Source organism: Sphingobacterium sp. UBA5996, assembly GCF_002429765.1.
Classification (GTDB): Bacteria; Bacteroidota; Bacteroidia; order Sphingobacteriales; family Sphingobacteriaceae; genus Sphingobacterium.
This window is the reverse complement of sequence record NZ_DJAS01000029.1, coordinates 115,344-157,942: the sequence shown is the minus strand read 5'-3', so window position 1 is coordinate 157,942 and position 42,599 is coordinate 115,344. Positions and strand designations below refer to the sequence as shown.

30 protein-coding genes (1 of these 30 only partly in view) are annotated in these 42,599 nt (G+C 40.1%); 17 read left to right on the top strand and 13 right to left on the bottom strand.

Translation table 11 applies throughout. The annotated features are described in order from the left end of the window. Positions 1-50: 50 nt before the first annotated feature. The 3 genes from B3E00_RS20965 to acnA form a co-directional block, all read right to left on the bottom strand. Positions 51-938: a WG repeat-containing protein gene (locus B3E00_RS20965; RefSeq protein WP_293939919.1), complete on the bottom strand. Its 888-nt coding sequence runs from the start codon at positions 936-938 to the stop codon at positions 51-53. Between the two features lie 139 nt (positions 939-1,077). Then, complete coding sequence (locus tag B3E00_RS20960) at positions 1,078-1,644, bottom strand: pentapeptide repeat-containing protein (protein ID WP_293939918.1); 567 nt, start codon at positions 1,642-1,644, stop codon at positions 1,078-1,080. A gap of 306 nt (positions 1,645-1,950) precedes the next feature. After that, positions 1,951-4,719 (bottom strand): aconitate hydratase AcnA, encoded by a 2,769-nt coding sequence (gene acnA / locus B3E00_RS20955; protein ID WP_293939917.1) that lies wholly within the window; start codon positions 4,717-4,719, stop codon positions 1,951-1,953. A gap of 418 nt (positions 4,720-5,137) precedes the next feature. On the opposite strand from acnA, the gene metA reads away from it, so the two are divergent. Continuing rightward, positions 5,138-6,079, top strand: a complete 942-nt coding sequence (gene metA / locus B3E00_RS20950; protein ID WP_209579454.1) for a homoserine O-acetyltransferase MetA — start codon at positions 5,138-5,140, stop codon at positions 6,077-6,079. A gap of 163 nt (positions 6,080-6,242) precedes the next feature. Further along, positions 6,243-8,246 carry a M13 family metallopeptidase gene (locus B3E00_RS20945; RefSeq protein WP_293939916.1) on the top strand — a complete coding sequence of 668 codons (2,004 nt, stop codon included), beginning with the start codon at positions 6,243-6,245 and terminating at the stop codon, positions 8,244-8,246. A gap of 73 nt (positions 8,247-8,319) precedes the next feature. Here the strand turns inward: B3E00_RS20945 and B3E00_RS20940 are convergent, their stop codons facing one another. The 6 genes from B3E00_RS20940 to B3E00_RS20915 form a co-directional block, all read right to left on the bottom strand. Next, positions 8,320-9,534, bottom strand: coding sequence for an MFS transporter (locus tag B3E00_RS20940; protein ID WP_209579456.1), 1,215 nt, complete (start codon positions 9,532-9,534; stop codon positions 8,320-8,322). 117 nt (positions 9,535-9,651) lie between these two features. Next, positions 9,652-10,611 carry a bifunctional metallophosphatase/5'-nucleotidase gene (locus B3E00_RS20935; RefSeq protein ID WP_293883190.1) on the bottom strand — a complete coding sequence of 320 codons (960 nt, stop codon included), beginning with the start codon at positions 10,609-10,611 and terminating at the stop codon, positions 9,652-9,654. After that, a complete protein-coding gene (locus B3E00_RS20930) occupies positions 10,589-11,350 on the bottom strand; it encodes a 5'-nucleotidase C-terminal domain-containing protein (protein ID WP_293883191.1) in 762 nt (253 codons plus the stop codon). Before B3E00_RS20930 ends, B3E00_RS20935 begins: the two co-directional genes overlap by 23 nt. Before the next feature lie 144 nt (positions 11,351-11,494). After that, a complete protein-coding gene (locus B3E00_RS20925; RefSeq protein WP_293883192.1) occupies positions 11,495-12,532 on the bottom strand; it encodes an EamA family transporter in 1,038 nt (345 codons plus the stop codon). Positions 12,533-12,550: 18 nt separating this feature from the next. Then, the gene (locus B3E00_RS20920; protein WP_209579461.1) at positions 12,551-13,024 is read right to left on the bottom strand and encodes an Lrp/AsnC family transcriptional regulator; all 474 of its coding nucleotides are present in this window, start codon (positions 13,022-13,024) and stop codon (positions 12,551-12,553) included. 182 nt (positions 13,025-13,206) lie between these two features. Continuing rightward, positions 13,207-13,710: an FUSC family protein gene (locus B3E00_RS20915; protein WP_209579463.1), complete on the bottom strand. Its 504-nt coding sequence runs from the start codon at positions 13,708-13,710 to the stop codon at positions 13,207-13,209. Between the two features lie 211 nt (positions 13,711-13,921). On the opposite strand from B3E00_RS20915, the gene B3E00_RS20910 reads away from it, so the two are divergent. From B3E00_RS20910 to B3E00_RS20880, 7 genes are all read left to right on the top strand, one after another. After that, positions 13,922-16,843: an FAD-binding and (Fe-S)-binding domain-containing protein gene (locus B3E00_RS20910; protein WP_293883195.1), complete on the top strand. Its 2,922-nt coding sequence runs from the start codon at positions 13,922-13,924 to the stop codon at positions 16,841-16,843. A gap of 93 nt (positions 16,844-16,936) precedes the next feature. Beyond that, positions 16,937-17,587 carry a hypothetical protein gene (locus B3E00_RS20905; RefSeq protein WP_293883197.1) on the top strand — a complete coding sequence of 217 codons (651 nt, stop codon included), beginning with the start codon at positions 16,937-16,939 and terminating at the stop codon, positions 17,585-17,587. 156 nt (positions 17,588-17,743) lie between these two features. After that, entirely contained in the window at positions 17,744-18,958 is a 1,215-nt protein-coding gene (locus tag B3E00_RS20900) for a DUF763 domain-containing protein (RefSeq protein ID WP_293883199.1), read from the top strand. 84 nt (positions 18,959-19,042) lie between these two features. Then, on the top strand, positions 19,043-19,444 hold the full coding sequence (locus tag B3E00_RS20895) for a hypothetical protein (RefSeq protein ID WP_293939915.1): 402 nt from the start codon (positions 19,043-19,045) through the stop codon (positions 19,442-19,444). A gap of 176 nt (positions 19,445-19,620) precedes the next feature. Beyond that, a complete protein-coding gene (locus tag B3E00_RS20890) occupies positions 19,621-20,703 on the top strand; it encodes an efflux RND transporter periplasmic adaptor subunit (protein ID WP_293883201.1) in 1,083 nt (360 codons plus the stop codon). 20 nt (positions 20,704-20,723) lie between these two features. Then, positions 20,724-23,888 (top strand): efflux RND transporter permease subunit, encoded by a 3,165-nt coding sequence (locus B3E00_RS20885; RefSeq protein ID WP_293883203.1) that lies wholly within the window; start codon positions 20,724-20,726, stop codon positions 23,886-23,888. Further along, positions 23,881-25,320, top strand: a complete 1,440-nt coding sequence (locus tag B3E00_RS20880; RefSeq protein ID WP_293883205.1) for a TolC family protein — start codon at positions 23,881-23,883, stop codon at positions 25,318-25,320. The genes B3E00_RS20885 and B3E00_RS20880 overlap by 8 nt, the downstream gene beginning before the upstream one ends. Positions 25,321-25,428: 108 nt before the next feature. On the opposite strand, the gene glsA is transcribed toward B3E00_RS20880, so the two are convergent. Both glsA and B3E00_RS20870 read right to left on the bottom strand, forming a co-directional pair. After that, the gene (gene glsA, locus B3E00_RS20875; protein ID WP_293883206.1) at positions 25,429-26,463 is read right to left on the bottom strand and encodes a glutaminase A; all 1,035 of its coding nucleotides are present in this window, start codon (positions 26,461-26,463) and stop codon (positions 25,429-25,431) included. Between the two features lie 99 nt (positions 26,464-26,562). Further along, positions 26,563-27,954 carry a hypothetical protein gene (locus B3E00_RS20870; protein WP_293883208.1) on the bottom strand — a complete coding sequence of 464 codons (1,392 nt, stop codon included), beginning with the start codon at positions 27,952-27,954 and terminating at the stop codon, positions 26,563-26,565. 313 nt (positions 27,955-28,267) lie between these two features. Between B3E00_RS20870 and B3E00_RS20865 the strand changes: the two genes are divergently transcribed. The 8 genes from B3E00_RS20865 to B3E00_RS20830 all read left to right on the top strand — a co-directional run bounded on the left by B3E00_RS20865 (position 28,268) and on the right by B3E00_RS20830 (position 41,065). Next, the gene (locus tag B3E00_RS20865) at positions 28,268-29,431 is read left to right on the top strand and encodes a porin (RefSeq protein ID WP_293883210.1); all 1,164 of its coding nucleotides are present in this window, start codon (positions 28,268-28,270) and stop codon (positions 29,429-29,431) included. A 20-nt stretch (positions 29,432-29,451) separates the two neighbouring features. Next, a complete protein-coding gene (locus B3E00_RS20860; RefSeq protein WP_293939914.1) occupies positions 29,452-30,882 on the top strand; it encodes an anion permease in 1,431 nt (476 codons plus the stop codon). A gap of 15 nt (positions 30,883-30,897) precedes the next feature. Continuing rightward, entirely contained in the window at positions 30,898-31,554 is a 657-nt protein-coding gene (locus B3E00_RS20855; protein WP_209579484.1) for a succinate dehydrogenase cytochrome b subunit, read from the top strand. Positions 31,555-31,566: 12 nt separating this feature from the next. Continuing rightward, a complete protein-coding gene (locus B3E00_RS20850; RefSeq protein WP_293883215.1) occupies positions 31,567-33,483 on the top strand; it encodes a fumarate reductase/succinate dehydrogenase flavoprotein subunit in 1,917 nt (638 codons plus the stop codon). Between the two features lie 11 nt (positions 33,484-33,494). Then, positions 33,495-34,247, top strand: a complete 753-nt coding sequence (locus tag B3E00_RS20845; RefSeq protein WP_293883217.1) for a succinate dehydrogenase/fumarate reductase iron-sulfur subunit — start codon at positions 33,495-33,497, stop codon at positions 34,245-34,247. 263 nt (positions 34,248-34,510) lie between these two features. Further along, positions 34,511-35,398: a polysaccharide deacetylase family protein gene (locus tag B3E00_RS20840; RefSeq protein ID WP_293883219.1), complete on the top strand. Its 888-nt coding sequence runs from the start codon at positions 34,511-34,513 to the stop codon at positions 35,396-35,398. Between the two features lie 540 nt (positions 35,399-35,938). Further along, the gene (locus tag B3E00_RS20835) at positions 35,939-39,154 is read left to right on the top strand and encodes a SusC/RagA family TonB-linked outer membrane protein (protein ID WP_293883222.1); all 3,216 of its coding nucleotides are present in this window, start codon (positions 35,939-35,941) and stop codon (positions 39,152-39,154) included. A gap of 27 nt (positions 39,155-39,181) precedes the next feature. After that, the gene (locus tag B3E00_RS20830; protein WP_293883225.1) at positions 39,182-41,065 is read left to right on the top strand and encodes a RagB/SusD family nutrient uptake outer membrane protein; all 1,884 of its coding nucleotides are present in this window, start codon (positions 39,182-39,184) and stop codon (positions 41,063-41,065) included. Positions 41,066-41,105: 40 nt separating this feature from the next. Here B3E00_RS20830 and B3E00_RS20825 read toward each other — a convergent pair whose 3' ends face one another. Continuing rightward, a complete protein-coding gene (locus tag B3E00_RS20825) occupies positions 41,106-42,329 on the bottom strand; it encodes an MFS transporter (RefSeq protein WP_293883228.1) in 1,224 nt (407 codons plus the stop codon). A 73-nt stretch (positions 42,330-42,402) separates the two neighbouring features. After that, positions 42,403-42,599, bottom strand: partial view of a FadR/GntR family transcriptional regulator gene (locus tag B3E00_RS20820; protein ID WP_293883231.1) — the final stretch only. It continues 463 nt past the right edge of the window; only the last 197 of its 660 coding nucleotides appear in the window; its start codon lies off the right edge, out of view — the gene reads right to left on this strand; the stop codon is at positions 42,403-42,405.

Below are 42,599 nucleotides of genomic sequence, written 5' to 3'. Positions count from 1 at the left end.
GACTTTTTCAGTGCCCTCTATCTGCAGCCGGTCTTTTTTGTTGTTGGTTATTAATTAACATCACTTTCTTCTTCTTCTGTATCTATTTCTATGCGTTCGCCTTTGGTATTAATCAAAATTACATCATCCGAATCCGCCAAAGATACAGAAGCTATACCATCACTGAAAGCAGTAGCTCCGCTGTATATGAATGGGATTGCTATTTTTCCCTGTCCATCTAAATAGCCGTATTTTCTATCTTTGCTCGCCAGGAAAAGATTGGGTTCTTCGGTAATTGAAATAAAATCGTAATCAGGTGCAATGATCCGATTCATTTTTATGTCAGCAAGATTATACTTGTCGTTTTCGATGCTAATGAAATGTGTTGAATTATTTTCTGAAATGTAGCTATATCGTGCCGGAATAACAATTTTACCAGCTTGATTCAAAAGTCCATAGTTGTTATTTAATTGAAAGATAGCATATCCGCCATTAATAACCGATATCATATCATAGTTTGCTGCAATCAAAATATTTCCGGTTTTATCCATCACTCCATATCTCTCGTTTAGTCCAAAAACAAATTGTTCAAGATAATCATCATAACCTAAATAATCATATTTGAAAGGGATTGTTACTTTACCAACGGGGTTAATAGTACCATATTTCTCATTCTTATATTGAACTATGCTGACATCTCCGACAAATGGTGCGATGTAAAGATATTGGGCGGGTACAATTGTTTTTTCCTCGCTGTCTTTTAATCCCACAAGACGAGTTGTGGCATCTTCGAAGACATAGAGATTTTCAGCCATTTGATTGCTCTCTATTGTGTTTTCTTTGGTTGAGTCGCTGGAATGCTCATTCGAATTGTTGGTCTTGAACGTTTCATTTATTTGAGCAAACGACATTGTACTGGTTACCAGGAAGGCTGCGAATGATAAGGATATTTTTTTCATTTTGTTAAACTTTGAAGCACAAATATCCTGATTGCAAGTAAGGCGTTGTATCCCTGAAATCCGTTATTTTAACGATAAATCCACTTCGGTCTTTTCTTTCAGCAAGCAACAAGACCTTATCGATGTATGGTGTTGGTATTTAGTCAATGGTCAATTGATAGTTAAGCAATAGTCCGGGCAGTTGTTCTAGGCTAAATTTACTTTTTTTCATGCGATTGGCGTCTGGATCAAGCTGTATATTGATGGACGATCTAAAATCACAGCCTTCGAGGTTACATTGAACGAAATGGGCATTAAATAGATTAGTCTTTTTGAATACCGATTGCTGAAGATTGGCGCGTTCAAAATCCACGTGTTGCAAAGAGCAGTTATCAAATTGAAACTTCTTTAGGTTTCTTTCAAAAAAAGAGGAGTAATCCAGCACAGAATTGCTGAAATTGACATGAAAGGAAAATGAACTACATGCATTAAAGTTTATGCCCAGCATTTTACAGTTATCAAAAACAAGATGATCTAATTGTGTCCCATTTAAACTGACATTGGAGACATTGCAAGACTTAAATTCACAGTTTGTGAAAATGAGGTTTACCAGCTCCGCATTTTGAAAATCGCATTGTTCAAAAATACATTTATAGTATTCTTGAACTTCTTTTAGTTCGGTTGTGAAAGTCTGTTTAGTGATTGTTTGTTCGACAAGCTCTTTCATTTGCTAACGTTTTGGCATTGATTCTAGTTGGTATTGATTTTAGCTAAAATAAGGAATTCTTCGGAATGATTTCATTTTAATATGAATTAGATCTTGATGTTTTCGCTCGCAGAAAATACCTGTTTCTAGGGATACAAATGCTGATTTTTTAAGGCTATCTTTGGTAAAGCCATAGACATCACCTTGGGGATGCTGGGTACCAAGTTGGAGCATTGTAGAACTCTGGTAGGGTTTAGTATAAATTGTTAAAGGGCACTTTTGGGTGCCCTTTACATGCTAATAAATCCTGGATCGTATTAATACATCTTAGTTATTTTTTAAATATTGACGTAGTACATATTGTAGGATGCCGTCATTCTTAAAATATTCAATTTCGATGGCCGAATCAAGCCTTGCTTTTACTTGAAATGTGGTGACTTTTCCAGTTTCATGTACAGCCGTTACCGCGAGCAGTTTATGGGGTGTTAAGTCGGTTTCCAGTCCTGTGATGGTATAAACTTCTGTTCCGTCCAGGCCCAATTTCTCGGCATTTTCATCATTGATAAAAACCAGTGGTGCTACGCCCATGCCGACCAGATTGCTTCGATGGATACGCTCGAAGCTTTCAGCAATTACAGCCCGCACGCCAAGCAGAAAAGTCCCCTTGGCGGCCCAATCTCTCGAAGAGCCCGAACCGTACTCTTTTCCAGCCAATATAATCAGTGGCGTATTGTCATTACGGTAATTCATAGCAGTATCATACACAGTTTTTACCTCATTCTTCGGAAAATAGCGACTAAATCCACCTTCGCGATCGACGATTTTGTTTTTAATACGTACATTGGCAAATGTTCCACGCATCATGACTTCATGGTTGCCACGTCTGGATCCATAGGAATTAAAATCTTCTTTAATTACCTGATGTGACCTGAGGTATTGCCCAGCTGCCGTGTCTTCTTTGAATGAGCCGGCAGGAGATATGTGATCCGTCGTCACCGAATCGCCGAGATAAAGAAGCACCCTTGCATTTTCAATATCCTGTATAGGGTTAGGAACAGCCTGTAAATTTTCGAAAAAAGGTGATTCCTTGATGTAAGTGGAAGTATTATCCCATTGGTAATTCTGGTCAAGATTTACTTCAAGTTCTTGCCAATCTGGTGACCCGTCGAAGATCACATCATAAACTTCTTGAAAATCTGACTGTTTGACACAGGCATTGACGGTTTCCATAATATCTTCCCGGGTGGGCCAAATATCTTTAAGATATACAGGCTCACCGTTGGGGTCGTAATCAATTGGCTCTTCCAGTAGGTTGATATCAACTCTCCCGACGAGGGCATAGGCAACAACAAGCATCGGCGACATCAAAAAATTCATTTTGACCTGCGGATGCACACGTGCCTCAAAATTTCGATTGCCAGATAATACTGAGGCGACAATCAGTTCACCCTTTTCTACCGCTTCTGCAATTTGGGGCGGGAGAGGGCCGGAGTTTCCAATACAGGAGGTACAACCATAGCCCACGGTGTGAAAACGCAGGGCGTCAAGATCTGCGCGAAGTCCCGATCGTTCGAGGTATTGCGTAACGACCTTTGAGCCCGGTGCTAAGGAAGTTTTTACCCAAGATTTTGTGCGAAGTCCGCGTTCGATCGCGTTTCGAGCCAATAAACCAGCGCCGATCATGACGGTAGGATTCGATGTGTTTGTACAGCTCGTTATGGCAGCGATGGCAATACTACCATCACTAACAATATACTCCTTATGATTGTGTTTGATGCGAACGGCATGAATAGACTCCTGAATAACTTCATGTGGCGAAGCATGGTCGACAGGTACTTTTCCAAAGGTAAACTCTGTGCCTGAACCACCGTCGGCGAGCCATGCTGATTCAGATCGCTGCAGCACTGGAACATATTGACGATGGTGTTCGCTGTCTAAGAGCGCTGAGAATGTAGCCTTTAAATCTTTTACCAAAATCTTATCTTGAGGACGTTTGGGACCTGACACAGTAGGCTCTAGGTTGGATAAATCGAATTCTACCACAGAAGAATATTGAATATCCTCGTTGCCCGTACGCCAAAGTAGGTTGTTTTTGCAATAATCTTCAACAAGTTTAATTTGTTCAGCACTTCGATTGGTACTATGCATGTATTCGAGGGTTCGATCATCAATTGGAAAATACGTAACCGTACAGCCAAATTCCGGAGACATATTTGAAATGGTTGCACGATCTGTTACAGATAGGCTGTCTAATCCATCTCCAAATACTTCAACAAATTTTCCGACAACGCCTTTTTCGCGTAAGACTTTTGTTATGGAAAGTACCATATCCGTGGCGGTGCATACACCTGGTATTTTTCCACTGAGCTTGAGACCGATAACTTCTGGGCAGGTGAAAAAGATGGGTTGTCCAAGCATGGCGGCTTCAGCTTCTATGCCGCCAACTCCCCAGCCTAAAACGCCAATACCATTGACCATTGGCGTGTGCGAATCTGTACCTACTAATGTGTCTGGAAAAAGCCAATTGTCATGCGCTACCACGCCTTTGGCTAGATATTCCAAATTGACCTGGTGACAGATACCCATACCCGGTGGAACGACAGTAAAATTCTTTAATCCTTTCTGCGCCCATTTAAGAAGTTCATAACGCTCGCGGTTACGTTCATATTCCAACGCGACATTTTTATCATAAGAATATTCAGTGCCAAAGTAATCTACCTGAACGGAGTGGTCAATCACAAGATCCACTGGTATGGCAGGATTTATCTTCTGTCCATCCTTGCCGTGACGGATAAATTCGGCACGTAAGGATGCCATATCGACCACTGCAGGTACTCCCGTAAAATCTTGCATTAAAATCCGGGCCGGTTTGAAGGGAATATCTTTATCTACGGGCTGGGGCGACCAGTTGATCAGTGTATTAACGTGCTCATCCGTGATACTGAATCCATCGTGGTTACGCAAAACATTCTCCAATAATATCCGAATGCTAAAGGGTAAGTGATTGATGCTACCTTCCGGAAGGTCCTTAATGGAACTGTAATGGTAAGATCTTCCGTTAATTTCAATTTCGCGTATTGATTTCTCTTTGCTCATATTCATCTACTTATTTTTCTTAGTATATAATATGCATAGGCCCAAATTTGTTTGTAATATCTTTTACACACACCTTTATCTTTTTTATGTAAAATCGACCTGTGGTTAGCAATGGTTAAAAAAAACGTCAAACTAAGTATTTGATCCTTTTGAAGCAATCAAATGAAGTTATTGATATTGTGTTAGGTATTATGAAAATAGCAATAAACAAGCATCGTACAATAGGACTACAGAATTTAGTAGTGGACTGTTTTATTGATGGGTTTATTGTTTTTTCTGCACCGCCAGAATCGGGCTGGGGATAGATTCCAGGATTATTCAAGATAGCAAGATAATGGAAGATAATTTATGTTTCATTTAGTATTTTCGGCATTTTCTTGCTAATTTTGCGTGCTAATTGTATAAGGAGAAATTATCTATGCCCGTCAAACTTCCTAATAACCTTCCTGCCATTGAGCTGTTGAAAAAGGAAAATATATTTGTCATGAGCGATTTAAGAGCAAATGAGCAAGATATTAGACCACTACGTGTTTTAGTACTTAATTTAATGCCTCTTAAAATTACCACTGAGACAGATTTTATCCGTTTGCTGTCCAATAATCCTTTGCAGGTGGAAATGGAGTTTTTACGACTTGAAACACATGTATCTAAGAACACACCGGAAGAGCACTTGGAAATGTTTTACAAGAGTCTGACTGAGGTAAAGGAAAACTTCTACGATGGTATGATCATTACGGGTGCTCCGGTTGAAATGGTTGCTTTTGAGGAGGTGACCTATTGGAATGAAATCAAGACGATCTTTGATTGGGCGAGAACGCATGTAACCTCCAGTTTGTATATCTGCTGGGCTTCCCAAGCGGCATTATATCATTTTTATGAGGTAGAGAAGAAGCCGTTAAGAGAGAAGCTTTTTGGTGTATTTAAGCATACAGCTTTAGATAAGAGACACCCTTTGTTCCGGGGGTTTGATGATGAATTCTATATCCCCCATAGCCGCCATACGACTGTTGAAAAGGATGATCTTTTAACGAAGGATGGTTTGGAAATTCTTTCAGAATCTCCGGAAGCGGGCATTGCGATCGCTTCATCCCGTGGGGGGCGAGAGTTTTATTTGACTGGACACTCGGAATATGCACCTTTTACATTGGACGAAGAATATAAACGAGACTTGGAAAAAGGTCAGCAGATTGCAATGCCTGTAAATTATTATGTCGATGATAATCCTGAGAATCGCCCTTTGGTTCGGTGGACAAGCCATGCCAATCTGTTGTTCAATAATTGGTTGAATTACTTCGTTTATCAGGAAACACCTTTTGACCTGAAAGATGTTATCCATTTGGGGGAAATCAAACAGGGGTAATCGCTTTTATCCCGACGAAACCCGTTAGAATAGTATGCTATTTTAAGACAAATCTCCAGTTGTCGCGGATAATCTAAGTTGCTTTTTGAAACTCATTTGTTGCATCGACAATAGAATAAGTTTTCTTAAGTTTGTATATAGCGACAAACAAACTAAATTTTATATGAAGAAAAACATACTCTTAGCAGCCCTGCTGACCTGTGGCTCATTGATAAGCCATGCGCAAAACAATGCAATTAATGTGACTTACATGGATAAAAGCGTGCGCCCTCAAGATGACTTTTACAATTTTGTGAATGGACAATGGATGAAAACAGTCAAGATTCCTTCCGATAAGGCGCGATGGGGATCATTTGATGAGCTTCGTGAAAAAACAGATATTGCTACATTAAAGGTCCTGCAAGAGTCACTTTCAGGCGAATTTCAGAAAGGAACAGACAATCAGAAGATCGCAGATTTGTATAAATCGTTCGTTGATATGGAGACGCGTAACAAACTCGGTTTGGAGCCAGTTAAACCATATCTTAATAAAATCGCTGCGATTAAAAATTTCAACGACTTGTATGAGTATCTTGTCGAAGTGGCGCCTATTGGCGGAAATCCTTTTTTCAGTGGTTATGTTTATGCACATCTTAAGAATTCAGATGTCAATACGCTATATTTAGGTGGAGGAAGTCTCGGGTTGGGAAGATCCTATTATCAGGTAAATGACAAGAAGAATGAAGAGACATTAAATGATTATTCCATTTATATCTCTTCACTTTATGCCAAATCAGGTCAACTTACAAGGGATTTAAAGGGGCCGAAAATTGTTGCCTTTGAAAAGCAGTTGGCCTCAAATCTTAAAACTGTTGAGCAATCAAGGGATGCCAATGGCCGGTATAATCCGATCGCTGTTGCGGATCTGAAAAAAATCGTGAAGAATATCGATATTGCAAAATACTTAAATGACGTCGGTTTTAAGGCTGACACGGTTATTATACCGGAAATAAAATACTATGAAAATCTTGACAAAGTTTTCAATCCTCAAAATCTACCGGTGATTAAAGAGTTATTGACATTTCATGTGCTAAATAACGCGGCGTCATACACTACGCAAGAATTAAACGATCTGTCTTTTGATTTTTGGGGGCGTAAGTTAAAAGGACAAAAAGAACAACGTGCGCTAGACAAGCGCGGCGTAGAGTTTGTTAACTCCATCGCGGGAGAGCTATTGGGTAAATTATATGTGAAAGAAAGCTTTCCTCCAAAGGCTAAAGCCGAGGCTGAGGAGCTTGTAAGCTATCTGATTAAAGCATTCAACCAGCATATCAAGGACCTGACCTGGATGTCTGACGACACAAAAGTAAAGGCTTTGGAAAAACTGGATAAGTTTAAAGTTAAAATTGGTTACCCAGATAAGTGGAAAGATTATAGCAAACTTGAAGTGGGCACGTCGTTGTATGAAAACGTATTGGCATCAAGCAAATGGGCATTTTATCAAAATTTGGCTAAACAAGATAAGCCAGTGGACAAGTCTGAATGGGGGATGACACCGCAAACTGTAAACGCTTATTATAGTCCATTGTTTAACGAAATTGTCTTTCCCGCGGCTATTCTTCAACCTCCGTTCTATGATTACAAGGCCGATGCAGCTGTTAATTTCGGTGGTATTGGTGCGGTAATTGGTCACGAACTTTCACACGGCTTTGACGATCAGGGTGCTAAATATGATGGGAATGGAAATCTGAACAACTGGTGGAGCGATAGTGATAAGGCAAAATTTGAAGCCGCTGCAGATGCATTGGTCCGTCAATTTGAATCTTATGAACCTGTGCCAGGAGTTTTTGTAAACGGTCGTTTCACATTGGGCGAGAACATCGGTGATCTGGGCGGCTCATCTGTCGCTTTTGATGCCTTGCAACTTTATTTGAAAGATAAGGGCAATCCTGGATTGATAGATGGGTTTACACAAGATCAACGCTTCTTCCTTTCTTGGGCAACTATTTGGAGGACCAAAACAACGGATGAGTTTGTGGTCAACCAAGTGAAGACCGACCCCCATTCTCCAGCGCAGTATCGTGCTTTTGCGCCGATTATTAACCTGGACGCTTTTCACAAAGCTTGGGATACCAAGGAGGGAGACAAAATGTTTGTTCCTGTGAATAAGCGGATTAAAATTTGGTAGTTTGTTCATGAGATCAATTAAAAAAGGGCGTATTGCAAAATGTAATACGCCCTTTGTATTGACTCAATTTAAGCTATCTCATCCATTTCAAAACCAGATAGAACCCAATGGCTGTAACGGATAAACTCAATGCAGTTGCCCACCATAGCGTTGTGAAACCAAAGGAATCAACAATACTTGTGCCCAGGATTGGCGAAAAAATATTTGCAGCTGAAAAGGCCAGCGAGTTGAAGCCCATGTAGGCTCCTTGGGTTTTCGGGGAAGACCGATTGACAGAAACGGTTGCCATAAAAGGCAATGTGAGCATTTCTCCCAATCCAAAAATAAAAAATGTGAAATATAACCAAGCAAGTCCACCAGTGAAATTTAGCATGGCATATGAAATGGCACATAAAAATGTTCCAAAGACGAGTGTGCTAATTAATGAAAATCTCTTCTCGGCAATATGAACAATAAACATTTCTAATAACACAATGACGAAGCCGCTCCATCCAAGCAGAAATCCAATTTGGTGATCATTCAAATGGTGAACTTCTCGATAGAATATCGGTAAGGTAGTGATCAGCTGAAAAAAACAAAAAGAGAAGATACAACAAAAGATATTGAATAGGATAAATGGCACATCGGTATAAGGATTTCGTCCTTTTTGAGGCATTTCATTATCAGGTGTAGTCTCTTTTTTTGATCTGATATCGCTTCTTTTTTGTCTTTTATGAAAAAAGACAAAGAAAATTATTGCTGCACAGAGAACGGCAAGGGAATTTCCATAAAATATCCAATTGAAAGAGATGGATGCCAGAAAACCTGCCACCGCTGGACCGATCGAGAAGCCCAGATTGATAGCCAAACGATTCAATGAAAAGGCGCGGGTGATATTTTCGGGTTTAGCGTAACTTGCTACTGAGACGGAGTTTGCAGGTCTAAAAGCATCAAAAATCAAGCTTAACGTAAAAATCATGATGGATAGCGACTGTACCTCTTTAAAGTATGGTATCAGTAGAAATAAAGGAGCGGCCAACACAAGACTTCCGAACTGAACCTTGAAACTACCAATTCGATCGGTCAGCCAGCCTCCTATGTAAGATCCACAGACGGAGCCAACGCCATAACACATCAAAACAATTCCGACTTGTTTTATATCGAAGTGCAAAACTCTGGTCATGTAAAGGCCGAGAAATGGAATCACCATGCTTCCCATTCTATTGATCAGCATGACGATAGCAAGCAGCCATGCAGCTTGTGAGAGTCCTCTAAAGGAGTCTAGGTATATTGATAAAATTCTTTTCATTAAAGGGTAAATCAGCTTATATAAACCTCGTGTTTTAAGTCTATAAGTCTTCTTGTTGTCTTGAAAAAAAATGCCAAATTGATTAGTCAATTTGGCATTTATGAATAGTGAATCAAATTATGCCAACATGGACGCTGGAATTGTAGGATCGATTTGATAGGTGCTCGCCACCATTTGTTTCTTTTTGGAACCCGGCTCCATAATGAAGTCAATTCTCCCCAAATTAATTCCTGCAAAACCGACTTGATTCACAACGGTCTTCATACCTTTTAAATTGGTAACTAATGTGGGTTCATTTAAAAATGTATGCGTATGCCCGCCTATAATTAAGTCGATATCTGATGTTTTGGCTGCAAGCACCAAATCCGACACTTTATCGTTTTCATATTGGTAACCTAAATGTGACAGACAGATGATGAGCTCGCATTTATGTTTTTCCTTGAGTATCTGTACCACCTTTTTGGATACCTCAATTGGATCCAAATATTTCATTCCCTTAAAGTTATTGGGATCTACCAATCCCTCGATATCTACACCGAGCCCGAATACACCGATTTTTATACCAGCCTTATGAAATATGGTGTAATCGCTGGTTTTTCCTTCCAATACTGTTCCTTTAAAGTCGTAATTGGCCGTTAAAAACGGAAATTTAGCATGGTCCAAGTATTTCACAAGTCCGTCCAGTCCATTGTCAAATTCGTGATTTCCAAATGTCCCAGCGTCATACCCCAATTTCGTCATGAGATCCAGCTCCAGCTTCCCTCCAAATAGATTAAAATAGGGTGTACCTTGAAACATATCGCCCGCATCTAATAATAGGAGGTGTTCTTCTTCTTTGCGAATTTTATTGATAAGCGTGCTTCGACGTGCCACACCACCCAATCCTTGATATTTGCCACCATCCATAGGAAAAGGTTCAATGCGGCTATGCACATCGTTGGTATGTAAGATTGTAAGTTTTACTTTTTTGCTCTTAGCGTTAGCTTGAAAAGGAAGTGACCCCAATGCAACTGCAGCAGAAAATCCACCAACTTGCTTGATAAATGATCTTCGGTTAATTGATTTTAATTCTTCCATCTAATTCTGCATTTACTTTTTTGCCTTCTTTCGTTAATTCACTCACGTATTCAATCAGTCCTTCACGCATCCGCTGCGGATAATTTGCCCGCGATACAGATTGTGTCAACAGTGTCAGGTTGTCGCCACCATTAGCGAGATAATCATAGGTTACCAATTTATACAACTTATTGTCTTCAATTGCTAAACCTTTGATTTTAATGTCCTGGGCTTTGTTGCCTGTAATGGTCAACGTCATCCCAGCGATGGGTTGTCCATGTGTTGAGGCGATATAGTCTGCAAGTTGACGAATTTGACTTCCCTTGAGTTCGAGAATTGTTAAAGTGTTTTCGAAAGGCATCACCTCGAAAATATGTCCAACGGTAATATCGCCTGCTTTCAGATCATTTCGGATTCCACCCTTAGTAGCAAATGCTAAATCTGCAGGGTTATGGGCATTGTGTTCACTCATCCACAACAAGGCTTCACAAAAAAAATTGCCCATTAATGTTTCTGCCGCCTTCTCTTTTGTCAACGCTTTGTCTGCATGTCCTATCACTCGATTCATCTCCACTTCCATTTTATGTTTGAAGGGCTCGTAGATTGATACGATTGTAGGATCAGCTTGCATATCGCTATTGATATGATATTGTTGGAAATCTTTCTGCGTTGGATGGAGCTGCTTGCTACAACTGGCAACCATCAAAAGCGAACCGAATCCAAGGCTACCAATAAAGGCAATTTGCTTTGATATCTTCATTCTTTTTTCGTTTAACCAAATATTGGGCAAAGTTAGCCAATTATATATGAACAAATCTTATCCAATGTTAGCTAATTTTTAAAAACAACAAAAGCTTAACATCGTATGTTAAGCTTTGTCCATATAATTAGGAAAAATAACAACCTAGTGTACTAATTCCGACTCAGCGATAGGGTTGGTATCCAACTTATTCTCTGTTTGGAGAACTTTTCTACTTTTGCTACGCGCGGACAGTTTGGCTCGATACGCTTTCCAGTTCATTAACAAGACTGAAAATAAGATCACAGCTAGTCCGAAAATCTGCAATGAGGTCACTACATGCGAAGTGAAAAAATGACTTAAAATAAGTGCAATGATTGGATTCACATAGGCATACGTACTAACTTCCATTGCGGGGCGAACCTGTAGTAACCAAATATAGGAGCTAAAGGCGAGGATTGAGCCAAAAGTAATTAGGTAGCCCAAATTGAACCAGTCCACCGGTGCCACGCTACTTAGCGTAAATGTTGTATACTCACCGGTGAAAAGGGCGGTGATATTAAAGAGTATACCTGCAGTAACCATTTGCCAAGCGGTCTTCACCATGACATGTAAATCCTCTTCCTCTTGTTTCTCAGATTTTTTGAAATATTTGGAAATTAGAGACCCTACGGTCCAAGCGATAGAACCTAATACTAAAACAGATAGGGCGATCACCTTAAGTGTTCCATCGGTATTATCATTGGTCGACATAATCTGTTCAGCGAATAACATCACCACTCCACAGAAGCCTAACGCGACACCTAAAACCGTGCTAACGCTGCTGAAATTTTCTTTCCATTTGGGTTTATCCAATAAAATAAACCAGATCGCTGCTGCTGCAGCAATAATGGCGGCAACACCACCTGAAACATATTGTTCGGCCCAGATAACCCCAGCCATATCGACAAAAAGCAATAGAAATCCTACAATTGCTGCTTCCTGAACGGATCGCTTATTAAACAATTTATAACCTTTCATTGCGCAATATGTCATTAGAATTGCGCTGGCTGTAACAAATCGAAACGAACCTAAAATAAATGGTGGAAAACTATGTAGTGCCTTTTCTATAAAGAAAAAGGTGGATCCCCATACAACATAAATAATGATATAGGCGACAACAACCATCAACGGGTTAGCGGCCTTTTTTTGTCCTTGCAACATGATTAAACTTCCTTTCTATTACTCAGGTATGACGACCTGCTGATCTTCCTTAACAGTTTGAAGTACAATTGTAGTACGGGTGGAGATGATCCCTTCCACTTTACTTAAAGTATTTCGCATCAGATCAACTAATCCGGTCGAATCTGCAGTTCTCACTTTAATCAGGTAACCATCATCACCTGCAATGTCATGTACTTCCTGTACTTCAGGAATTTCGGCAAGTGCCAACCCAACTGTTTGTTCACCAATGATATCATTGGCTTTTATGAAAATAAATGATAAAAGTTTTTGATCGACCGCTGCAGGATTGATCTTTGCACTGTATTTTAAAATTACCTCTTTTTGCTCGAGCTTTTTAACCCGTTCTAGAATCGCAGAAGGCGCCATTCCCAGCTCTCTGGCGATATCGGCGTTGTTAATACGTCCATTGTCCTGCATTAACCGCAAGATTCTGTAGTCGACCTGATCTAAATTATATTCTACTTTTGTCATTTCGACCGCAAAGGTACGTAATAAAGTATAAAATTCAAAATATTATAATGAACAATGAATATAATTCTGTTGTTTGGCTAGTTTTAGTGAATATTGTTCGAATATGGTGGTGCTTTGATTTGATCGAATGTGTGAATGGCCTGAAAATAAATATATGGTCTTTTAGTGAGCAGAGTTTAAGATTAAAAAATGTATCTTTTTCTTAATTTCAAAATAATATTTCTTGTTGAAAGTATGACGCTCAGTCCGATTAAACAACCTAAACAAACACAACCAAAGCGATCTAAGGCAGCGAAGTAGGAGCGGCTTTCCTGTTCATGCAGATAAACTATAATTAGCGCAACCATGGATGTCCTCGCTACAGCTATAATGTTGAGTACTTTACAAGTAATCAACGAGGCCAGGATACCGATTACCATTGCGTAAAGTTGCTGGATCGGAACAAAATATAAGCTCAGTCCAATGGCGGATCCTATGAAATTGGATTTGGCCCGATCGATTGCTATTTTTTTTGATTCATTCTCTTGTGGAGAAATCACCAGTATAATCGAGATAAGGGTCCAAGAAACAGAATATTGGGGAAAGGATACAAATAAAGGATAACCGATAAGGAAGCCAATTAGTACGCGAATCGTATATATAATAAAATCTGAATGGAGCGTATAGCGAAGGAATAGATTACGCATATAAGAATATCAATCGTTAATTTAAATGATGTAGTGCAACAAAAATACAAGCATTGTTTGAAGGAACGAAATAAAATCATCATTTATGGCAAATGTTCCTGTTTGCGTTTTTGTGCGTTTTTTGCTTTTGATTTGGTTATTTCTTGCATTCTTCTCTTTTACCAATGCATAAATTTGACTAGATTTGTTTTATACTTTAAATGCAGATTAAGTGAAAGATCAGAATCAATTAGCCTCATTAGCTTCACAACTCAAAGGGGAGCTCTATTATACCCATGAAACTAAGGACCAAACGATGTTGCTAGCCTATTCGACCGATGCGTCTGTCTATCAGGAAAAACCGTTGGCCGTAGCGATACCCGCAGATATTGATGATATTAAAAAATTAATTGATTTTGCGCGACAGAATAAGGTTACTATCATACCACGTACTGCCGGCACTTCGTTGGCAGGCCAGGTAGTCGGCCATGGTATTATTATGGATATTTCCCGTTATTTTAACCGTATTATTGAGCTTAATGTTGAAGAGCAATGGGTTCGAGTTCAACCGGGGGTGATTCGCGATGACTTAAACAACTATCTTAAGCCTTTTGGGCTGATGTTTGGTCCTGAAACTTCAACCGCGAGTCGGGCCATGATAGGCGGAATGATTGGTAATAACTCTTCGGGCCTGCATTCGATCGTCTGGGGCGATACACGGCACAATTTGATTTCAGCAAATGTAATCTTGGATGATTGCTCCGAGGTGGCATTTGAAACCTTAGATGAAGCGGCTTATTTTAATAAATTATTATTGACTGGCCGCGAGGGGGATATTTATCGTCATATGAATTCATTGTTGACCAATCCTCAGCATTTAAGCGCAATTGAAACCGGCTATCCAAAGCGATCCATCACAAGAAGAAATACAGGTTACGCGCTGGATATTTTAAGTGATCGTTCGGCTCCTTTTAATATGTGTAATTTATTGGCGGGCTCTGAAGGTACGCTGGCTGTCGTTACAGAGGCTAAACTTAAGTTAATGCCCTTGCCACCTCCTGAACTAGGTTTGCTCTGTGTTCATTTCGCCGATATGGTAGAATGTATGCATGGTAATGTTGTGGCTTTAGCGCACAAGCCGGAAGCTTCAGAATTAGTGGATAAATACATCATGGATTTTACGGTTGGGCATCCAACGTACAAGTATAATCGTTTTTTTATAGAGGGCGATCCGCAAGCGCTATTGATTGTGGAGTTTAGAGGGCATACAGCGGCCGAAACAGCAGCGAAAGCGATGGCGCTGAAAGCCGACCTGGTTGCACGTGGCCTAGGTTATGCTTATCCCTATATTACGGGTATAGAGCAGACGAATTTAGTTTGGGATGTACGCAAAGCGGGACTGGGGCTCATTCGTAATTTACCGGGTGATAGTCAGCCCGTAAATTTGATTGAGGATTGTGCGGTGTCGCCTGAAGATCTCCCTGCTTATGTGAGTGATATTCAAAAGCTTTTGGTGGAAGAGGGTGTGCATGCGTCATACTACGCGCACGCTGGCGCAGGCGAATTGCATATTGAACCATTCGTAAATTTGAAAACGCCAGCAGGGAAGCGTACTTTTCGTTCTATCCTTGAAAAAACCAGTGACCTAGTTTTGAAATATAATGGCTCATTGAGTGGCGAGCATGGTGACGGTCGTCTTCGCGGAGAGTTTATTGGCAAGGTGCTGGGCGATAAAGTCTACAAATTACTTGAAGAAGTTAAATTTATCTTTGATCCAAAGGGGGTTTTTAACGCAAATAAAATTGTCAACACACCGCCAATGGATTCTCACCTCCGTTATGATAATGATAGCAACCTTACAGAAATAAAAACCTATTTCGATTTTTCTAAAGAGGAGTCTATTCTTCGTTTGGCAGAGAAGTGTTCAGGCTCGGGAGATTGTCGGAAGACTGAAATTACTGGTGGAACAATGTGTCCTTCGTTTATGGCTACACGTGATGAAAAAGATACGACACGCGCACGAGCGAATATGTTAAGACAGTTTTTAACAAATTCCACCAAGAAAAACCGTTTCGATCATGAAGAGATTAAAGAAGTCATGGATCTGTGTTTGAGCTGCAAAGGTTGTAAAACGGAATGTCCTTCGAGTGTGGACGTGGCTAAAATGAAAGCAGAATTTTTACAGCATTATTATGATGAACATGGGGCTGGATTTAGAACAAAACTAATTGCTAATTTCACACAGTCTCAGAAGTTGGGGGCGTGGGTCGCACCCCTTTATAATTTTGTTGTAAAAAATGATTTTCTGTCTGGCTTGGTCAAGAAAACCGTCGGGTTTGCACCTAAACGTTCGCTGCCTACAGTAAATGGAACAACCTTGAGTCAGTGGGTAAAAACACAAGGTCCTATTAGGGATGCCAAGCGTAGGGTATATCTTTTCTCGGATGAGTTTACCGAATATAATGATGCAGAAATCGGTATTACAGCGTATAAATTACTAATTGCCTTGGGCTATGAAGTGATTATTCCAAAACATGTGCAAAGTGGACGGACTTACCTTTCTAAAGGTTTTGTGAAAGAAGCAAAGAAAATTGCCAATAAAAATATCCATTTTTTAAAAGGATTAATAACCGACGAAACACCGCTTTTAGGGGTTGAACCATCCGGTATCATTACGTTTAGAGATGAATATTTAAGCCTGGTGGATGACGATATTCGTATTGAGGCGCAAAACATAGCTAAAAATGCGCTGATGATTGATGAATTTTTACTGACTGAGATGAAAGCAGGACGTATTCGCCCGGAACAGTTTACAACAACAGCAAGAAAAATCAAGCTTCATGGTCACTGTTACCAAAAGGCTTTCCATCTGGTTACTGTTACGGAACAGGTATTGTCATTTCCGAAGAATTTTAGCGTAGAGACAATTCCTTCTGGATGCTGTGGTATGGCGGGTTCATTTGGTTATGAGGCCGAGCATTATGACGTTTCAATGAAAGTTGCCGAGCTGGTTTTGTTACCAGCTGTACGGAAAACGGAAGCCGACACCTTGATTGCCGCAGCAGGCACCTCTTGTAGACATCAAATCAAAGATGGGGTCGGACGAAAATCTTATCATCCTGTGGAAATTTTATATGATGCTTTATTGAAATAAAATAAAAACATTGATAATAGTTGTTTGTTATCTGTAATAATGGTAATATTATAAGAGCAATAATCATTGATAACTGATAACAAACAATTCATTATGTACAAGATTCAATCTATAGCATTTCTTGCAACCGCTACGATGCTGATGGCTGGTTGCGGAAACTCCAATCAGAAGAAAACTGATGGAAACGATACCACAGCAGCGAACAAAATTGATGGCGTGAAAATCGAGCAGTTTACAAATGGTGCTCCAGGAGCTGAGAAAAAGAATTTTTTCTTACGTATTACTGATGAAGTTAAAACGGATTCAAGTCGTATCTATATTACAAAATCTCTTTACAAGCAGGATACGGTGGGAGCGAAGTTTGAGGTTGTAGATTTTATTCCCGCCGGTATCATAGATGGTCAGCCCAGTGATGATGTTGGTTTCACAAAGGGTAAAATTAGAATTTCGTCGTCAGGTGCGCAGTCTGATAATTTAATTAAAGCTTTAGGTGAATTATTTCAGACACAGACCACTGATTCTTTTACAAAGGATGTGATTCTTCCGAATGTATTTTCATCCAATAAGGTGAATGCGGACCTATCAAAAAAAACGGCCTATAGCTTTAAATTATTCTTGGATAATAAGAAAGCTGAACCGGCAGAACTTTTCTTTAACGTTGATACCTACAAGCATTCTATTGAGTTTTCGGAGAAGGATCCTTCGTTCCGCGTTGGATTATTGTCGGCGCTAACGGGTAAGTAGTGCAAATGTCATATACGGTGTAATGCTGGTGAGCAGGAAGCGATAGTTGTCGCCAACGTATCATTACTCATACAATGAAGAGGCTAGATAAATTTTAGCCTTTTTCGCTTTTTAAAAATAAAAGAGATAGATTTGTGCTAATAAATTTAGTTTAATATGAGGAAATCCGGTACTGCAGACCTTCCATTGCATTTTGGTAAAGTACCTGCGTGGCTTTACGAGCGTATGGCTTCTCTAGGGCGTTCAATCGTGGAAGTTATGCTCATGGATTATGGAAAGGATGAGGTTTTAAGGAGGCTTGCTGATCCCTTTTGGTTTCAAAGCTTTGGAGCTGTTCTTGGCATGGACTGGCATTCCTCGGGGATTACAACGGCTGTTATGGGTGCATTAAAACGCGCCATTAATCCTGACGCCAAGTCATTGGGACTCTACATCTGCGGAGGAAAAGGGAAGTTGTCCATGCAAACCCCACAAGAACTGCTTCAGGTTTCTGATCGGATTGGATTAAATGGTAACGATTTGATTCGCAGTAGTAAGCTCGTTGCGAAGGTGGATAACACAGCCATTCAGGACGGTTACCAATTGTATTTACATAATTTTGTCGTGGCAGATAATGGCAATTGGTCAGTCGTGCAGCAAGGTATGCATGAAAAAGATGGGACTGCCCGTCGTTACCATTGGCATTCTGAAAAGATCAAATCGTTTGTAGAGGAACCGCATTCGGGTATCACCGGTCCTTCACAGGGTATTATCCTCAATTTAACGGCTGCTGAAGCGGCAGCAAATAGAGCGGGTATTATGACGTTGGTGGGAGAGGATTCGTTTAAAGTTATACAAGAATTCGCTAAATTGGTCATGCCATCTCATCACGATGTACGTGCATCGGATGTCAATCTAAAAAGATTGGGCGCGATGTTATACGTTGCTCGCGAAAGTCCACTAATTGATTTTGAAGATCTACTTCTTTTAAAGGGGATTGGCCCCCGTACGTTGCAATCATTAGCCTTAGTCAGCGAAGTAATTCATGGCGCACCAGCCCGATTTAAAGATCCGGCTCGATTTTCGTTTGCTCATGGGGGAAAGGATGGACATCCATTTCCGGTTCCATTAACTATTTACGATGAAAGTATTCAGATTTTGAAAAAAGGCATTGAAAAATCTAAATTGGGTCATGGAGACAAATTGAAGTCCGTCCACAAATTACATCAGGTGGTGTTGGATAGTGAAAAAAATTTTGAGCCACAGTTTGATATTCAGCAAATTATCGCGGAAGAAAAGCGAGATTCCTGGAAATACGGTGGGAGGACAGTGTACGGGGAAGCAGTGCCTCAGAGAAAGAATCCACCGGGGTTGCAACTCAGTCTTTTCTAGGAAGAATCTTCCAATTGTAATTGTTTTGTTAAAATTTGTTAAAGATCAATAAATTCGTGTATACGCTAGTATATTTGCTCCGCAATGAAAACGGTTATTACCATATTCTTTTTCTTATGCTTCTTAGTTATAAGAAGCAGTAATAGCCATGCTGTGCTCATTGAATCCGATCGGCCGGCCGTTAGTTTTATGCATCAGCACAATCACGCCGATTTACAGCAGTATATTGACGCATCAGCTGATCACATCGACCCGCTTGTGTATGGTAGTATACACGACGATAACCCTGTTATAGCGGAATTTGATTATGAAAATTTTCAATTGACCAAAGATTTGCATGCCACATCCCAACTTGTTTCGCTGCTGCTCTTTGCAATTGTCCTTTTTATTTTTGTTTTTCGGTTTGCAAAGAAAATTCCTTTTTGCAATTTCATCGTCTATCTTTTCCCTCAAAGATATGTTCTTCAACAAAACTGGAGAATTTAATACATAACCTTCGAAATTTCGTATGCTTTGGTGGATATCCTGATGGATATTCCTTTTAGTTGCATCCAATTTGCACACTTATAGGCAAGTTTGAGCGACCATTAGCCCGAGCAGAGGTCATTTCACCATCCGGCACAACAAACAATCAAACTTATTTTTTAATTAGACGCTTACAAATGAAAAGAGTATTTATGCTCGCTAGTTTGGCAATTACCATATGCCAAATCGGGTGTACTTCCAAAAAGGAAGAAAAGGAAGAAAAAGAGAAATTCACTGCTACCTCGCCTGTGCAAATGGATACCACTATCCGTAAGGATTTTGTTTCTCAGATCAGATCTTTCCGTAATATTGAGCTCAGGGCTCAAGAGAAAGGATATCTAGAACAGATATTCGTCGACGAAGGACAATTTGTCCACAAAGGGCAACTACTTTTTCGGATTATGCCGAAGATGTATGAGGCAGAATACCGTAAATCATCGGCAGAAGTTAATGTAGCAGAAATTGAGGTTCAAAACACAAAGACGCTAGCCGATAAAAACGTCGTATCGCCCAATGAATTAGCGATGGCTAAAGCAAAGCTTGAACAGGCTAAGGCTGAGGCAGCGATTGCGAAATTGCATCTTTCCTTTACAGAAATCAGAGCACCTTTTGACGGAACTATCGACCGTATTCCGTTGAAACTGGGGAGTTTGGTGGATGAAGGTGAATTATTAACCAGTCTTTCCGACAATAGCGAGATGTTGGTTTATTTTAATGTTTCCGAACCAGAATATTTGAGCTATCAAACGAATGTAAGTAAACGTGGAGATTCCCACGTTGGTCTACTGCTTGCTAATAACGAGCTATTTTCGCAGAGCGGTATGGTGGAGACGATAGAAAGTGAATTTAATAGTGAAACCGGCAATATTGCTTTTAGAGCGAAGTTTCCAAATCCAAACCGTCTTTTAAAACATGGCGAGAGCGGCAAGGTGGTCATGAATTTCCCGTTGAAACAGGTTTTAATTATTCCGCAGAAAGCAACTTATGAAATGCAGGACCGTAAATATGTGTATGTAATCGATAAGGAGGGCAAATTAAAAGCCCGTCATATTACCATTGGCAACTCTTTACCTGATCTGTATGTGGTAACGAGCGGTCTTAAAAAAGACGATAAATTTTTATTGGATGGTATTCAGAAAGCGAAGGAAGATGAGAAGATCAGTTACAGCTTCGTGCAACCTAAAGATGCCATTTCCAATTTGAAATTAAAAACAGAATAGACCCTTACACTTAAATTCTTATGTTTAGTCGTTTTATAAATAGACCAGTACTTTCGATCGTTATATCACTGATCATTGTGTTTTTGGGTGTGCTTTCTATGGTGCAGCTTCCTGTAACGCAATTCCCCTCGATATCGCCACCGAAGGTCAATATTACTGCCGAGTACCCAGGAGCAAATGGTGAATTGATGATTAAATCAGTTATCATTCCGCTGGAACGGGCGATCAATGGGGTTCCTGGAATGAAATACATGGCTTCCGATGCCGGTAATGACGGGGAAGCAAGTATTCAGGTCGTATTCAACCTAGGAACGGATCCGAATCAGGCTTCTTTAAATGTACAGAACCGCGTAGCCTCTGTGGTTAACAAGCTTCCGCCAATTGTGGTCCGTGAAGGGGTGAAGATTACACGTGAAGAATCCAATATGTTAATGTACATCAATCTCTATAGTAAAGACAAGGAGCTTGATGGAAACTTTATGTATAACTATGCGGACATGAATATTGTCTCCGAATTACGTCGGGTAGACGGTGTCGGGGTGGCAAATATTCTTGGAACACGCGAATTAGCGATGCGTATTTGGTTGAAACCTGATCGTATGACAGCCTACAAGATTTCTGCAGAAGAGGTGATGAAAGCCTTATCCGAACAGAGTTTAGAAGCTTCACCGGGTAAAGCTGGTGAATCGTCCGGTATGACCTCCCAATCTTTCGAATATGTATTGAAATACCCAGGACGCTTTACCACAACTGAAGGTTATGGAAATATCGTTTTACGTGCGGGCGAAAATGGCGAAATGCTACGTTTAAAAGACGTTGCGGATATCAAATTTGGCTCGGCGATGTACGATATCTATTCAACACTGAACGGAAAGCCATCTGCGGCGATTGTCTTGAAACAATCTTATGGAAGTAACGCCTCCCAGGTCATTCAAGATGTAAAAAGCAAAATGAAAGAGTTGAAGGCATCTTTTCCGAAGGGACTCGATTATGAAATTAGTTACGACGTTTCCAAGTTTTTGGATGCATCCATGGAAAAAGTAGTTCATACGTTATTGGAAGCATTTGTGCTTGTCGCTATTGTCGTTTTCCTTTTCTTGGGCGACTGGCGCTCCACGTTGATTCCAACCATTGCAGTGCCAGTTTCCTTGGTCGGATCATTTTTATTCATGCAGTTTTTTGGAATTACAATCAACTTGATCACCTTATTTGCCCTGGTGCTTGCCATAGGTGTGGTTGTGGATGATGCGATTGTTGTTATTGAAGCGGTGCATGCTAAAATGGAAGAGCTTCATATTTCGGCCTATAAGGCGACCAAAAAAGCGATGCATGAAATCAGTGGTGCCATTGTTGCGATCACATTCCTTATGGCGGCGGTTTTTATCCCGGTTGCCTTTATGTCTGGCCCCGTAGGAATATTCTATAGGCAGTTTTCCATTACCATGGCTACTTCAATTATTTTGTCCGGTGTTGTTGCATTAACTTTAACGCCTGCGCTGTGTGCGATCATGCTGAAGAATAGTCATGGCAAGCCAAGAAAGAAATCCATAATCGATAAATTTCTGGATTCTTTCAATAGATTGTTCGATAAGATGTCCAACAAATATGTTTACTTGTTGAAGGGCATAGTGGATAAGCGCGTTTTTACATTTTTAGTATTAATTGGTTTTTGTATTGGCGCATATTTTTTGAATAATGCTGTTCCTGCAGGTTTTATCCCCAATGAAGATCAGGGGATGATCTATGCTATTATTCAAACGCCGCCAGGATCGACATTGGAACGGACCAATCTAGCGGCCCAGACATTGCAAAAAGAAGCTGAAGACATTGATGGTGTGCAATCGGTATCTTCGTTGGCTGGTTATGAAATCCTGACTGAAGGAACCGGGGCAAATACAGGTACTTGTTTGATCAACTTGAAAAGCTGGGAAGAACGCAAAGAATCCTCGCAGGAGATCATAGAGCAACTGGAGGCCGCTGCCAAAAATATACCAGGGGCATCCATCGAATTTTTCCAACCGCCTGCTGTACCAGGTTATGGTGCTGCGGGTGGATTTGAGCTTCGTCTTCTGGACAAAGCCGGTTCTGGCGATTACAAAAAAATGGAAACGGTAAGTAAGGATTTTGTACGTGAATTGAACAAAAGGCCTGAATTATCATCCGTATTTACGTTCTATAGTGCGAGTTTTCCACAGTACATGTTGCATATAGACAATGATCTAGCGCAACAAAAGGGTGTTACGATCGATAATGCGCTGAATACACTCTCCACTTTGGTCGGTAGTAACTACGAAACGAATTTTATCAAATACGACCGTCAATACAAAGTTATGGTTCAGGCTTTGCCACAATATAGGGCCTTGCCAGAAGATATCTTAAAGCTGTATGTGAAGAATGAAAAGGATGAAATGGTCCCATTTTCAGCATTTATGCATATGGAAAAGGTATACGGTCTTTCTGAGATCACGCGGCATAATATGTATTTGGCCTCTGAAATTTCAGGCTCTGCCGCGTCCGGCTACAGTAGTGGTGAAGCGATTCAAGTGATTAATGAAGTCGCGGCCAAAACTTTACCCCGCGGCTATGGTATTGACTGGGCTGGTATCTCCAAGGATCAAGTAGGGCGTGGAAATCAGGCGATTTACATCTTCTTGATCTGTCTCGGCTTCGTTTATTTAATTCTTTCTGCTCAATATGAGAGCTTTATAATGCCTTTTGCGGTGTTACTTTCTTTACCAATTGGAATCTTCGGTGCATTTCTACTGTTGAAGCTATTGGGGTTGGAAAATAATATTTATGCACAGGTCGCATTGGTCATGCTTATCGGGCTACTTGGTAAGAATGCAGTTTTGATTGTTGAGTTTGCTGCTCAACGACATTCGCAAGGATTGAGCATTATTGAAGCTGCCTTGGACGGAGCAAAAGTAAGGTTTAGACCAATTTTGATGACATCTTTCGCTTTTATCGCAGGGCTGATTCCATTAGTTATGGCTTCAGGGCCTGGTGCGATAGGAAACCGTACGATTGGTACAGCTGCTGCGGGGGGTATGTTGTTTGGGACCGTTTTCGGTATCTTGGTGATACCAGGCTTATACTATATCTTCGGAACCATTGCCTCCAAACGTAAGCTTATTAAACACGAAGATGAAAATCCATTAACTGAAGAACTTGATAATAATGACTAATCGAAGCAAAATAAAATGGGTCATTGCATTTTCGCTTTCAGCAGCAGTGACGGGATGTAAAGTCCCTAAAGCGACATCAATACAGGAGAATAAGTTCGTTCCTAACCAGTATATAGATGTCGTTAAATCAGATACAACGAACACAGCGTCGGTTAAGTGGCGTGAATTTTTTACGGATCCAAATTTAGTTGTATTGATAGATACAGCGTTGAAAAATAATCAGGAGTTGAATGTTACTTTGCAGGAGTTGGCAATTGCAAAAAATGATATTTTGTTACGGAAAGGAGCATTAAAGCCTACCGTTGGTCTACGTGCAGGTGGTGGTGTTGAAAAAGTTGGACGATATACCAGCCAGGGTGCCGGTGATGCAAGTACAGAAATTGCGCCTGGAAAAGAAATGCCCGATCCGCTAGGAGATTTGACTATTGGCGCGTACGCAAGTTGGGAAATTGACGTTTGGAAAAAACTAAAAGATGGCGAGCAAGCTGCGCTCAATCGTTATCTTGCTACAGTAGAGGGGAAAAATTTTGTATTGAGTAGTCTTATTGCTGAAGTTGCCCGCTCGTATTATGAATTATTGGCATTGGACAATCAATTGACTATTATCAAACAGAATATTGAGTTACAGGACAATGCGCTTGCGGTAATCCGACTGCAGAAACAGGCAGCCCGTGTAACTGAACTTGCGGTGCAAAAGTTTGAGGCTGAGGTTTTGAAAACCAAGGGCATGGAGTTTGAAACTAGACAACAGATCAAGGAAACAGAAAATCGTATTAATTTTCTGCTGGGACGTTTTCCACAGGAGATTAAGCGCGATCAACGTAGTTTTGTAGATTTGATCCCGGCGAAGGTTCAGACAGGTTTACCCAGCCAACTCCTAAGCAATAGACCTGACATCCGAGAAGCAGAGTATGAACTCGCTGCAGCCAAATTGGATGTAAGTATTGCACGGAAAGAGTTTTACCCCTCTCTGGAGATTTCGGCTGCTTTGGGTTTACAGGCATTTAAACCTTCGTACTTGTTCAAGATGCCGGAATCAGTTTTATACAATTTAATCGGGGAGCTTGCGGCACCATTGATCAATAAAAATGGGCTTAAAGCAGAATTTAATACGGCCAACGCAAAACAAATACAGGCTGTTTATAATTACGAAAAAACAATTCTGAATGCTTACTTAGAAGTCTCTACTCAACTTTCAAATATTGAAAACCTTGGTCGCAGCTACGATTTCAAAACAAAGCAAGTTGAGGTCCTTAATAATTCCGTCACCGTGTCCAACGATCTATTTAAATCAGCGAGGGCAGACTATATGGAGGTTTTAATGACACAACGTGATGTACTGGATTCAAAGCTTGAATTGATAGAAGCAAAGAAGCAGCAGCTCAATGCTGTTGTCAATATCTATAAAGATTTGGGAGGAGGCTGGAAATAAGTTGTTTGTTTGAATGGACCCCGCTAGGCGGGGTTCTTTTTTTATGGTGACCGTGTGGTGTTTCTCTATGCTTAAATACATTCTTGGTCTGCTAGGGTAGACAAAAATTTAATTAAAGAGACTTAGTGATTTTTCTTTCACCAGATCCAATATCATACGATATGCTGCAACAGAGTTGCCATTTTGATCCAGTGCTGGACTATACGCACCAATACCCATTTTATTCGGTACACTTACTGCAATACCGCCGCCAACTCCCGATTTGCTAGGAAGACCGACAGTTCTGGCGTACTCTCCGCTGAATTCATACATTCCCGCAATAAGCATCTGTGATAAGATAAGCTGGGACAGGCTTGGATTGTAGTATTTTCTATTTCCATCATAGCGTATGCAATGATTGGCAAAAAAGAATCCTATTTTAGCCAGATCCTCAGCTGTTACCTCAATTGAGCACTGCTTAAAATAATTGTTGAGTTTGTCTTCACCCTCAGTTTCAATAAGTCCGTTGCTGCGCATGATATAAAACATGCCTCTGTTTCGATGACCAGTTTCCCTTTCCGAGTTATATACAGATTTACTGTAATTAATAGCTTCATTGTTGGTTATAAATCGAATCATATCAAGTATTTTAATAAAGGGTTCTTCACCTTTCCCTTTAATAAGTGATGTTGTTAGAATAGCTCCAGCATTCATCATTGGATTGAGGGGCTTGCCCGTAGTTTCCAGATTAGCAAAGTGATTGAAAGGCTTTTCTGTGCCGTAGTAACCCATCTTATTAAAAATATCCTGTTCACTATTATCTAATACGGCAACCATCAATGAAACAATTTTTGAAATGCTCTGCATGGTAAATCTCTGTTTTACATCACCGACATTCACTATTGTTCCATCGCTATTTACAACGGAAAGGGCTGAGGATGCTGCATTGGCTTTACCTAATTCAGGAATGTAATTAGCAACTTTTCCTGCACTGAATGACATTTTATTTGTAGTCCATATTTTTTCCAATAGTGGCTTATCAATTTTTGTACTTTTATTCGTATCCGACTGAATTTTAGTGTTATTTTGAGCAAAGGATACCGGGACTGATCCGCAAGATATCAGACCGATTATGCAGGCTATTAATCTGAAATTTTTTCTCATTTTTAAATTATTTGTCCATTTCAAAGATAGGGAACAGTGCATGAAAAATTAAAAGATGCTGAAATATGTAATTTTAGCATCTTTTAATATATTGGATAATTAGACAGTACTTGGCACGGGGTCTACATTCCAGCCAGAGAGTATTTCTCCATAGAAAAAGAAAGTCACATAAAAGCTCTTTTTACTTATCTTATCCGTTACGAGGTATTTTCTCGTGACATCGTAAGCATCAATTTTCTTATATTTTGATAACACGATCTGGCGTGCTGCGGGGTTTTCAGAACGAACTAAGTCTTGTATCTTTTGATTTACTAACTTCATTATTCCTTCTTTTTTGAACGGATTATTTTCAATTTTTACATTTGTAGAGTGCATTAGTGTTCCATGATTTTGCGCTTTTCTTGCTTTTGCAGCGGCCGTATAAGTGCTAAATTTTCTCTTGATCTCAGGATCTTTTAAGTTGTGGATAGTGAAGATAGAGATTCCTTGCGCACCATTGTTCAACGCCTCATCCATATCGCTCAGTATTTCTGCATCATTTTTGGCCATCAGCCCACAATACAATGTTGTATTGTCGCCCTTATCACGTAAATTTTCTACCGTACAATCGCTAATAAAGCTTGAGTCTTCCGTATAGAAATTGCTATACACCATTGGAAAAACTAGATCTAAATTCCACTTTCCCCAGTCTTGACGTACCATGCGTGCAGCCATTTTTGGTGTTGGGAAAGGGGATGCAGCCATGATTTTACCATGGGAATGGACAATCTTAGCAATCATATTGGCTATCTCGGTGATCTGGTCACAACGAAATTGGCGCCATTTTAAATCATTTGATGGATCTTTTTGTGCTCTAGGGTCATAGCCATACTGTTTTTTAAACTTTTCTATCGCGATCGGGTGATAGCCGTAATCCCAAGCTGGATATTCACGATCCTGTACAATATTGTATTTTGGCCAAAGTGTCGTTGGAAGGACAACATCTACATAGCGATTGTAATCAATGGAGATACCGGCAAGTCCTTCAACTTCACAATAAGATTCAATTTTCTGTCGAATGTATTCCTTCACGCCGGGAACAACAGGCGACAGGAACTTATAATAACTCACATATGCCGTTGTATCGGCCAAACTTTTTCCATTACGATTGACGCTAAACCAATCGGGGTGCTCTTGTAGCACTTTGTCTCTGTCGTGTTCTAAGTTCATTGTCCAAAGCCATGCGATGACTTGGATGCCGTATTTTTTTGCAATTGGAATTGCTACGCGATATTCGTCCGGACTCGCAGCATTTAACATTACACCATCGATTCCTAGATAGTTCATTTCCTGACAAATGGAATCGAAGTTTGTATTTACATTATAATCTAACCACGTCCAAAACATCGCTGGTTTTTCTTTGTCAGCTGCATGAGCTACCTGCAATGATAAACAGGTAATGATAAGAAGTAATGGTGCGATAGTACAATTCCTAATTAATTTTTCCTTCATAATATTTATTTATTCTAAGAGTTTCATCGCATAACGTATGCAGACTATGAAAAGTACGTCAAAAGACTTATAATTAGCTGAATCTGCAGATTTAAAATTATCCTGGTGTGATGCGTGCCGTGAAATTACATAAAAACTTGTAATTTAAGTTTTAATACATGCTGATTCGATTGATTTTCTTACCATTATTAATTCATTAAATAAGAAAACATTTTCTAAAGCTTTGTGTTGTCTCTATAAGACTAACACAAAGAAATAATATTATTAACAGCAAAAGTGGTGCTGACTACTGGTTAAGTTCATTTATTTTGGTATGAAGAGACCCTATATTCCAATCCTTATTGCATGCTTGCTATTATGTAACCTAGTTAAAGGGCAAGTATTGGCGGTACAGCAGAGCAAAGTAGATTCTATTAAGGAAGTGAAAGATAATGTAATTTATCCCAAGCTTCAGATCAAAGGTTTATTTCAGGCGAGATATCTTGTGAGTGGAACAAAAGATGTGGATGTCAATGGACTGCATCACAGTGACGGGACGGGCACCGATAATAACTTTATGGTGAAGTATATGCGCGTGCAAATGCGTGCTCAAATTAGTAAGCGCACTGAGGTTGCTGTTTTGGCTAATCTTGCCGATTTTAAAAGCGATCCAAAAACAAAAGTACTTGAAAATGCTTATTTGAAATATACTTTTAGTCCAAAACTGGCCATTACTGTGGGGCAGTTTCGGCCGTGGTTTGGTATTGAGGAAACCTATCCCATCGACGTTATCAAATCTTTAGACTGGTCAAATCAGTATCTCGAATTCGGCAAACTGGGCTGGGCCAGTTTTCAAATAGGTATCTCTGCAACGGGGGAGACCAATCTCGGTGAGGTTCCTTTTAGTTATTCTTTGTCTGTCGTGAATGGAAATGGAAAGAATCAGGTGGTTGATATGGATAACGGTAAACAGTATGCTACTAGATTGGCCTTTGGACTTTCGAAGAGGTATGGTTTCAACCTGGGGATTAATGGGGGGATTGGTGAAGTCATGAAGCGGCAAGTACATGCATTTGGAGTCGATTTGACTGGTCATGTGAACTTAGCTAAACGCTGGAATCTGGATATGCAATTAGAGGCAAAACAAGCAATTAATCATAATTTGTATTATTCGTTGAATGAAAATACTCGTAGCTCTAAATTGAGTGATTACTTAGTTCGAGGAATTTATTTTCTTCCAAATTTGAGGTACGAAGTGAATTATTTCAATTTAAGTGCTTTCGAGCTATCTTGTCGTTACGAATACATTGATCCTAATTATAAGCTTCACGCAAATGCACACCAAACATACACGCCAATGTTTGGGTTAGAGTTTTTAAAGAATTATGGGGCAAGGATACAGTTGGGGGTGCAATTGGACCGATATAAAAAGCAAACTGTGAATACTTCTGAGTTCAATAAAAACTTATTTATCGTTCAAGTACAGAGTCGATTCTAACCAATTAAACTACATGTAACATGAAAGAAATCAGTATTAAAAATGTTGCCATTACTATTCTGGTAGCACTCATTTTATGGTTTATCCCAATACCGAAAGGCGTCCGTCCAGAAGCTTGGCATTTATTTGCAATTTTTGCCGCCACTATTCTCGGTATCATTCTGAAAGCTGCGCCTATGGGGACTATGTGTATGATGGCTATTGCGTTTACGGCACTCACTCAAGTCTTGGCTCCTGGAGATGCGGGTAAGTCCATTACTAAAGCTTTGACTGGATTTGGCGACAAAGTTATCTGGCTGATAGGAATCTCTTTTTTTATCGCGCGTGGCTTTATCAAAACTGGTCTGGGCAATAGGATTGCTTTTCTTTTCATTCGTGTTTTTGGAAAGAGTTCGCTGGGACTGGCTTATGGATTGGGTTTAGCAGATGTCTGTCTGGCTCCGGCTATCCCGAGCAATACTGCTCGTGGTGGAGGAATTATCTATCCAATTATGAAATCTATGGCGATTAGTTTTGATTCAGTTCCTGACAAGCCAGAGACACATCGAAAATTAGGATCTTATTTAACTTTAAACAGTTATTACATGAATCTGATCGCATCTTCCATGTTTTTGACAGGCACTGCCAGTAATCCAATGTGTCAAAAATTTGCTGCAAATCTCGGAATAGACATTACTTGGATGTCTTGGGCAGTTGCAGGGTTTGTTCCTGGTATCGTTGCTTTTTTTATTGTACCGCTTGTTCTTTATAAGTTATATCCACCTGAATTAAAAAAAACAGGTGACGCTCCTAGAATGGCTGCACAAAAACTGAAGGAGATGGGCCCAATTTCCAAAAACGAATGGTTAATGCTGCTGGCATTCTTTATTTTATTGGCATTCTGGATTTTTGGTGGCTCCTTTTCAATAGACGCTACAACAACTGCTTTCATAGGATTGACGCTTCTATTGCTAACTTCTGTATTGACTTGGGAGGACGTCAACGCCGAAAAAGGTGCTTGGGATACAATTGTTTGGTTTGCTGTCTTAGTGATGATGGCTAGTTCTTTAAATGAACTTGGTTTCATTGGCTGGTTTAGTGATTTAATTAAAGTACAGATTGGTGATTTAAGTTGGCAAATTGCTTTTCCTGTCATTATTCTTGTTTATTTCTTTAGTCATTACATTTTTGCCAGTGCTACCGCCCATGTAGCGGCGATGTATGCTGCTTTGCTTGGCGTTGGCATTTCACTAGGTATTCCACCGATGTTACTGGCAATGATGCTCGGATTTCTGGGTTCTATCTATGGTGTCTTAACGCATTACGGACATGGCCCCGCACCTGTGTTCTTTGGAAGTGGTTATGTAGATTTAAAATCCTGGTGGCTGCGGGGAATTGAAATAGGCATTGTATTGTTGGTGATTTATATGGTGGTAGGTGGACTTTGGATGAAAGTTATAGGTTATTATTAAAATTAAGATCTTATTATGTTATCTACTTTAGCTAAAAAGATGCTCATGTGTCTGACGGGATTGTTTTTAGTATTCTTTTTACTGATTCACTTTTTGGGAAACTTGCAGCTCTTCTTGCCTCAGGAACAAGCGCATTTACAATTTAATGCTTACTCACATTTTCTTTCAGGCAATATCTTGATTAAATTGATTTCTTATTTACTTTATCTAAGCATTATTTTACATGCTTTGGACGGGTTAATGATCACATTACATAATAAAAGGGCTGGAGCAAATTATGTGTCCGATCGCCGTGGGCGGGCGAGCAAGTGGTATTCGCGCAATATGGGAATTCTTGGAACCCTTATACTGATCTTTTTGGTTATTCATTTTCAAAATTTTTGGTATGTGTACAAATTTGGTGCTCCACCACTTGATGATCGGGGCAATAAAGATTTGTACATACTCGTCGTAGAGGTGTTTAAGCAATGGTGGTATGTGGTTATTTACGTATTCTCCATGGCTGCTCTCTGCTATCATCTTATTCATGGGATTCATAGTGCGATTCGAACCTTAGGTGTATTCCACCCCAAATTTGTTAAATGGTTTAAGATCATCGGTATCAGCTATTCTGTCATCATCAGCATTGGTTTTGCATTGATGCCTATTTATATATTTTTTACAGTAAAATAAGGAAGGGAATTCATGGCATTAAATTCAAAAATTCCGGGTGGACCATTGGATCAGAAATGGACGCTCTATAAAAAAACTGCCAAGCTTGTTAATCCTGCGAATCGTAAAAAGCTGGATGTTATCGTTGTGGGTACTGGACTTGCGGGCAGTTCGATAGCTGCTTCGCTTGGCGAAATGGGCTATCAAGTAAAATCTTTTTGCTTTCAGGATAGTCCAAGGAGGGCGCATTCCGTGGCTGCTCAAGGTGGCGTAAATGCGGCGAAGAATTACAAAAATGATGGGGACAGTGTCTATCGCATGTTTGTTGATACGCTCAAAGGGGGAGATTTTCGGGCCCGTGAGGCCAACGTTTATCGTATGGCCGAGTGTTCGCTCAATTTGATAGACCAGGCGGTAGCCCAGGGCGTTCCCTTTGGCCGTGAATACGGAGGTTATCTGAATAATCGATCTTTTGGAGGTGTTCAGGTAAGCCGCACATTCTATGCAAGAGGTCAAACTGGGCAACAACTTCTTTTGGGCGCTTATCAGGCGCTTATGCGTCAAGTGGGTAAAGGTGCCGTACAGCTTTTCTCTAGGCACGAAATGCTCGATATTGTTGTTATTGATGGGAAGGCCCGCGGTATTATTGTTAGAAATCTTGACACCGGAGAAATACAACGACATGCTGCACACACCGTTATATTGGCCACTGGAGGCTACGGGAAGATTTATTATCTATCTACATTGGCAATGGGCTGTAACGGCTCTGCAATCTGGCGAGCGCATAAAAAAGGAGCGTTAATGGCCTCGCCCAGCTGGATTCAGATTCATCCCACATCGTTGCCACAGTCTGGCGATTATCAATCTAAATTGACACTAATGTCTGAGTCTCTGCGTAACGATGGAAGGATTTGGGTTCCACTACATAGGGGTGAGACACGGGACGCGAACGCTATCCCCGAAGAAGAAAGGGATTACTATTTGGAACGGCGCTATCCTGCATTTGGCAATCTCGCGCCAAGGGATATTTCATCGCGGGCAGCGAAGGAACGCATCGATGCCGGCTTTGGCATTGGTCCACTTAAAAATGCCGTTTATCTTGATTTTGCGAAAGCTATTCGAGAACAAGGAAAACAGAAAATACAAGAGAAGTATGGTAATCTATTTGATATGTATGAAAAGATAACCGGATATGATGCTTATAAAGAACCGATGATGATCTCACCTTCCGCACATTTTTCCATGGGCGGATTATGGGTGGATTATGAATTGATGACAAGTCTAACAGGGTTATTTGCCTTAGGTGAAGCTAATTTTGCAGACCATGGCGCCAATAGACTTGGCGCTAATTCTTTACTTCAAGCTTCTGTGGACGGCTATTTCATTGCACCCTATACGATTGCAAATTATCTGGCAAACGATATCCATACGGGTAAAATTTCTACAGATCATATTGAATTTGTACGTGCAGAGGAACAGGTTAGGAAGCAAATTGATAGATTTTTGAAAATCAAAGGTAGGAAAACTGTTGATTATTTTCATAAAACACTTGGTAAAATACTTTATGATTACTGTGGGCTGTCACGAAATGAAAAGGGCCTTCGCTATGCTATTGGGGAGATTCAAAAGCTCAAACAGGAATTTTATAATGAGGTCATTGTTAGCGGTGTGGCTAGTACATTAAATACTGAATTGGAGAAAGCTGGACGAGTAGCGGATTATTTTGAAATCGGCGAACTGATGTGTTATGATGCGTTGACAAGGAACGAATCCTGTGGGGCACATTTTAGGGAAGAATACCAAACAGCAGATGGTGAAGCATTACGCAATGACGCGGATTACCAATTTATTTCAGCATGGTCTTGGAAGGGAGAAAGTGAACAACCTGAATTAGTCAAAGAGCCCTTGACTTTTGAAGAAATACAGCCGACAGTAAGAAGCTACAAATAAAACGAACAATTATGGATTTATATCTTAAAATATGGCGCCAGAAGGATCGCAATGCCACAGGAAAGTTAGTGACCTACACTTTAAATGACCTTAATCCCCATATGTCATTTTTGGAGATGATGGATACCTTAAATGAGCAGCTCATTACGCAAGGCGATGACCCTATAGAGTTCGATCATGATTGTCGCGAGGGCATCTGTGGTCAGTGTGGATTGATGATCAATGGAATTGCTCATGGACCACTTAAACATACCACCACCTGCCAGCTACATTTACGTTCATTTAACGATAACGATACGATAACTATAGAACCCTTCCGTTCGGCTGCATTTCAGGTAAAAAAAGATCTAAAAGTGGATCGATCAGCATTTGACCGAATTATTTCTTCGGGCGGATTTGTATCCATTAATACTGGGCAAGCTCCAGATGCAACCGTTATTCCTATTGCTCACGAATTAGCGGAATCTGCATTTGACTCTGCTGCCTGTATAGGTTGTGGTGCTTGTGTAGCGACCTGTAAAAATGGTAGTGCTGCTCTTTTTACTGCTGCGAAGATTACGCATATGGCTTTGCTTCCACAGGGTAAAGAAGAGCGTAGCCTGCGGGTTTTAAATATGGTAAGTCAAATGGATATGGAGTCTTTCGGTCAATGCTCAAATACGGAAGCCTGTGAGGTAGAGTGTCCTCAAGGTATATCCGTATTGAATATTGCACGTATGAATTTTGAATATAACAAAGCTTTGATTTTTAAGAAGCGGCAATGATCTTCATGAATGGTATTCTATAAAACTGGCACGATTGTTTCTTCAATCGGACTTTAAGTATAGAATTGACTTCATAAAAAAAAGATGCATAGTTTATTGCATTGTATTATCGACATAGAGATAAAGAATTTAAAATATTTTATGGACGAAAGAAGGGTTTTTTATACTAATTTTGGAAAAAGAAAGTCATTAAAGTTATAGCGATTGATATGAAGTGTAGCAGGTTGTTTGCCTTAATTTTCACATGTAGCGTGATGTTAAGTATGACGTCATGTAAAGATTTTTCAAATAAGGTTTTAGGAAAGGGGGATCTGAAAGATACAATTACAGAGCAGTTAAAGGTTGAGGAAAAGATACCGCATTTGTTGGACAGATGGGATTCTCTTCAAAAAAATCAGATTCTTTTTACGGTTGACAGTCTGCATCCTATTTCCGTAAGACAGCAAAAGCGTGAACTTAAAGATTCCTTGCGTAAAGCTTTTGATAGACACCCTAAACATATTTATTTAACTTTTGATGACGGTCCATTGATTGGTAGTGCTTTTATTGACTCCATTGCGAAGGAGAAAAATATCAAAGTTAGCGTATTCCTTATTGGTAAGCACGCCAATATGAGTAAAGGTAGGAAACGTGATCTTGCGCGATATGAATCAAATCCTCTTGTAGCGTGTTACAATCATAGTTATACACACGCGAATAATCAATATTCTAGATTTTATAATAACCCTCAAAAGGCTTTTGCTGATTTTGAAAAAAATGAAACAGATCTCAACTTGAAGCATAAAATCGTTCGACTTCCAGGAAGGAATATCTGGATCTATGAAAATGTTCGAAAGATCGACCTCAAGAACGGGGCCAGTACGGCGGATTTGCTTCATAAAAATGGATATACGATTTATGGTTGGGATGTGGAGTGGAGACTCAATAGTGTCACTGGAGCACCCATTCAGAGTCAAGAATCGACCTTAAGTCACATTAGGAATTATATGAACAACAAGAGTTCAATGGTACCGAACAATGTCGTTTTCTTGATGCATGATGATATGTTCCAAACGAAAAAGGGACAGCAGGAATTGTCTTTGTTAATTGATGCACTCAAAAGCGAAGGCTACCAATTTGAATTTATGCAAGATTATCCCATTAAGTATTAATTAAGCACGCTGGCATCAAAGGATTACAGCGTGTTTTAATTACCTACCTTTCTATTTGCTCTCCTGGAGTTTTTTTTCTTATCTCTTAATAAGTGCTATTTAATTACTGCGGTATCCTGCAATTTTGGCTATTTTTATTAAATTAATTATAGATGTAATTAGAAGGCATGAAAAGCTGTCTTTTCATTTTATCTGCACTAATATAATTTCGATATTGTAAAGATGTTTTTATTCATGCAATCGATTGTAAAGTTCTATGTTATAGGGCGGTCAAAACAACCTTAAAAAAACTTTTAAAGTCATTTTACGATCTGTGCGAAAAGGTGGCTTACTTATGAAATTTCAAATAGCTTATTTACAAACGTTTGTGTAAAATATGTTAAATAGTGTAAAAATAACACTTGTATTTTATCATAATTTTTGTAAATTCAAAGTGAATATTCAATTATAAACCGCTGTCTTAAGATGCTAAACCGATAAATCTTATCACAGCAAAAAAAATAACTATTATAAATAGAATTTAAACATTAAACAGTTTTTATGATCAACTGCCATTATTTCTCAAATCAATGGAAGAGAGCGTTTTGGACAGGTTCGTTGTGTTCTTTAGTCACATTGAGTCCCCAATTCGTCGACGCTGCAACGTTTGCAAGCTATGGAATTTTCTTTCAACAAGAGTTAAGTGTTACCGGTAAAGTGACCGATGAAGCTGGAATGCCTATTCCAGGAGTGACCATTTCGGTAAGTGGAAGTAACTTAGCGACTAAAACCGACAACGAAGGTAAATACAAATTGGATAAAGTGCCAAGTAGTGGTACCCTCAATTTTCGAATGGTTGGTAAGCTATCTATGGATGAAGCTGTAAAGGGAAGACGTATTGTTGACGTCATTCTACTCAATTCACAATCTAGTTTGGAAGAGGTTATCGTGGTAGGTTACGGAAAGCAAAAAAAGGAGACTGTGACTGGGTCAGTTGCGACGGTTAAAGGGAGTGATCTTGCCAAATCACCAGCATTAAACATCTCAAATGCGTTAACAGGCCGGGTACCTGGTGTCACAGCGACCAATGGGAGTGCTGAACCCGGTTATGATGGATCTAACATCAAGATCCGCGGGACAAATACGTTAGGGAATAGCAGTCCTTTGGTGGTAATTGACGGTGTTCCGGCGCGTGAAGGCGGAATCGAGCGGCTTAATCCCCGTGATATTGAAAATATATCGGTACTTAAAGATGCTTCCGCAGCAATTTATGGGGCCCGTGCAGCTAACGGCGTTATTCTTGTCACTACGAAAAGAGGAAAAACAGGCAAGCCACAATTTTCCTACACTTTTAATCAGGGATATTCCCAACCTACAGTAATCCCCAAATTGACCACTGCTGCTCAATTTGCTGAAATTAGAAATGAACTTGAGATCTATAATCTATCGGTCGACGAATGGTCTGCAGCATATAGCGCAATAACGGATAAAGGGAGTTATATTAAAAAAGATGGTGGAATATTAGATGCACCTTTTAAACCCGAGGATATCCAAAAATACCGCGACGGGTCTGATCCTTGGGGCCATCCAAATACAGATTGGTATAAGTCTACCCTAAAAGATTGGTCGCCGCAACAACGCCACAATCTTCAGATCAATGGCGGTACTGAGGATGTCAAATATTTGATGTCCCTGGGCTATCAAAATCAGGATGCATACTACAAGAACTCCGCCACAGGATATAAACAATATGATTTGCGAATTAATCTCGATGCTAATATAAGTCAATATATAAAAACGCAATTCGGCGTATTAGGGAGACAGGAAAATCGCAATTTTCCAACAAAAACTGCTGGTACAATCTTCAGAATGCTCATGCGCGGAAATCCCACTCAACCTGCAATTTGGCCAAACGGTATGCCAGGGCCAGATATAGAAAACGGTGAAAACCCCGTCGTTATCACTACTAATGCCACAGGATATGATAGGGACAAACGCTATTATTTCCAAACGAATGGACAGGTTGAAATTACTAATCCATGGGTTGATGGTCTGAAGCTAACACTGAATGCATCTGTAGACAAATATGTGAAAAACCAAAAAACGTGGGTGATACCTTGGACATTATATTCGTGGCAAGGTGCATATGAAGCTGATGGGGAAACACCACAACTGGTCCCTGGGCGGCGTGGTCCTGCGGATCCGAATCTGAATCAAAGCAATGAAGATCAATTAAACATCTTGCTTGGTGGTATTTTGAGCTTTGACCGGAAATTTGGAAACCATCAAGTGAATGCCATTGCGGGTATCAATAGAGAAACAATTGATAACGATAAGTTCAGTGCTTATCGCCGCTACTTTCTTTCCAATGCGATTGATTATCTTTTCGCCGGCGGGGAACAGGAAAAAAATAACGACGGTGCGGCATGGAAGCGCGCTCGTCTAAATTATTTTGGTCGGTTTGGTTATAACTATAAAAGTAAATATATCGCCGAACTCTTGTGGCGTTACGACGGTTCTTACATGTTTCCTGAAAAGGAGCGATTCGGGTTCTTCCCTGGGGCAATGGCTGGATGGGTCGTGTCAGAAGAAAATTTCTGGAAGGAAAATGTACCTGTAATTAATTATTTCAAAATCCGTGCTTCGTACGGCCAGATGGGAAATGATAACATCTATTATGATGATAAATTACAAGAATATCAATATTTTTCCACGTATTCTTTTGGAACGTATATCGTAAATGACAAGTTAGCCAAGTCTCTTTACGAAAGTCGTGTACCAAATGAAATGATTACTTGGGAAGTAGCCAATAATTACAATCTCGGATTTGATTTTCAGTTTCTTCAGGGCAAGTTGAACTTGGAATTTGACATCTTCAAAAACCGGCGTAATTCAATTTTATGGCGCAAAAATGCGTCCATACCGCAAAGTACAGGAATGACGCTCCCAGCCGAGAATATCGGTAAGGTCGATAATAAGGGATGGGAGTTTAATCTCGGTTATCATGGTAAAGTCGGGGAACTTGGTTATACTGTAGGTGTTAACGGTGGGTATGCGAAGAATAAAATCATCTTCTGGGATGAGGCACCAGGAGCGCCAGCATGGCAGCAGAGTACAGGAAAGCCAATAAAAACTGATATCTATTATATCTATGATGGCGTATTCAGGGATTTAAATGATATTGCAAACAATCAGTTAGATTATAGCGCCATAACAAAAACTCTGCGTCCTGGTGACATGAAGTATAAAGATTACAACGGTGACGGAAAAATCACACCCGATGATAAAGTTAGACGCGATAAAAATAGTGATCCGACATTTCAAGGCGGTTTCAATTTTAGCCTTACCTATAAAGATTTTGACTTATCGGTATTATTTCAGGGTGCTACAGGCGGAGAGATCCGTGTCGGTACAGATGAGTCTGGATCTATTGGAAATTTTGTGGAGGAATTCTACGAAAACCGCTGGAGTATCAGTAACCCGAGCAGTGTATATCCACGTCTAACAGACCGCGGTAATCAATATTATTCCTATAATAACACGTATTGGATGCGAAGTACAGATTACCTCCGACTTAAGAATGTAGAATTAGGATATAATCTATCCTCTAGTATTTGCAATAAAATTGGTATAGGCTCATTGCGTTTATTTGCGAATGGAATGAACCTCATTACTTGGAGTAAAATCAAAATGTATGATCCGGAAGCTGTGAATGCATTAGGACAATATTATCCGCAAGCAAGATTAATCAATCTGGGCGCGTTGTTATCGTTTTAATCAACCCGAATTTAAAAGAAGAAGAAGATGAAAATGAAAAAGATTACCAATATATCACTCATGCTACTCGTATTATCTGCAACATTACACGCTTGTAATGATGATTTTGTAAGTACAAAGCCACTTAGTGAAGTGCCACAGGAGGTGGTGTGGTCAGACGCGGGCTTATCAGAAGCTTTTGTGATTGAAATTTATAATGGATTTGGAGTAGGTGGATTTTATGAACAGCAAATGGCTTCGATGACAGATGAAGCACTATTCACCCATCCAAACCGGGGAATAAATACAGTTACTGAATCGCGCTCGAATCCTGCCGATCAGGGCTATATTATGGAAACTTATGAATATGGGCGCATGTATACACGCATCCGGGCGACTAATATTGCGATTTCTAATTTAACAGAAGCCAAATTTGATAAAACAAAGGCAGATAAACTTTTAGGGGAGGCCTATTTCTTACGTGCTTATTATTATCAGCAGTTGTTACGTTACTATGGCGGAATACCGATCGATAATAAGATCTATACGCTGAACGATAAAGACTACATGGTTCCTAGAAATACCTATGAGGAATGTGTCGATGCCATAGTTAAAGATCTTGACAACGCGGCTCAGCTTTTGAAAGGGGCATCTCAAGTAAAAGGACGGGCGAGCGAAGCTGCTGTACTGGCATTAAAATCAAGAGTTTTGTTGTATGCCGCTAGTGACCTTCACGATGCAAATAAAGCAAAATCAAAATCTACATTATTAGCAGGATATAAAAACCCAGAATACCTCATGTATACCACAGGTAATCAAACAGATCGTTGGACAAAAGCAAAGGCCGCTGCCAAGGCTGTCATTGATCATAGCGAATTTGCCTATAAACTTGATTTAAATCAGCCTGTTTCGGCTTCCGATGGAGCGATTAATTACATGGCTCTTTCCTTAGGAGGGGGGAGTAAAGCAGTTGACTTTACGGCGGCTAAAGACATTATTTTGGGGCGATTTTTTATCGACGAAAAAGATGAACGCGGTGGTTGGGTAGGTCGCGACAATGGACCGAATGGCTACCACAATTGGGCTGGAAATACGCCAATACAATTGTTGGTAGATGATTACGAGACGATTGCCGGTGAAAAGTTCGATTGGTCAAATCCAACTATGGCAGCCAATCCTTATCAAAATCGTGATCCGCGTTTGAAGGCAACTCTATTGTATGATGGTGCAGACTGGAAACCTCGAACAGCTGATGTTGCCGCCCGGGATAAGGTAAACCAGATTCAGACAGGGCAATATGAGGTTGTTAATGCACAAGGTCAAAAAACCACACATTTTGGTCTCGACACAAGAAAGAGCCCTATTGAAGATTGGAATGGCTCCCGAACGGGCTATTATATCCGTAAATTTACCGATCCAGATCCTACAATGGAAGACCAAAATACAAGACAACGTATTCCATGGCCGATGTTTCGTTATACGGAAGCGGTATTAAACTACGTCGAGGCATGTCTGGAGTTAGGTGAGGAAGGCGAGGCTAAAATATGGATGAATAAAGTTCGGTTTAGAGCTGGAATGCCTGCAATACCTAGTAGTGAGAGTGGAGCGGCGTTAAAAGCACGCTATCGAAACGAACGTCGTGTAGAGTTAGCTTATGAGGAGCATCGCTTCTTTGACGCGAGACGTTGGATGATAGCTGCAGAAACAATCGGCCGCAAGGCAAATATTATCAATATTACTGGAACTCTTAAGGCAGGCAAAAGTGTGACACAATACAAATACGATCCAAGCAGTTACACCTATAAATATGTTGTATCGGATATTGATCCAGGAATTGAAAACCGAAACTGGGATGACAAGATGTATTTTACATCTTTGCATCGGGACGAGATTAATAGAAATACGAAATTAATTCAAAATCCCGGATATTAATTCAGAAAGGCCTTCATTATAAATGGAGGCCTTTTTAACGTTATTTCTTAGGATGATTCATATTGGGTAATAATCCGGTCACAATACCAATCAATGGGAGGTAGGCGCAAATGTTAAATACGTGCTCAATGGAGGTACGGTCTGCTAACCACCCCAATAGAGCAGAACCAATTCCCCCCATTCCAAATGCAAAACCGAAAAATAAGCCAGCGATCATGCCCACTTTCCCCGGGATGAGCTCTGTTGCATAAACTAGGATTGCTGAAAAAGCAGAGGAGATTATAAGGCCAATTGATATTGAAAGGATAATTGTCGCTTCAAGACCTGCATGTGGTAAAAGTAGCGTAAACGGTGCGGCACCGAGAATCGAAACCCAGATAATGAGCTTTCGACCGTAACGATCTCCTAATGGTCCGCCTAATATTGTTCCCGCAGCAACCGAGGCGAGAAATACAAAGAGGTAAATTTGAGATTCCTGAACTGAAACATGAAACTTATTGATCAGATAGAAAGTGAAGTAGCTGGTCATCGAGGCCATGTAAAAATATTTGGAAAAAATCAAAACCAATAGAATCCCCAAGGCAAAAATTATCTTTGATTTTGGTAGTTTCGATGTTGGCTGATTTGCCGGTATAACCTCTGTTTTAGGTTTGAGATGAATTTGATACCACTTCCCAACGTAGGTCAATATCACGACTGCAACGATTGCCAATACGCCGAATAAGCCAATGTAATTTTGACCAAAAGGAATTACAATGAGTGCTACAAGGAGGGGCCCAATGGCACCACCTGCGTTTCCACCAACTTGAAAAATGGATTGTGCAAGACCTTTTTTTCCACCTGAAGCTAAATGTGCTACACGTGAAGCTTCAGGATGGAATATAGAAGATCCCATGCCAATGAGACTTACAGACAATAGTATATACAGGAAGTTTGAAGCAAAAGAAATACAAATTAACCCCATTAATGAGAATAACATGCCAACGGCTAAGGATCTCGGTGTGGGATTTTTATCGGTATACAAGCCAACAAATGGCTGCAAGATAGAAGCCGTCAGTTGAAATACCAATGTTATAATACCAATTTGTGTAAAAGTAAGCGCATAATTCGATTTTAGCATCGGATATACCGCGGGAATGACAGATTGAATTAAATCGTTGAGCAGATGTGATGCACTGATGGCAAATAAGATTGGGTACACAGTGCCGGAACTATTCCAAGAAGCACGTTGGTTTAAGGTTTTAATTTTTAGAGGACTTTTCATCAGGTCATCAGATGTTTGTTGCTAAATTGATAGCGGATTGTTAAATTTGATTTTGAAAATTATTATTAAGTAATTATAGTTGTTTTATAATTCGATTAGCGATGTCGACCGCCCGTTTGACATCCCTATCTTTAATCGCCAGCATTAACTCTTCATGTTGTTTTTGAGATGATAGGAAGGGAGTGGTGTCTTTATATATGGACATAAAGAACTTATTGACATGCACCGATAATGTGGTATACAGTGCTGTTAAAATGCTATTTCCGCAAG

Coding starts and splice junctions, on each gene's coding strand:
- glsA (WP_293883206.1), bottom strand. CDS start 26,463: ATGAGAAAAAATTTCAGATTAATAGCCTGCATAATCGGTCTGATATCT.
- B3E00_RS20855 (WP_209579484.1), top strand. CDS start 30,898: ATGTTATCTACTTTAGCTAAAAAGATGCTCATGTGTCTGACGGGATTG.
- B3E00_RS20865 (WP_293883210.1), top strand. CDS start 28,268: ATGAAGAGACCCTATATTCCAATCCTTATTGCATGCTTGCTATTATGT.
- B3E00_RS20905 (WP_293883197.1), top strand. CDS start 16,937: ATGTACAAGATTCAATCTATAGCATTTCTTGCAACCGCTACGATGCTG.
- B3E00_RS20920 (WP_209579461.1), bottom strand. CDS start 13,024: ATGACAAAAGTAGAATATAATTTAGATCAGGTCGACTACAGAATCTTG.
- B3E00_RS20895 (WP_293939915.1), top strand. CDS start 19,043: ATGAAAACGGTTATTACCATATTCTTTTTCTTATGCTTCTTAGTTATA.
- B3E00_RS20870 (WP_293883208.1), bottom strand. CDS start 27,954: ATGAAGGAAAAATTAATTAGGAATTGTACTATCGCACCATTACTTCTT.
- B3E00_RS20930 (WP_293883191.1), bottom strand. CDS start 11,350: ATGAAGATATCAAAGCAAATTGCCTTTATTGGTAGCCTTGGATTCGGT.
- B3E00_RS20965 (WP_293939919.1), bottom strand. CDS start 938: ATGAAAAAAATATCCTTATCATTCGCAGCCTTCCTGGTAACCAGTACA.
- B3E00_RS20885 (WP_293883203.1), top strand. CDS start 20,724: ATGTTTAGTCGTTTTATAAATAGACCAGTACTTTCGATCGTTATATCA.
- B3E00_RS20915 (WP_209579463.1), bottom strand. CDS start 13,710: ATGCGTAATCTATTCCTTCGCTATACGCTCCATTCAGATTTTATTATA.
- B3E00_RS20860 (WP_293939914.1), top strand. CDS start 29,452: ATGAAAGAAATCAGTATTAAAAATGTTGCCATTACTATTCTGGTAGCA.
- B3E00_RS20840 (WP_293883219.1), top strand. CDS start 34,511: ATGACGTCATGTAAAGATTTTTCAAATAAGGTTTTAGGAAAGGGGGAT.
- acnA (WP_293939917.1), bottom strand. CDS start 4,719: ATGAGCAAAGAGAAATCAATACGCGAAATTGAAATTAACGGAAGATCT.
- B3E00_RS20825 (WP_293883228.1), bottom strand. CDS start 42,329: ATGAAAAGTCCTCTAAAAATTAAAACCTTAAACCAACGTGCTTCTTGG.
- B3E00_RS20845 (WP_293883217.1), top strand. CDS start 33,495: ATGGATTTATATCTTAAAATATGGCGCCAGAAGGATCGCAATGCCACA.
- B3E00_RS20935 (WP_293883190.1), bottom strand. CDS start 10,611: ATGGAAGAATTAAAATCAATTAACCGAAGATCATTTATCAAGCAAGTT.
- B3E00_RS20945 (WP_293939916.1), top strand. CDS start 6,243: ATGAAGAAAAACATACTCTTAGCAGCCCTGCTGACCTGTGGCTCATTG.
- metA (WP_209579454.1), top strand. CDS start 5,138: ATGCCCGTCAAACTTCCTAATAACCTTCCTGCCATTGAGCTGTTGAAA.
- B3E00_RS20900 (WP_293883199.1), top strand. CDS start 17,744: ATGAGGAAATCCGGTACTGCAGACCTTCCATTGCATTTTGGTAAAGTA.
- B3E00_RS20880 (WP_293883205.1), top strand. CDS start 23,881: ATGACTAATCGAAGCAAAATAAAATGGGTCATTGCATTTTCGCTTTCA.
- B3E00_RS20940 (WP_209579456.1), bottom strand. CDS start 9,534: ATGAAAAGAATTTTATCAATATACCTAGACTCCTTTAGAGGACTCTCA.
- B3E00_RS20960 (WP_293939918.1), bottom strand. CDS start 1,644: ATGAAAGAGCTTGTCGAACAAACAATCACTAAACAGACTTTCACAACC.
- B3E00_RS20835 (WP_293883222.1), top strand. CDS start 35,939: ATGATCAACTGCCATTATTTCTCAAATCAATGGAAGAGAGCGTTTTGG.
- B3E00_RS20850 (WP_293883215.1), top strand. CDS start 31,567: ATGGCATTAAATTCAAAAATTCCGGGTGGACCATTGGATCAGAAATGG.
- B3E00_RS20890 (WP_293883201.1), top strand. CDS start 19,621: ATGAAAAGAGTATTTATGCTCGCTAGTTTGGCAATTACCATATGCCAA.
- B3E00_RS20830 (WP_293883225.1), top strand. CDS start 39,182: ATGAAAATGAAAAAGATTACCAATATATCACTCATGCTACTCGTATTA.
- B3E00_RS20925 (WP_293883192.1), bottom strand. CDS start 12,532: ATGTTGCAAGGACAAAAAAAGGCCGCTAACCCGTTGATGGTTGTTGTC.